35 protein-coding genes and 1 tRNA gene (1 of these 36 only partly in view) are annotated in these 40,671 nt (G+C 66.4%); 15 read left to right on the top strand and 21 right to left on the bottom strand.

Features of this window, described 5'->3' with window-relative positions:
* Positions 1–233 precede the first annotated feature (233 nt).
* Complete coding sequence (gene gcvP / locus NMQ16_RS07355; protein ID WP_257079886.1) at positions 234–3,149, bottom strand: aminomethyl-transferring glycine dehydrogenase; 2,916 nt, start codon at positions 3,147–3,149, stop codon at positions 234–236.
* A 115-nt stretch (positions 3,150–3,264) separates the two neighbouring features.
* Complete coding sequence (gcvT, locus tag NMQ16_RS07350) at positions 3,265–4,587, bottom strand: glycine cleavage system aminomethyltransferase GcvT (protein ID WP_257079885.1); 1,323 nt, start codon at positions 4,585–4,587, stop codon at positions 3,265–3,267.
* Positions 4,588–4,762: 175 nt separating this feature from the next.
* Between gcvT and NMQ16_RS07345 the strand changes: the two genes are divergently transcribed.
* The 6 genes from NMQ16_RS07345 to NMQ16_RS07320 are packed head-to-tail and all read left to right on the top strand — an operon-like array spanning position 4,763 to position 11,984.
* Entirely contained in the window at positions 4,763–5,473 is a 711-nt protein-coding gene (locus tag NMQ16_RS07345) for a TetR/AcrR family transcriptional regulator (RefSeq protein WP_257079884.1), read from the top strand.
* A complete protein-coding gene (locus NMQ16_RS07340; RefSeq protein WP_257079883.1) occupies positions 5,466–6,506 on the top strand; it encodes an efflux RND transporter periplasmic adaptor subunit in 1,041 nt (346 codons plus the stop codon). The genes NMQ16_RS07345 and NMQ16_RS07340 overlap by 8 nt, the downstream gene beginning before the upstream one ends.
* A complete protein-coding gene (locus NMQ16_RS07335) occupies positions 6,503–9,631 on the top strand; it encodes an efflux RND transporter permease subunit (RefSeq protein WP_257079882.1) in 3,129 nt (1,042 codons plus the stop codon). The genes NMQ16_RS07340 and NMQ16_RS07335 overlap by 4 nt, the downstream gene beginning before the upstream one ends.
* Before the next feature lie 17 nt (positions 9,632–9,648).
* Positions 9,649–10,302: a protein-L-isoaspartate O-methyltransferase gene (locus NMQ16_RS07330; protein WP_257079889.1), complete on the top strand. Its 654-nt coding sequence runs from the start codon at positions 9,649–9,651 to the stop codon at positions 10,300–10,302.
* Positions 10,303–10,312: 10 nt separating this feature from the next.
* Positions 10,313–10,636: a rhodanese-like domain-containing protein gene (locus NMQ16_RS07325; RefSeq protein WP_257079881.1), complete on the top strand. Its 324-nt coding sequence runs from the start codon at positions 10,313–10,315 to the stop codon at positions 10,634–10,636.
* Positions 10,637–10,640: 4 nt separating this feature from the next.
* Complete coding sequence (locus NMQ16_RS07320) at positions 10,641–11,984, top strand: TolC family outer membrane protein (protein ID WP_257079880.1); 1,344 nt, start codon at positions 10,641–10,643, stop codon at positions 11,982–11,984.
* 16 nt (positions 11,985–12,000) lie between these two features.
* On the opposite strand, the gene NMQ16_RS07315 is transcribed toward NMQ16_RS07320, so the two are convergent.
* From NMQ16_RS07315 to NMQ16_RS07255, 13 genes are all read right to left on the bottom strand, one after another.
* Positions 12,001–12,387, bottom strand: coding sequence for a hypothetical protein (locus tag NMQ16_RS07315; protein ID WP_257079879.1), 387 nt, complete (start codon positions 12,385–12,387; stop codon positions 12,001–12,003).
* A 2-nt stretch (positions 12,388–12,389) separates the two neighbouring features.
* On the bottom strand, positions 12,390–14,522 hold the full coding sequence (locus NMQ16_RS07310) for a protein kinase (protein WP_257079878.1): 2,133 nt from the start codon (positions 14,520–14,522) through the stop codon (positions 12,390–12,392).
* Between the two features lie 2 nt (positions 14,523–14,524).
* A complete protein-coding gene (locus tag NMQ16_RS07305; RefSeq protein WP_257079877.1) occupies positions 14,525–15,397 on the bottom strand; it encodes a DUF3365 domain-containing protein in 873 nt (290 codons plus the stop codon).
* A gap of 191 nt (positions 15,398–15,588) precedes the next feature.
* Positions 15,589–15,975 (bottom strand): DUF1232 domain-containing protein, encoded by a 387-nt coding sequence (locus NMQ16_RS07300; RefSeq protein WP_257079876.1) that lies wholly within the window; start codon positions 15,973–15,975, stop codon positions 15,589–15,591.
* Positions 15,976–16,115: 140 nt separating this feature from the next.
* Positions 16,116–17,570, bottom strand: coding sequence for a ribonuclease G (gene rng / locus NMQ16_RS07295; RefSeq protein ID WP_257079875.1), 1,455 nt, complete (start codon positions 17,568–17,570; stop codon positions 16,116–16,118).
* 64 nt (positions 17,571–17,634) lie between these two features.
* On the bottom strand, positions 17,635–18,261 hold the full coding sequence (locus NMQ16_RS07290; protein WP_257079874.1) for a nucleoside triphosphate pyrophosphatase: 627 nt from the start codon (positions 18,259–18,261) through the stop codon (positions 17,635–17,637).
* A gap of 94 nt (positions 18,262–18,355) precedes the next feature.
* Positions 18,356–18,793: a 23S rRNA (pseudouridine(1915)-N(3))-methyltransferase RlmH gene (rlmH, locus tag NMQ16_RS07285; RefSeq protein WP_373566764.1), complete on the bottom strand. Its 438-nt coding sequence runs from the start codon at positions 18,791–18,793 to the stop codon at positions 18,356–18,358.
* 29 nt (positions 18,794–18,822) lie between these two features.
* Complete coding sequence (gene rsfS / locus NMQ16_RS07280) at positions 18,823–19,218, bottom strand: ribosome silencing factor (RefSeq protein WP_257079872.1); 396 nt, start codon at positions 19,216–19,218, stop codon at positions 18,823–18,825.
* A gap of 8 nt (positions 19,219–19,226) precedes the next feature.
* On the bottom strand, positions 19,227–19,865 hold the full coding sequence (gene nadD / locus NMQ16_RS07275) for a nicotinate-nucleotide adenylyltransferase (protein ID WP_257079871.1): 639 nt from the start codon (positions 19,863–19,865) through the stop codon (positions 19,227–19,229).
* 28 nt (positions 19,866–19,893) lie between these two features.
* The gene (locus NMQ16_RS07270; RefSeq protein ID WP_257079870.1) at positions 19,894–20,736 is read right to left on the bottom strand and encodes a BPSS1780 family membrane protein; all 843 of its coding nucleotides are present in this window, start codon (positions 20,734–20,736) and stop codon (positions 19,894–19,896) included.
* The gene (locus tag NMQ16_RS07265) at positions 20,727–21,683 is read right to left on the bottom strand and encodes a homoserine kinase (protein ID WP_257079869.1); all 957 of its coding nucleotides are present in this window, start codon (positions 21,681–21,683) and stop codon (positions 20,727–20,729) included. The genes NMQ16_RS07270 and NMQ16_RS07265 overlap by 10 nt, the downstream gene beginning before the upstream one ends.
* Positions 21,684–21,727: 44 nt before the next feature.
* On the bottom strand, positions 21,728–22,087 hold the full coding sequence (locus NMQ16_RS07260; RefSeq protein ID WP_257079868.1) for a DUF2782 domain-containing protein: 360 nt from the start codon (positions 22,085–22,087) through the stop codon (positions 21,728–21,730).
* Between the two features lie 112 nt (positions 22,088–22,199).
* Positions 22,200–22,928, bottom strand: a complete 729-nt coding sequence (locus NMQ16_RS07255; RefSeq protein ID WP_257079867.1) for a TIGR00730 family Rossman fold protein — start codon at positions 22,926–22,928, stop codon at positions 22,200–22,202.
* Between the two features lie 53 nt (positions 22,929–22,981).
* Between NMQ16_RS07255 and polA the strand changes: the two genes are divergently transcribed.
* Positions 22,982–25,705 carry a DNA polymerase I gene (gene polA, locus NMQ16_RS07250; protein ID WP_257079866.1) on the top strand — a complete coding sequence of 908 codons (2,724 nt, stop codon included), beginning with the start codon at positions 22,982–22,984 and terminating at the stop codon, positions 25,703–25,705.
* A gap of 286 nt (positions 25,706–25,991) precedes the next feature.
* On the opposite strand, the gene NMQ16_RS07245 is transcribed toward polA, so the two are convergent.
* Complete coding sequence (locus NMQ16_RS07245) at positions 25,992–26,882, bottom strand: dienelactone hydrolase family protein (RefSeq protein ID WP_257079865.1); 891 nt, start codon at positions 26,880–26,882, stop codon at positions 25,992–25,994.
* Positions 26,883–27,089: 207 nt separating this feature from the next.
* On the opposite strand from NMQ16_RS07245, the gene NMQ16_RS07240 reads away from it, so the two are divergent.
* From NMQ16_RS07240 to NMQ16_RS07230, 3 genes are all read left to right on the top strand, one after another.
* On the top strand, positions 27,090–27,713 hold the full coding sequence (locus tag NMQ16_RS07240) for an outer membrane beta-barrel protein (RefSeq protein WP_257079864.1): 624 nt from the start codon (positions 27,090–27,092) through the stop codon (positions 27,711–27,713).
* A gap of 147 nt (positions 27,714–27,860) precedes the next feature.
* A complete protein-coding gene (locus tag NMQ16_RS07235) occupies positions 27,861–28,514 on the top strand; it encodes a pyridoxamine 5'-phosphate oxidase family protein (protein ID WP_257079863.1) in 654 nt (217 codons plus the stop codon).
* An 88-nt stretch (positions 28,515–28,602) separates the two neighbouring features.
* Positions 28,603–29,067, top strand: a complete 465-nt coding sequence (locus tag NMQ16_RS07230) for a DUF302 domain-containing protein (RefSeq protein ID WP_257079862.1) — start codon at positions 28,603–28,605, stop codon at positions 29,065–29,067.
* 257 nt (positions 29,068–29,324) lie between these two features.
* On the opposite strand, the gene NMQ16_RS07225 is transcribed toward NMQ16_RS07230, so the two are convergent.
* Complete coding sequence (locus NMQ16_RS07225; protein ID WP_257079861.1) at positions 29,325–30,470, bottom strand: hypothetical protein; 1,146 nt, start codon at positions 30,468–30,470, stop codon at positions 29,325–29,327.
* A gap of 159 nt (positions 30,471–30,629) precedes the next feature.
* Entirely contained in the window at positions 30,630–30,890 is a 261-nt protein-coding gene (locus NMQ16_RS07220; protein WP_257079860.1) for an IS3 family transposase, read from the bottom strand.
* Position 30,891: 1 nt separating this feature from the next.
* On the opposite strand from NMQ16_RS07220, the gene NMQ16_RS07215 reads away from it, so the two are divergent.
* A complete protein-coding gene (locus NMQ16_RS07215; RefSeq protein WP_257079859.1) occupies positions 30,892–31,083 on the top strand; it encodes a hypothetical protein in 192 nt (63 codons plus the stop codon).
* Here NMQ16_RS07215 and NMQ16_RS07210 read toward each other — a convergent pair.
* Positions 31,067–31,876, bottom strand: coding sequence for a hypothetical protein (locus NMQ16_RS07210; RefSeq protein ID WP_257079858.1), 810 nt, complete (start codon positions 31,874–31,876; stop codon positions 31,067–31,069). The two genes, NMQ16_RS07215 and NMQ16_RS07210, sit on opposite strands and share 17 nt — an antisense overlap.
* Positions 31,849–31,925 (bottom strand) — tRNA-Arg (locus NMQ16_RS07205). The genes NMQ16_RS07210 and NMQ16_RS07205 overlap by 28 nt, the downstream gene beginning before the upstream one ends.
* A gap of 189 nt (positions 31,926–32,114) precedes the next feature.
* Between NMQ16_RS07205 and NMQ16_RS07200 the strand changes: the two genes are divergently transcribed.
* Complete coding sequence (locus NMQ16_RS07200; RefSeq protein WP_257079857.1) at positions 32,115–33,005, top strand: cytochrome c5 family protein; 891 nt, start codon at positions 32,115–32,117, stop codon at positions 33,003–33,005.
* Between the two features lie 100 nt (positions 33,006–33,105).
* On the opposite strand, the gene NMQ16_RS07195 is transcribed toward NMQ16_RS07200, so the two are convergent.
* A complete protein-coding gene (locus tag NMQ16_RS07195; protein WP_257079856.1) occupies positions 33,106–35,112 on the bottom strand; it encodes a UvrD-helicase domain-containing protein in 2,007 nt (668 codons plus the stop codon).
* A 211-nt stretch (positions 35,113–35,323) separates the two neighbouring features.
* On the opposite strand from NMQ16_RS07195, the gene NMQ16_RS07190 reads away from it, so the two are divergent.
* From NMQ16_RS07190 to NMQ16_RS07180, 3 genes are all read left to right on the top strand, one after another.
* Positions 35,324–35,923 carry a CHRD domain-containing protein gene (locus tag NMQ16_RS07190; RefSeq protein WP_257079855.1) on the top strand — a complete coding sequence of 200 codons (600 nt, stop codon included), beginning with the start codon at positions 35,324–35,326 and terminating at the stop codon, positions 35,921–35,923.
* Positions 35,924–36,037: 114 nt separating this feature from the next.
* The gene (locus NMQ16_RS07185) at positions 36,038–38,365 is read left to right on the top strand and encodes a Tex family protein (protein WP_257079854.1); all 2,328 of its coding nucleotides are present in this window, start codon (positions 36,038–36,040) and stop codon (positions 38,363–38,365) included.
* A gap of 339 nt (positions 38,366–38,704) precedes the next feature.
* A protein-coding gene (locus tag NMQ16_RS07180) for a TonB-dependent receptor (RefSeq protein WP_257079853.1) crosses the window boundary here: on the top strand, positions 38,705–40,671 show its 5' portion. Its footprint extends 634 nt past the window's final position; only the first 1,967 of its 2,601 coding nucleotides appear in the window; it begins with the start codon at positions 38,705–38,707; its stop codon lies beyond the right edge, outside the window.

The raw sequence follows: 40,671 nt of genomic DNA, 5'->3' as shown, positions 1-40,671 counted from the left end.
GGCTTGAAAGCATCGAGCCAGACGTTAACAGCCATCTTCCGTGTTTACAACAACTTGCGTAAAAAAATTTATCTGACAGTGCTAACTGAACGGCATTAGGGCGGAGCGGGGGTTTCGGCGAGCACAGCTCGCCGCCCGCAGAGCCGGCTGGCCATGTAGGGCCAGCAGTGGATCGCCGCTCCCACAGGGCCGCTCCCCGGGGGCCACTCCCGCAGGGCGGCACCCGCTGCCGCTCAGCTTGCCGCCTCGTACTCCGACATCGGCGGGCAGGTGCAGACGAGGTTGCGGTCGCCGGCGACGTTGTCGACGCGCGCGACCGGCGGCCAGTACTTGTCGCGGTCGATCGATGGGTGCGGGAAGAAGGCTTCGCGGCGGCCGTAGGGGCGGTTCCACTGGTCGGCGATCAGCAGCTCGTGAGTGTGCGGCGCGTGCTTGAGCAGGTTGTCTTCGCGGTCGGCACGGCCGGCTTCGATGTCGGCGATTTCGGCGCGGATGTGGATCATCGCGTCGCAGAAGCGGTCGATCTCGGCGCGGTTCTCGCTCTCGGTCGGCTCGATCATCATCGTGCCGGGCACCGGGAAGGACACGGTCGGCGCGTGAAAGCCGTAATCCATCAGCCGCTTGGCGACGTCCTCCACCGTGATGCCGCAGGCGTCCTTGATGGCGCGCAGGTCGATGATGCATTCATGTGCCACGCGGCCATGCTTGCCGCTGTAAAGGATGGGGTAATGCGGCGCCAGCCGGTGCGCGATGTAGTTGGCGTTCAGGATGGCGACCTGGGTGGCGCGGCGCAAGCCAGCCGCCCCCATCAGCGCGATGTAGGCCCACACGATGGGCAGGATGCTGGCCGAGCCCCACGGTGCGGCCGATACCGTTCCGATGGTGCCGTCCGCCCCGGCCACCGGATTCACACCCTGCACCACCGGATGGTCGGGCAGGAAGGGCGCGAGGTGCGGCGCCACGCCGATCGGCCCCATGCCGGGCCCGCCGCCGCCGTGCGGAATGCAGAAGGTCTTGTGCAGGTTCAGGTGACACACGTCGAAACCGATGTCGCCCGGACGCACCAGCCCGACCATGGCGTTCATGTTGGCGCCATCCATGTAGACCTGACCACCGTGTGTGTGGATGAGCGCGCAGATGTCGCGCACGCCCTCTTCGAACACCCCGTGCGTGGACGGGTAGGTCATCATCAGCGCGGCCAGCCGGTCGGCATGCTGTTCAGCCTTTGCCTTCAGGTCGGCGGCGTCGATATTGCCCAGCGCATCGCAGGCGACGACGACGACTTCCATGCCGGCCAGCACCGCGCTGGCCGGATTGGTGCCGTGCGCCGACGCCGGGATCAGGCACACGTTGCGATGCAGGTCGCCGCGCGTGCGGTGATATTTCCGGATCACCAGCAGGCCGGCGTATTCGCCCTGCGAACCGGCGTTCGGCTGGAACGACATCGCGGCGAAGCCGGTGATTTCACACAGCCGCTCTTCCAGTTCCTCGAACAGTTGCTGATAGCCCTGCGCCTGTTCCAGCGGCACGAAGGGATGCAGTGCGGCGAACAGCCGGTAGGTGACCGGCGTCATTTCGGTGGTCGAATTGAGCTTCATCGTGCACGAGCCGAGCGGAATCATCGCCCGGTCGAGCGCGATGTCGCGCGTGGCCAGCCGGCGCAGGTAACGCATCATTTCCGTTTCGGAGTGATAGCGGTTGAACACCGGGTGGCTCAGGATGGCGCTGTCGCGCTGCAATGCCGACGGAATGCAGTCGATCACGCGCGCATCGAGCTGCGCCAAGTCGAGCAGCGCATCGGCGCGCGTCGCGAACACCGCCAGCAGGTTCTTCAGCTCGCTGCGACGCGAAGTTTCGTCGAAGGTGGCCGACAGGTGGTCGGCATCGATCACGTGCAGATTGAAACCGGCGGCGCGGGCGCGCGCCGAGATGCGGCGCGCGACACCCGGCACGCGCACCTGCACCGTGTCGAAGAAGCAGTCATGCACGACGTCGAAACCGAGTTCGCGCAGGCCGAGCGCAAAGATCGTCGCCATGCGGTGCACCCGGTCGGCGATCGTGCGCAGGCCTTTCGGGCCGTGATACACAGCGTAGAACGCAGCGATCACCGCCAGCAGCACCTGTGCGGTGCAGATGTTGCTGTTCGCCTTCTCGCGCCGGATGTGCTGTTCGCGCGTCTGCAGCGCCATGCGCAGCGCCGGCTTGCCGAGGGCGTCGGTCGATACGCCGATGATGCGGCCGGGCATCTGCCGCTTGTGTTCGTCGCGGCAGGCGAAGAAGGCGGCATGCGGGCCGCCGTACCCCATCGGCACGCCGAAGCGCTGCGCGCTGCCGAGCACGATGTCCGCGCCCATCCCTGCGGCACCCATCGCGCCCGGCTCCTTCAGCAGCACCAGTGCCAGCGGGTCGGCCGCGATGGCCGACAGCGCGCCGGCCGCGCGGGCTGCCGCGATCACCGGTTCCGGATCGCGCAGCCGGCCGCTCGAACCCGGGTAGCTCGCCAGCACGCCGAAGTAGTCGCCCTCGACGCCGGCCCACGGATCGCACACGACGACTTCTATGCCCAGCGGCTCGGCGCGTGTGCGCACCACGGCCAGCGTCTGCGGGTGGGTGTCGGCATCGACGATGAAGCGCGGCGACTTCACCTTCGAAATGCGATGCGCCATCGTCATCGCCTCGGCCGCCGCGGTCGCCTCGTCGAGCAGCGACGCATTGGCGACCGGCAGACCGGTCAGGTCGATCACCATCTGCTGGAAGTTCAGCAGCGCCTCCAGCCGGCCCTGCGAAATCTCGGCCTGGTAGGGCGTGTAGGCGGTGTACCAGCCCGGGTTCTCGAGCACGTTGCGCTTGATGACATTGGGCGTGATGGTGTCGTGGTAGCCCATGCCGATCAGGCTGGTGTGCAGTTCGTTGCGCGCGAACATGCGACGCAGCGCGTCATCGACGACGCGCTCGGAGCGCGGCGGCGGCAGGTTCAGCGGCGTGTCCGACAGGATGTCGTCCGGAATGGTCCGGGCGATCAGTTCGTCCAGACTGGCGACATCGAGTGCCGCCAGCATGACGGCGAGGTCGCGTTCGTCGGGGCCGATGTGGCGGCGGATGAAGTCTCCGCGGTCTTCCAGCGCTTCGAGGGTGGGGCGTTTGGTCATGTTCAACAGTCCTTTCCGGGCCGCTTTTGGCAGTCCCTGTCTGAAGGTACCGGTCGCCGCCCCCGTGAAGGGCGGTGACCGGAGTCGAGTGGGCAATATGGTGCAGCGTGGCGGTTCAGCGTTGGTAGCGGGTGGGTACGAAGGGCATGGAGGTGAGGGAAACGGACGCCGACTGTCCGCGCGAATCGATGTGCAGCGCTTCGCCGGACAGTTTCACCGCCCGGTCGAGATAGCCCATGGCAACCGGCCGACCCAGCGTCGGACTGTGGTTGCCGCTGGTGATGACGCCGACTTCGCGGCCGTCGGCGCCGAGCAGCTTCGTGCCGGCGCGCTGCGGCGCGCGGCCGTCAGNGAGGGAAACGGACGCCGACTGTCCGCGCGAATCGATGTGCAGCGCTTCGCCGGACAGTTTCACCGCCCGGTCGAGATAGCCCATGGCAACCGGCCGACCCAGCGTCGGACTGTGGTTGCCGCTGGTGATGACGCCGACTTCGCGGCCGTCGGCGCCGAGCAGCTTCGTGCCGGCGCGCTGCGGCGCGCGGCCGTCAGGCAACAGTCCGACGCGCACGCGTGCCGGCGGTTCCTGGAATTCGCCGAGCACGACGGCCGCGCCGGGAAAGCCGCCCGCGCGCGCGCCACCGGCGCGGCGCGCGGCGCCCACCGCCCAGCCGATGGCGGCCGATACCGGCGTCGTCGTGTCGTCAATGTCATTGCCGTACAGGCACATGCCGGCTTCCAGGCGCAGCGTGTCGCGCGCCCCCAGTCCGATCCAGCGCACGCTTTCGTGGTCGAGCAGGCGCTGCGCAAACGCGGCGGCCGACGCAGCGGGCAATGAAATTTCGAAGCCGTCCTCGCCGGTGTAGCCGCTGCGGCTGATGCGCAGCGGCAGTTCGCCGGACGACGCGGTGCGCACATCCAGAAAGCGCATGCCGGCCACGTCGACCAGCGGCTGCAGCACACTTTCGGCCAGCGGGCCCTGCAGCGCGAGCAGCGCAAGGTCTTCGCGCAGGGCGTAACTGCAACCGGCGCCCGGCGGGTGTGCCGCGAGCCAGGCCAGCACGTCGGCGCAGCGCGAAGCGTTGCACACCACGTGAAAGCCGTCGCCCAGCCGCTGGATCATCAGGTCGTCGATGAGGCCGCCGGCCGTGTTGGGCAGCAGCGAATAGGTCTGCCGGCCGGGCGCCAACCCGGCCAGATCGGCGGTGGTCAGCGATTCCAGCCAGGCGCAGGCGCCACTGCCGGTGACGTCGATCTGCCCCATGTGCGACACGTCGAACAGCCCGGCCTGGCTGCGCGTGTGCAGATGTTCCTGGAGGATGCCCGGCGCGTACTGGATCGGCATCGACCAGCCGGCGAACGGCACCATCTTGGCGCCGGCGGCGAGGTGAAGATCGTGGAAAGGCGTGCGCTGCAGTGCGGCCTGATCCGGGATTGCCATCGTCAGAATCTCCTCGGTGACGGGCCGGAGGGTGACCGGTCCGCGGGTCTGCCGACCGGGTAGGCCAGCGAGGGCGCGATGATGCCACGCTCGGCCGGCAGGCAACGCATGCCGGCCCATATTGACGCGACCCGGTTATTAACTGAACATTCAGTCATTAAAAGCGCGTCACCCCATGTCAGAGCACTCGCCCCTGCTTCCCGTTCCGCAAGCCACCGATGTGCACGCTGCCGACGCGCACCCGCTGGTCCGGCGCGGCCGCCCGGCACTGGTCGACCCGGCCACCCTGGTGGCGTGTGCGCTCGACCTGTTCGTCGAAAAGGGTTATGCGGCGACCCGCCTCGAAGACGTGGCGCTCGCCGCCGGTGTATCGAAAGGCACGCTCTATCTGTATTTCGATTCCAAGGCCGCACTGTTCGCCGCCGTCGTGCGTCAGGGACTGGTGCCGGCGCTGGCCGGCGGCGAAGCCTTGGTGGACAGCCACTGCGGCAGCGGCGCCGATCTGATGCGCGAGCTGCTGTGGGGCTGGTGGCGACTGATCGGCGCCACGCGGCTGGGCGGGCTGCCCAAGCTGATGGTGGCCGAAGCACGCAACTTCCCGGACATCGCCGAGCTCTACCACCGCGAAGTGATGGCGCGCGGCTGCGCGCTGATCGGGCGCGCCATCGATTACGGCCATGCGCGCGGCGAATTCCGCGTCGCCGGCGACCCCTGCACGGTGCAGGCCGTCATGGCACCGCTGCTGCTGCGCGTGCTGATGAAACATTCCTTCGGCTGTGTCGATCACGCTGCGCCCGCCGATGACCCGTCGGCGGCCGCGCAGGCGGAATCGACCGACATCGCCGCTTCCATCGAATTCGTCATCCGGGCGCTCGAACATGACTGACTTACACCGGCAGGCTGCACGCGCCGCCGCGTTCTGCCTCGGCTTTGCCGCCTGCGGCAGCCATGCGCAGACCGCGGCTGCGCCCTCGCCCACGGTCGCCTTCAAGCCCTTTTCCGAGGTCGCGACCTACCCCGGACGCGACGCGCCGGCGCAGGCGGTGGCGCTGAATCGCACCCAGCTCGCGGCCGAAGTGAGCGCCCGCGTGGCGTCGACGCATGCCGACCCGGGCGAGCGGGTGAACAAGGGACAGGTGCTGGTGCGGCTCGACACGCGTGACTACCAGCTCGCGCTGGAGCGTGCGCAGGCGCAACTGAGGGCGGCCGAGGCGCGTCTGGCGCAGGCCGACGCGCAATTGCGCCGCACGCGCGCGCTGCAGGCACAGAACTTCGTGTCGCCCGAGGCGCTGACCCAGCGCGAGACCGAAGTCGAAGTGGTGCGCGCCGACGTGTCGGTGGCGGCCAATGCGGTCGATCTGGCACAGCGCAATCTGGACAAGTGCGTGCTGCGCGCGCCTTACGACGCCATCGTGCGCACGCGCGAAGCGTCGGCCGGTTCGCTGGCCGGTGCCGGCATGGTGCTGATGACGCTCGAAGATGCGACGCGGGTCGAGGTGAGCGCCCGCGTGGCGCCGCGCGACCTGGCGTCGCTGCGCGCCGCAAAGTCGGTCGAGTTCGTATCGCCGGCCGGACGCAGCGCGGTGCGCATCGCCCGCGTGTCGCCGGCCATCGACGACGCCAGCCGCACGCATGAGGTGCGCGCCGCCTTCACCGGTGCGCGTGCGCCGGCGGGGGCCGAAGGCCGTCTCGCCTGGACCGATCCGGTGCCGCATGTGCCGGCCGAACTGGTGACCCGGCGCGACGGCAGCGGCGGCGGCAGCCTGCTCGGCGTATTCGTGCTGCGCGACGGCGTCGCCCGCTTCGTTGAACTGCCGGGGGCGCAGGAAGGCCGTCCCGCGGCAAGCACCCTGCCCGCCAATGCGCGCATCGCAACCGACGGCCGCAACAGCCTGCGCGACGGACAGAAAATGCCATGAACGCCTACGCGCGTTTCATCAGCAATCATCCGCTGGCCAACATCACCTTCGTCGTGGTGCTGCTGCTCGGCCTGATCAGCTACCTCGGGCTGCCGCGCGAGCAGGACCCGGAAATCAATTTCAACTGGGTGCAGATCACCGCCGCCCTGCCCGGCGCGTCGCCGGAAGACGTCGAGAAGCGGGTGCTGCAGCCGCTTGAGGATGCGATCAAGAACGTGTCCGACATCCGCTTCATTTCGTCGGCGGCGCGCGACGGACTCGCCGGCATTCTGGTGCGTTTCGACGACATCGAGCCGGCGGTGTTCGACAAGCGCATCAATGACCTGCGGCGCGAAATACAGAACAAGGCGCGGGCCGAACTGCCGGTCGAGGCGAAGGAACCGCAGATCATCGAGGTGACCAGTTCGAACGGTTTCCCGACCGCCCAGGTGCTGCTGACCGGTCAGGCGGATGACGAGGTGCTGCGCGCCATCGGGCGCGAACTGCGCACCGATCTGGAACGCATGCGCGGCGTCGACCGCGTGTTCGCGCTCGGCCTGCACGACCCGGAACTGCGCATCGAATACTCGGCGCAGGCGGCGCAGGCGCGCGGCCTGCTGCCGACCGACATCGCCGATGGCGTGGCCGGCTGGTTCCGCGACGTGTTTGCCGGCCGGCAGCGCGCCGGCGAGCAGGAATGGCTGGTACGCGTGGTCGGTCAGGACGCCGATCCGGCGTGGCTGGCCGATGTCGGCGTCGCCGCGTCGGCCCGTGGTGGCGCAATGGTGAAGCTCGACGAAGTGGCGGGCGTGGTGCGGGCGCGTGCCCGGCCGACCCAGATGGTGTCGTCCGGCGGACAGGCCAGCGTGCTGTTTTCGGTCAGCAAGAAGGCAGGCGTGAATACGCTGGCCATGGTCGAGCGCATCAGCGACTACGTCGAACGCAAGAACGCGGTGCTGGCGCAGCAGGGCCTGAAGCTCGAACTGATGGACGACCAGACGGTACCGACGCGCGAAGCCATTTCCATCATGGAATGGAATGCGCTGTTCGGCCTGATGTGCGTCATCGGACTGTGCTGGGTCTTTCTCGGTACGCGCATCGCGCTGCTGGTCGGGCTCGGCGTACCGTTCTCGCTCGCCGGCACCTTCGCCGTACTGTCCGCCACCGGCGACACGCTGAACATTTCGGTGCTGCTGGGCGTGGTGATCGCGCTCGGCATGCTGGTGGACGATGCCGTGGTGGTGGTCGAAGCGATCTACTACCGGCTGCAGCGCGGCGCCTCGCCGATCGAGGCGGTCGCCGACGGCGTGCGCGAGGTGTGGACGCCGGTCGTCGCCTCGGTCGCCACGACGATGGCCGCCTTCCTGCCGCTGATGCTGTTGCCCGGCATCGTCGGCGACTTCATGTTCGTCATTCCGTTCGTCGTGACTCTGGCGCTTGCGATCAGCCTGATCGAAGCGTTCTGGATGCTGCCGGCGCACGTGCTGTCGCTCGGTCCGGTGGCACGGACGCCCGGCCGCGAACAGCGCGCGCGCATCGCCTTCACGCGCGTGCTGCGCCACCGCTACGCGCAGGCGCTGGCCTGGGCGGTGCGCCACTGGATCGTGCTGTGCCTGATCGTTGCGTCGCTGATCGCCGGCGCCATCGGTGCGGCCGCGACCGGCCTGATCCGGGTGCAGTTCTTCGCGTTCGACCCGATGCGCATCTTCTACGTCAATGTCGACATGCCGGCCGGAAGCCCGATCGGCGCCACGCTGGCGCGGGTCGAGCAGCTCGAAACCGAAGTGCGCCGGCAGATGCAGGACGGCGAGGCGCGCCGCATCGCGTCGATCGCCGGCGCCAAGTTCACCGATGCCGAAGCCCTGTTCGGCGATTCCTACGGTCAGGTGGTGGTCGCGCTGCTGCCGCGTGCCGGGGACGGACGCGAAGTGGGCGACATGGTCGAAGGCATGCGGGCCGCCGTCACCGCGCTACCCGGCCCCGGCACGGTCAGCTTCACCCAGCTGTCGGGCGGGCCGCCGGTGCAGAAGCCGGTCAAGATCCGCGTGCGCGGCGATGATCTGGCCGAACTGCGTGCGGCGACCGCCGAGGTGCGGCGCATCCTCGAATCGATGGACGGCACGCGCGACATCACCGACGACGACACGCCGGGCCGCCCGCAACTGGCACTGAGACTGGATCGCGACGCGCTGCGCGACGCCGGACTGAGCGCGTCGCAGGTGGCGCGCGCGGTGCGCCTGCAGGTCGAGGGCGAAATCGTCGCCATCACCCGCGATCAGGGCGCCAAGCTGGAGGTGCGCGTGGCGGCCGCCGGCGTGACCGACGATGATGTCATGCGCGTGCTCGATGCCCCGATCGCACTGCCCAATGGTGGCGCCACCACGCTGCGTGCGCTGGTCGGCAGCGAATCGACGCGGGGGCCGGGCGTCATCAAGCATTACAACCTGCGCCGCACCATCACGCTGGAAGCCAACCTCGACACGGAAAAGCTCAATTCGATCGGGGTCGCCGAGTCGGTGCGCCTCGCGTGGGAAGCCCAGCGCACCCGCTTCCCGCGCACCGATCTCGACTTTTCCGGCGAACTGGAAGACGTGCAGGAAAGCCTGGATGCGATGAAGGTGCTGTTCCTGCTCGGCGTCGGACTGATCTACCTGATCCTCGCCGCGCAGTTCCGCAGCTACTGGCAGCCGATGATGATTCTGGCCACCGTGCCGCTGGCGTTCACCGGCGTGGCGGTCGGCCTGCTGGTCAGCGGGTCGCCGCTGTCGCTCTACACACTGTACGGCGTGATCGCGCTGACCGGCATCGTCGTCAATTCGGCCATCGTGCTGATCGACGCCGCCAATGAGCGGCTCAAGGCCGGCATGAGCGTGATGCACGCGGCGATCTACGCCGCGCGCCGGCGCGTCGTGCCCATCATCATCACGACCAGCACGACGGTCGGCGGCCTGTTTTCTCTGGCCGCCGGCATCGGCGGCTATTCGATGCTGTGGGGACCGGTGGCCGGCGCCATCGTGTGGGGACTGGGCGTGGCCACGGTGCTCACGCTGTTCGTGATGCCGGCGCTGTACATCGCGTGCATGCGGCGCAGCGTACTGCTGCGCCGGGTCGCTGACGCAGCGCAGCAGGCTACAATCACGGCTTGACCGAGGGGATGGAAACAATGGATATCGAGCAGGCTCGCTTCAATATGGTGGAACAGCAGATCCGGCCGTGGGACGTGCTGGATCAGGACATTCTTGACCTGCTGTTCGTCGTCCGACGTGAAAACTTCGTGCCGGCCGCGTTGCGCGACCTGGCCTTCGTCGATACGCCGATTCCGCTCGGCCACGGCGCGGAAATGCTGGAACCCAAGATCGAAGCCCGCGTGCTGCAGGAATTGCACGTGCGCAGCACCGATACGGCGCTCGAGATCGGCACCGGCTCCGGCTACATGGCGGCACTGCTCGGCGCACGCGCCAGCCAGGTGACGACCGTCGAAATCGAACCGGCGCTGGCCGAGCGCGCGCGCGAAAACCTGATCGCCTCCGGTGCGCTGAACGTGCGCGTCGAGGTCGGCGATGCCGCGCAGGGCTGGCCGGTGCATGCGCCGTACGACGTGATCCTGGTGTCCGGCGGCCTGCCGGTGCTGCCGCAGGAACTGGTCGCGCAACTGCGCCCGGGCGGCCGGCTGATCGCCTTCATCGGCGAAGCACCTCTGATGAACGCCACGCTGGTGACGCTGAACGCCGACGGCAGCCAGACGCAGGAAATTCTCTTCGAAACGCTGTTGCCGACGTTGCGCAATGCGCGCGGCGCCCAGCGTTTCGTGTTCTGAGACACCGTCGATGAAGCAGATGACGGTGGCCGAGCTGGCGGCGTGGCTGGCAGAACCGCAGGGCGAGAAGCCGCAGTTGCTCGATGTGCGCGAGGCGCACGAGTGGGCGATCTGCCGGGTCGAAGGCAGCCAGCACATTCCGATGGGCACCATCCCGACGCGCCTCGACGCGCTCGATCCGGCGCGGCCGCTGGTGTGCATCTGCCACCACGGCGGACGGTCGATGCAGGTGGCGATCTTTCTCGAGCGCAATGGCTTCGGCGAGGTGTACAACCTGGCCGGCGGGGTCGACGCCTGGGCACTGCAGGTCGATCCGTCGATGGCGCGGTACTGATGCAATGACCCTGCTGCTGCGTCGGTCGATGTATGCCCTGCTGTCGGCTGCGCTGTCGACGTGTTTCGCATTCAATCCAGCGGTGCATGCCGCCGATGATCTGGTCGCGGTGGCGCGCGCCGCGCTGGCCAACGATGCGCAGTACCAGTCGGCCCGTGCGCAAAGCCTGGCGACCTCGGAAAAGCTGCCGCAGGCGCGCGCCGGCCTGCTGCCCAGCCTGACCGTAAGCGGCACCACGCAATGGAATGACGTGACCGTGAAGCAGCCGGTCAATGCCGCCTCGCAGCACAACTCGCACAACTTCAACTTCCAGCTGACGCAGCCGCTGTTCCGCTGGGCCAACTGGGTGCAGTTCGAACAGGGCAAGCTGCAGGTCGCGGCGGCCGAGGCGCAACTGGCGCAGGCGCGCCAGGACGTGCTGCTGCGCGCCGCCCAGGCCTACTTCGACCTGCTGTACGCACACGACGTGCTGGCATCGATCGAGGCCCAGAAGGACGCCGCGTCGCAGCAGCTCGCGCTGGCGCGCAAGAGCTTCGAAGTGGGCACCGTCACCATCACCGACGTGCATGAAGCGCAGTCGCGCTTCGATCTGGCGAACGCACAGGGCATCGCGGCGGCGAGCGACATCGAAGTGAAGCGCCACGCGCTGTCGCTGATCACCGGCGGCGCACCGGCCGAGCTGCGCCGCATGCGGCGCGACGTCGCTTTCGCGATGCCGGAACCGGCGCGCATGGACGACTGGGTGGAACGCGCGCAGACCGACGGACTGGCAGTGCTGACCCAGCTGGCGAATCAGGAAATCGCGGCGCGCGAAATCGAGCGCCAGCGTGCCGGCCACTATCCGAGCGTCGATCTCGTGGCCACTTACGGCCAGAACAAGAACGTGGTCACCTTCGCCGGCAACCCGATATCGAACCAGACCGAAACCGCCACCGTCGGCGTGCAGGTATCGGTGCCGATCTTCCAGGGTTTCGGGCAGGAATCGCGCGTGCGCGAAGCGGCCTACCTGCTCGACCGGGCAAGCGCCGAGGTCGATCTGGCGCGGCGCAACGCCGCGCTTCAGGCACGCCAGGCCTATCTGGGCGTGGCCAACGGCATCGCGCAGACGGCGGCCCTGCGCGCCGCGCAGGTGTCGTCGCAATCTGCACTCGATTCGAACAAGCTGGGGTACGAGGTCGGCGTGCGCATCAATATCGATGTGCTCAACGCGCAGCAGCAATTGTTCGCCACGCGGCGCGACATGGCGAAGGCGCAGTACGACACCATGATTGCGCAGCTCAGGCTGAAAGCCGCTGCCGGCCAGCTCGGCGAAGAGGAAATCGCCGTGGTGAATGCCTTGCTCGAGTAGCGCGCGCCCGCTGCCTTCAGCTTGCGGTGCCGCGGCTGAACCACCACCACGAAAAGCCGATCGCCAGCAGCGCGACCACTGCGATGGCGATGTTCCGCTGCATCGGGTAGCGCTCCAGCTTCACCAGTCCGGTGTGGAAGCTGATGTACAGAAAGCCGCCGATGAACAGCGCCAGTACGCCCAGCAGCGTCCACCGGTTGCCCAGACGGCCGGCCGCACGCAGCAGCGTGCCGCACACCAGAATCAGCACGAAAAAGGACAGCAGCGACAACGGCGTGATGCCGGTGCATGAACGTCCGCCGCAGGCCGGACAGATTGCCGGCGCCCTGGCGCGCGCCATCAGCTTGACCAGACGCGCAATCGTGTCCTGTCCGCAGTGCGGACAGCGTGAAAGTTTCGCCACCGCTATTTACCCGCGACGAACGCTGCGCGCTGCACCGGATCGGGAATGTCGCGCGCCAGCTCTTCCAGCAGCGCCTGTTCGGTGCCGGTGCGCTTGAGCGCGCGGCCGACCAGGATGCGCGCCACCGGACCGATCAGCCGCGCCAGCCGGCGCTCGATGTCGGCGATCACCGCGTCATCGAGCGGCCGCGGCGCCGACGATACGTAGCGGCTCGACGTACCGGTCGGCGGCAGGCTGCTGCGCGACGTCGATATCGCGCCGGAGGCCGCGGCACCGGACATCGACTGCGATGAGCGCGACGTCGTCGCACCGGTCTGCACGACATGGCGCTTCGCCTCGATCAGGAAGCCGGCACGCTGCGCATCGTTCGGAATGTGCGCCGCCAGCTGTTCGATCAGCTGCGGCGCCGACGTTGCCTGCGGCGCGATGCGCGTCACCAGCACGCGTGCCATCGGCCCGATGTGGCGTGCCAGCAGCGATTCGAGCAGCGGCGTCAGCGCGTCCGGCGCCAGCACCGGTTGCGCGACGTCAGTGCGCCGCGTGATGCCACTGCGGCTGTCGAGTTCGAACACCTCCTGGCTGCGCGAGGCGATTTCTACCCGCTGGCCGGTGATGTGCAGGCCCTCCGGTGCGCCGCTGCCCAGCGCCGACACGGTTTCGTAGTAAGCGCGCGACACGAGCACCTGACCGGCATGCGCCAGACTGGCCAGCGCGCGCGCGGCTTCCAGACCGTCTCCGTGCAGGTCGAGCGCACCGCTGCCCGAGCGCGACACGCGCACCGGACCCAGATTGATGCCCTGCTTCAGACCCTGGCCGGTCGGGCCTCCGTCATCGGCGAAGTCGAGCTTGCGCAGATGCTGGGCGACGACGCAGGCGTCTTCCGGCTGGCCCAGCAGGCACAGTGCGGTGCCATCCGGCGTGTCGAGGATGAGCCGGCTGTCGGCGTCGACCGAGCGCGCGGCACGCGCCAGCGCGTCGTCGAGTTCGGACTTGCAGGCCAGCCGCTGCGCCGTGTCCAGCCGCTGGCTGTCGCCGATCTGCGCATACAGCACGCTGCACACGATGGTGCGCCGTTCTTCCGACGCGCCGATCGCGCGTACCGGCGCGGCGACCGGTGCCGACGCCGCGCCCGCCGCCAGCGGGCCACGGGCGGTTGCCGGGGCTGCGGTGAATACCCGGCGGAAGTCGGCGATGCTGCGCGGTCGCTTGGAATCGTGCGGCTCCAGTCCCCAGTCGATGGCGCGCAGCAGCGAAGCGCCGAATACGGATGCGTCGGCCAGCCGCGACGCGGGAATCAGCGGGTCGTTCTGGATGCGCGCGGCCGATTCGATCGGCCGCTGGCCGGTGACCAGCCAGTACATGACGGCCGACAGCGAATAGATGTCGGTCCACGGCCCCTGATTGCCGTGCGAGTGGTACTGCTCGAACGGCGCGAAGCCGGGCGTGACGATGGCGGTCAGCGTGTGTTCGGTGTCGTGATAGCGGCGGGCGGCACCGAAATCGAGCAGCACCGGCGTACCGTCGTCGCGGATGCATATGTTGGGCGGCTTGATGTCGCGATGCAGGAAGCCGCCGTCGTGGATCACCTGCAGACCTTCGAGCAGCGGCCGTACGATGGCGAGCAGCGTGGCGCGGTCGATGCGCGCGCTACGCTCGCGCACCCACTGGTTCAAAGGCCGGCCCCGCTCGTAGTCCATCACCATGTAGGCGCTGCCATTCCCCTCGAAGAAGCGGCTGACGCGCACGATGTGCGGGTGACGGAAATTGGCCAGCGCGCGCGATTCGTCGAGAAAGCGGCGCAGCCCCTGCTCGAACATTTCGACCGCCGGACCGCTGCGCGGCATTACGCGCTGGCCGTCGCCGCGGATCGCGATGTCGGTCGGCAGGAACTCCTTGATGGCAACCTTGCAGTCGAGCAGCGTGTCATGCGCCAGATAGGTCAGACCGAAGCCGCCGCCGCCGAGCAGCGATTCGATGCGGTATTCGTTCAGCGCCCAGCCGGCCGGCAGCGCGCCCGGGCTGGCGTTGGCAGTCGGCAGGAAGCCGCTGCCCGCCAGCACCTCGGCATTCACGCTGTCTTCGGTGAACGGCTCATCGTCCCCGTTACCCGACGGCGGCTGCAGACCGTTCGTCACGGTCAGCTGTCTATCATGCGCATCGCCGTTTCAAGGCTGCGCCGCATGCGGTTGAAGGACGCACCGAGCACCGACACTTCGTCCTTGCCGGAATCGCGGAACTCGGGCACCGAAAAGTCGCCGGTGCTGATCTGGTCAGCCGCGGCCGACAGCCGCGCCACCGGGCGGATGATCAGCCATTCGAGCATCAGGTTGAGCACCACCATGACGAACACGAACACGCCGAGCAGCGACAGCATGAAGGTGTTGAAAGCACGGTCGGCATTGGTCACCGGCAGCGTCATCGGCACCGACACCACCTGCGCCCCGATGATTTCATTCATCTTCCAGCCGAAGCCATTCGCCTCGCCATACACCTTCACCATCGTCGGCGGTGCCGTGGCCGCCGTGTTGTGGCAGGCCAGACAGGCCGGGTTGCTGATGCGGATCGGCCGCGCGATGTACATGTGGCGGCCGGTCGGCGTTTCGCGCACGCCGGTCAGCTCCTTCGTGTCCTCGGCATTGCGGAAGCTGGTGACGATGTCCGTTTCCCAGTCCGACGCGCGGTCGCGCGGATTGGTCGGGTTCAGCGTCGCTTCCTTGTAGGCGTACTCTGGGTGGTTCTTGCGCAGTTCGTTTATCGTTTCGGTCGCGGCATAGGCCGGCACGGTCTGCGGCAGAAACTTTTCGGACAGCAGTGGATCGAGGTGCGGCTTGATCTGGCTGACCGTGTAGGCGCGAATGGCCAGTGCGGTTTCCATCATCAGCCGCGCATTGCGCTCGACCTCGGCGCGCGCATTGTCGTGCAGCAACTGGTGCGACAACGCTGCGCAGGCCGCCAGACCGACCGCGAACACGCCGATCAGCACCAGGTTGAACTTGAGTCTGAGTCCCATCTTCGCAAGGCCCTTCGGTCAGGTGTGGGTGATTCGCAGCGCGTTCCCGGCACGCGCATCACCCACCCGCATTCGACCTGCGGACATGGCGACGCCGGATTGTAAAAGATTGACACTCGATGGGTAAGGCCGTCGCCCGCCGATGGGCCACAGCAGAAAACAGAAGGCCGGCAGCGCCGGTCAACAGCCGCTCAACTGCCGGCTTGACCTGCGCCCTGATGATTCATCCACCACCACACGATGGCCGCGATGCTGGCTGCCCAAAGCAGCAGCACGATCACGCCGGCGATCCAGTTCGCCGGCAGCTTGCCTTCGCGCGCCCGCGCCCGCGCCGCCTCCATTACGTCCTGCGGAATCATGCCGACCACGATCCAGACGCCGATCGGCAGCAGGATGACCTCGTCGAGCAGACCGAGCACCGGGATGAAGTCGGGAATCAGATCGATCGGGCTGGCCGCGTAGGCGAGCAGGAAAAGCAGGATTATTTTCGCGCGCCGCGGCGTGCGCGTGTCCTGCGCTGCAATCGCAAGCGCCATCAGTTCGAGCTTAATCGCGCGGATGCGGTCCTTGAGTCCCATGGCAGCCAAGTTCTGTCAGTGTTTTTAGCCCGAGCACGATCAAACCACAAAACGCGCCCCTCCGTCAGCCATTGCAAGGTGGAATCGGTGACCGTCTGTCACGCATGGGGCGATGAAGCGGCCGGAGACGCCCGGGGCCCCTACAGCAGCACGATGTCGAACTGCTCCTGCGAATAGCTCGATTCGGCGTGCAGCGAGATCGGCTTGCCGATGAAGTCGGACAGCATGGCCAGCGCCTGCGACTCTTCTTCCAGGAAGAGATCGACCACCTTGGGATGGGCGAGGATGCGGAATTCGCGGGCGCTGAACTGGCGCGCTTCGCGCAGCAGTTCGCGCAGGATGTCGAAACTCATGGTCTGCGCGGTCTTGACCTCGCCGCGACCGCCGCAGGTCGGACAGGCTTCGCAGAGCACGTGGGCGATCGATTCGCGGGTGCGCTTGCGCGTCATTTCGACCAGGCCGAGCGACGTGAAGCCGCTGACCGAAATCTTGGTGTGGTCGCGCGACAACGCCTTGTTCAGTTCGGCCAGCACCTGGGTGCGGTGCTCGTCGTTCTCCATGTCGATGAAATCGATCAGGATGATGCCGCCCAGGTTGCGCAGCCGCAGGTGGCGCGCGATCTGATGGGCCGCTTCGAGATTGGTCTTGAAGATGGTTTCGTCGAAGTTGCGCGAACCGACGAAGCCGCCGGTATTCACGTCGATGGTGGTCATCGCTTCGGTCTGGTCGAAGATCAGGTAGCCGCCCGACTTCAGATCCACGCGGCGCGCCAGCGCCTTTTCGATTTCCTCTTCGACGCTGTGCAGTTCGAACAGCGGCCGCTCGCCGGTGTAGTGCTCCAGCAGCTTGGTCAGCTGCGGCATGTATTCCTCGGCGAAGGCGCGCAGCTTGACGTAATTCTCGCGCGAGTCGACCTGGATGCTCTGCGTGTCGGCGCACACCAGATCGCGCAGCACGCGCTGGCCCAGCGTCAGGTCTTCGAACACCAGCGAAGGCGGCTTGGCCGTCTTGGCGCGGTTGCGGATTTCCTGCCAGATCTTGCGCAGGTAGGCGATGTCAGCCGACAGCTCTTCGTCACAAGCGCATTCGGCCATGGTGCGCACGATGTAGCCACCCGGATCTTCCTGCGGCAGCAGGGCCTGGATGCGCGTGCGCAGCGCCTCGCGTTCTTCGGTCACCTCGATGCGCTGCGAAATGCCGATGTGGCGGTCCTGCGGCAGGTGAACGAGCAGCCGGCCGGCGATGCTGATCTGGGTCGACATGCGCGCGCCCTTGGTGCCGATCGGGTCTTTCAGCGCCTGCACCAGCACGCTCTGACCTTCGGTCAGCAGGCGCTCGATCGGTTTCGGCGCGTCACCGTTCTGGCGCGCTTCCCAGATGTCGGCCACATGCAGGAAGGCGGTGCGTTCGAGCCCGACATCGATGAAGGCGGACTGCATGCCGGGCAGCACGCGCACCACGCGGCCGAGATAGATGTTGCCGACGATGCCGCGCGCGCTGCTGCGCTCGATGTGCAACTCCTGCACGGCACCTTGCTGCAGCAGCGCCACCCGCGTTTCCTGCGGCGTGAAGTTGATGAGGAATTGATCGTTCATGACTGCGCGGACCGTGAAGGGTGGGATGGCGGAATCTCGCTCGAAAAATCAGTCTGGTACTCAGTCAGAAACTGAGCCCGAAGCGGCGCAGCAGCTGCCAGGTTTCGTTCAGCGGCAGGCCGACGATACCGGTGTAGGAGCCATCGATGTGTTCGACGAACGCACCGGCACGGCCCTGAATGCCATAGGCACCGGCCTTGTCCATCGGTTCGCCGGAAGCGACATAACGCTCGATGTCGCGCGTATCGAGCGCAGAAAATCGCACGATAGAGATCGAGAGCACGTGTTCGAGCCTGCGCCCGTCGCTGACCGCGATCGCGGTCAGTACGCGGTGACTGCGGCCGGACAGCAGTCCGAGCATGCGCGTCGCGTCGGCCGCGTCGGCCGGCTTGCCCAGTATTTCGCCATCGACTTCGACCGTGGTGTCGGCCGACAGCACGAGCCCGGAAGACAGACGCCGCCAGGACAGGCGCTGCTCGCCGCCAAGGGCCTTGGCGCGCGCCACACGCACGACGTAGCTTTCGGCGTCTTCGCCGTCGCGCACATCTTCCAGCACGTCGATGTCTTCGCGCGGCAGGCCACGAAAGGGCAGTACGAGGAAGGGTGCGCCGATCTGGGTCAGCAATTCACGCCGGCGCGGGCTGCGCGATGCCAGGTAAAGCGCGGGCGGTACGGTGGTCGAAAGACTCATTCAGTTGCTCAGGTTAACGTCGCACCGCCCGCCGGGCCGGCACAAGGGCGCGCGCAGCCCTGTGATGGCAGCAACATCGTGAGCGTGGGGCGCTTCATTCTCTGTGATAGGGATGGTTGGATTCGAGGCTGGCTGCACGATACAACGCTTCGGCGAGCAACAGGCGGGCGAGTGCGTGCGGCAGGGTGAGGCTGGACAGTCGAATCAGCTCGTGGGCACGCGCCTTGAGCGCAGGGGCGAGGCCGTCCGGGCCGCCGATCAGCAGCGCGATATCGTCACCTCCGTCACGCCAGCGGCGCAGCCGCTCGGCCAGCGCCACGGTGGTCAGGTCGTCGCCACGCTCGTCGAGGGCGACGATGCGGGCGCGCGGCGGGATCGCCTGTTCGATGCGCAGGCGCTCGGCGTCGAGGAGGGCCTCGACCGGCTTGCCCTGGGTTCTCGGCTCGGCCTTGATCTCGGTGAATACGAGTGGCGACTCGCGCGGCATGCGGCGGGCAAACTCCTCGACGCCGGCATCGACCCAGTCGGGCATGCGGTGTCCGACACAGATCACCCGCAGCTTCAACGCGCGTCCGGTCCGCGGCCGCGTACGCCGGGGCTGCGCGCGGCCGCGGCCGAGCGGTCGGACGGCTTGGCCGAGCCCGACCACAGTTCTTCGAGGTTGTAATAGGCGCGCACCGCCGGCTGCATGACGTGCACCACCAGATCGCCCAGATCGACCAGCACCCACTCGCCGGTTTCTTCGCCTTCGACGCTGATCACCTGCGCGCCGGCTTCCCGGGCCTTTTCCTGCACGTGACGCGCGAGCGCGCGCGTCTGCCGGTTCGAGTCGCCGCTGGCGATGACCAGCCGGTCGAACAGGGCATTGAAGTTGGACGTATCGATCACTTCGATGTCCTTGCCCTTGATGTCTTCCAGCGCATCGACCACCAGCGCCTGCAATGCATTGATTTCCATGAATTCTCTCAGTAAAGCCGATGATGGCGGATGTAATCGAGCACGCCTGTCGGGGCAAGATAGCGGCAGCTGGCGCCGCGCGCCAGTCGGGCCCGCAGATCGGTGGCCGAAATGGCCAGTGCCGTCATGTCGAACGGTAAGATGGCGCCGGCCGGCGCCGTGCGCAGCACCGCCGGATCGTGCTCAAGGCGGGCGGACAGTTCGGTCGCCAGCGCGCCGTCGAGCGCGGCAGGATCGACTGCCTGACCGGCACGCGTCGCCAGACCGATGTGCGCCAGTTCGAACAGCGATTTCCAGCGCTGCCAGGTGTGCAGCCGACTGAATGCGTCGGCGCCGAGGATGAGCACCAGCGGTTGCTGCACGCCGAGCTGGACGCGCAGCGCCTGCAGCGTGTCGACCGTGTAACCCGGTGCGCCCGCTTCCGCTTCGCTTGCATCGACTTCGAACGCGGGGTTGGACGCGGTGGCCAGTCGCACCATGGCGAGCCGGTGGGTTGCATCGGTGCGCAACGCGTCGCGGTGCCACGGCTGACCGGCCGGAATCCAGCGCACGCGCTCGAGCTGCAGTGTTTCGAGCGCTTCTTCGGCCAGCCGAAGATGGCCCAGATGTACCGGGTCGAACGAGCCACCGAAAATACCCAGAGGCATGCCGGAGCCTGCACCGGCCGGCCGCTGCTCACTCATCGGCGGCGTCTTTGCGCGGTCCGGAATCCGGCCCGGATAGGGAGTCGGGCTCGGAATCGGACCCGGCTTCGGGCTCAGGCTCCGGTTCGGGCAGTTGCGCGAACACCTGCTGGAAGCTCACATACAGGCTGGCTGCCAGCGTCGGCACCAGCACGAACAGCAGCGTCATGCGCACGCCGATGCGCAACAGGCTGGCGATGCCTTCGTCGTTGCCGATCAGCTGGATCACCAGAACGGGCAGACCGACGCCGAGCACCGCCGCACCGGCGAAATACACGATGAAGGCGCCGGCGTTGCGCAGCACCGCCACCGCGCCGAAAAACAGCGCCTTGCCGAGCTTGATGCCCTGGGTCGCGATCAGGTAGGGCGGAAACCACATGATCAGGATCAGCGGCAGCACCAGCGGCAGAAGTTGCATCAACGTTCGCGTGAAGGCCTCTTCGTCGGCTTCCGCCAGCGGCACATCGGGCGCCGCGAACAGCAGCGTATGAATCAGCACCACGACCAGCGAGCCGGCCAGATGCACGAAGCCGAGCTGGACCAGCGGACGCATGTTCTCCGCCACACCCGTCTTGAGTACCTCGGTCGATACATCGAGCTGCTTGTCGAGCAGGCGGGCACCATTGAACACGATGACCGACATGACCGGCAGGCAGACGGCCACCAGCACCGGGCCGATCAGCGGCACGATGTTCAGGAACACCATCACCAGCAGATAGCCCATGGTGAGCGCGGTCATCAGTGGCGGATTGCGGCGGAACAGCGCGAAGCCGCCACTGATCCACGACCAGCCGGCCAGCGCCGGCAGCGCGCGCGCCTGCAGATTCACCGCCATGGCAGGGCGTCGCCGGCACGGATGCGGGCGCGCAGGATGTCGCGGAAGCGCTTCGGGTCGTGCTTGTGCACCATCTCTCCATCACGCGGCAGGTGGAAGTCATAAAGGCGCGACAGCCAGAAGCGCAGCGCCGCGGCGCGCAGCATCAGCGGCCACGCGCTGTGTTCGGCGTCCGTCAGCGGACGCTCGTCGCGGTACGCTGCAAGCATCGCTTGGGCGCGGTCGGCCACCAGTTCGCCGGCGTCGTCGGAGCACCAGTCATTCATCGTCACCGCGAGATCGAACAACAGAAAGTCATCGCCGGCGAAGTAGAAATCTATGATGCCGCCGATGCGCTCGCCGTCCATCAGGCAATTGTCACGAAACAGGTCGGCATGCACCACGCCGGCCGGCAATCCGGCGCAGACGCCGCCCTCGCGTGCCGCGACCTGAAAGGCCATCTCGGATTCGAGCAGCGCGCGGTCATCGGCGTCGAGATAACCCAGCAGTTGCGGCGCGGCAGCACGCCACCAGTCGTAGCCGCGCGGATTGGCGAAGCGCCGCCCGTAGCTCTGGCCGGCCACATGCATCGTCGCCAGCATGCCGCCGACCGCCGCGCAGTGCGGCGCTTGCGGTGCCATCTGCGATTTGCCGGCCAGTCGGGTGGCGAGCATCGCCGGCTTGCCGTTGAGCGTGCCGAGATACTCGTTGTCCCGGTCTGCGATCGGCGCCGGACACGGAATGCCATGGCGCGACAGGTGCGCCATCAGGTGCACGTAGAACGGCAGTTCGGCGCGCGTGAGCTTTTCGAACAGCGTGAGCACGTAGCGACCGTGCGAGGTGTCGACGAAGTAATTGGTGTTCTCGATGCCGGCCGGAATTCCCTCCAGCGACAGCAGATGGCCGATGGAGTAATTCTTCAGCCAGTCGCGCATCTCGTCTGCGGTGACGGTGGTGAAGACAGACACGTATCAGTTTCGGAAGTTGGGCACGCGACGGCGGCGCGTGCAGGTCAGTCGAACGAGAAGATGACCCATTTCGGGACGCGCAGACCCTGATCGAGATCGTCGTAGCGTGTCATCACGCCACCGCCGTTCTCGTCCATCAGGTAGTAGGGCACGCCGTGCGACGGCGTCACCTTGATCATGTAGAGCTTGCCGTTCATCCGGTATTCCTCGACCCGCTCGTCGGCCTTCTGGATGATGGTCACCTGCGGCTCGGTCGTCACGTCGCCGCCCTCGAGCGGCAGCGGCGGCGGCGGCGGTTCCGGAATGGGCTGCAGATCGGCCGGTCGGCCGGCCTGGGCGAACACCGACGGGACAGCAAGCGCCAGCGAGGCGGCGATCAGCGCGGCAGAAAGAAGCGGTCGCATCGAAAATCCTTTGTGATCCGGCAGTTTAACAGAGCCCCCCGCGCTTCCCGGTGATGCAACGGGCGCACTGTGTTTTCCTTGCACCTTGAAACTTGAATCCTGCACCTTGAATCTAAAGATTCAGCATGGCTTCGTGCTCCTCAGGCAACGGCAGGAAGCTGCGGTTCTCGTAATGACGGAAGATCGCTTCGACCACCTGGGCCGGATCGTCGATCAGTTGCACCAGATCGATGTCGGACGCGGAAATCATGCCTTCGGTGACCAGCGTGCTGCGGAACCAGTCGATCAGCCCCTGCCAGAACGGCGTATGCACCAGGATGATCGGAATACTGCGGCTCTTGTGCGTCTGGATAAGCGTCAGCGCCTCCATCAGCTCGTCCAGCGTGCCGAAACCGCCCGGCATCACGACATAGGCTGCGGCGAAGCGCACAAACATGTACTTGCGGGCGAAGAAATGCTCGAAGGAATGCGAAATGTCCTGATAGACATTGGCGCTCTGTTCCATCGGCAACTGGATGTTCAGCCCGACACTGGGCGATTTGCCGTGGAAGGCACCCTTGTTGGCCGCCTCCATGATGCCCGGCCCGCCACCGGAAATGACCGAAAAGCCGGCGTCGGACAGCTGGCGCGCGATGCGCTCGGTCAGGTCGTAATAGGGATGCTCGCGCGGCGTACGCGCACTGCCGAAAACGCTGACCGCCGGGCGGATGGCCTGCAGCCTTTCGGTCGCCTCGACGAATTCGGCCATGATGCCGAAGATGCGCCAGGCCTCGCGTGCACTGCTGGCGCGTGCCGCGTCACCGGGGTCGATCATGCCGGGAAGTTTGTCTTTCGCGCTCATGGGGAGGGGGTCCGGGGTTGATAATGGCGCGCTGAGCAATCACGGAATCCGCCATGCCCACGCTGCTGCTTGTCGATGGTTCGTCCTACCTGTACCGCGCCTTCCACGCCATGCCCGACCTGCGCAACGCCCAGGGCGAGCCGACCGGCGCACTGCGCGGTGTCATCAACATGCTAAGGCGGCTGGCAAGCGACTACAAGGCGGACTACCGCGCCTGTGTGTTCGACGCCAAGGGCCCGACCTTCCGCGACGACTGGTATCCCGACTACAAAAGTCACCGTCCGCCGATGCCGGAAGACCTCGCGGCACAGATCGCACCCATCCACGACGCGGTGCGTGCACTCGGCTGGCCGCTGTTGATGATCGACGGCGTGGAAGCCGACGACGTGATCGGCACCTTGTCGGCACAGGCCACCGCGCGCGGCATCGACTGCGTCATTTCCACCGGCGACAAGGACCTCGCACAGCTGGTGAACCGGCACGTGACGCTGGTGAATACGATGAGCGAGGAGAAACTGGACGAAGCCGGCGTGCTGGCCAAGTTCGGCGTGACGCCGGCCGGCATCGTCGACTACCTCGCGCTGATCGGCGACAGCGTGGACAACGTGCCCGGCGTCGACAAGTGCGGCCCGAAGACCGCCGTGAAGTGGCTGCAGCAGTATGGTTCGCTCGACGAAATCGTCGCGCGTGCCGAGGAAATCAGCGGCAAGGTGGGCGAAAACCTGCGCGCCCACCTCGGCTTCCTGCCGCTGGCGCGCCAGCTTCTGACGGTGAAGTGCGATGTCGAACTGCCGCAGCCGCTCGAAGCGCTGACCTCGGATGGCGAAAACGCCGACGCGCTGCGCCCGATCTACGAACGCTATGGCTTCCGCGGCCTGCTGGAAGAACTCGCCAAAGGCCCGAAGAAGACCATCAACGCGCCCGCGCCGGCCGCCGACGCCACGCCTTCGACCGAACCAGAAGGCAGCCACCGCGCGCAGTACGAAACCCTGCTCGACTGGCCGGCGCTCGAGCGCTGGCTGGCGCTGCTGGATGGCGCCGCCGTGGTGTCGCTGGACACCGAAACCACCAGCCTGGAGCCGATGGAGGCGCAACTGGTCGGCATGAGCTTCGCGCTGGAAGCAGGCGTGGCCGCCTATCTGCCGCTGGCGCACTGCTACCCGGACGCGCCGGCGCAGTTGCCGCGCGACGAGGCGCTGGCGAAGCTCAAGCCCTGGCTGGAATCGGCGGCGCACGGCAAGCTCGGGCAGAACCTCAAGTACGACCGCCACGTGTTCGCCAACCACAGCATCCGGCTGGCCGGCGTGGTCGATGACACGCTGCTGGAGAGCTATGTGCTGGACGCCGACCGCAGCCACAGCCTGGATGCGCTGGTCACGCGTCATCTCGGCCTGAAGGTGATCAGCTATGACGAAGTGACCGGCAAGGGCGCGTCGCGCATCGGCTTCGATCAGGTCGCGATCGACCGCGCCACCGATTACGCGGCCGAAGACGCCGACGTGACGCTGCGCGTGCATCAGGTGCTGGCGCCGCGCATCCAGTCCGACAGCAAGCTTGCTTATATATATAGAGACATCGAACTGCCGGTGTCGCAGATCCTGTTCGACATGGAGCGCACCGGCGTACTGCTCGACATCGGCTCGCTGGCCGCGCAGAGCAACGAGCTGGGTCAGAAGATGATCGACCTGGAAGCGCGCGCCCACGCGGCAGCGAAGCAGCCGTTCAACATCAATTCGCCGAAGCAGCTGGCGGAAATCCTGTTCGAGCGCGAAAAGCTGCCGGTGATCAAGAAGACGCCGAGCGGCACGCCCTCGACCGACGAAGAAGTGCTGTCTCAACTGGCGCTGGACTACCCGCTGCCGGCGCTCATCCTCGAATACCGCAGCCTCGCAAAACTCAAGGGCACCTACACCGACAAGCTGCCGCGCATGGTGCGCGCCGACACCGGCCGCGTGCATACCAGCTTCAGTCAGGCGGTAGCGGTGACCGGGCGGCTGTCGTCGGTCGACCCCAATCTGCAGAACATACCGGTGCGCACCGCGGAAGGCCGGCGCATCCGCTCCGCCTTCATCGCGCCACCGGGTCACCGGCTGGTGAGTGCCGACTATTCGCAGATCGAACTGCGCATCATGGCCCACCTGTCGCAGGACGCGCGCCTGCTGCAGGCCTTCGCTGACGGCGAGGACGTGCACCGCGCGACTGCATCCGAGGTGTTCGGCGTGCCGCCGGGCGAGGTGAGCAGCGAACAACGCCGCTACGCCAAGGTGATCAATTTCGGCCTGATCTACGGCATGAGCGCGCACGGGCTGGCGAAGAACCTGGGCATCGAGCGCGCCGCCGCGGCGGGCTGGATCGACCGCTATTTCGCGCGCTACCCCGGTGTCGCGCGCTACATGGACGAAACCCGTGCGCTGGCGAGGGAACAGGGCTGGGTCGAAACCGTGTTCGGGCGCCGGCTGCAGCTGCCGGAAATCCGCGCCGCCCAGGTCGCCCGCCGCCAGGGCGCCGAACGCGCCGCGATCAACGCGCCGATGCAGGGCACGGCCGCCGACCTGATCAAGCTGGCGATGATAGCCGTATCAGGCTGGCTCGACCGCGACCAGCTCGGCACGCGGCTGGTGCTGCAGGTGCATGACGAACTGGTACTCGAAGTGCCCGACGCCGAAATCGACCTCGTGAGGGAGCGCGTGCCTGCGCTGATGGAAGGCGTGGCCCAGCTGTCGGTGCCGCTGAAGGTCGAAGCCGGCGTCGGCCTGAACTGGGACGAGGCGCACTGAAGGGAGCCGCCTGGCGGCAGCTATGGAAGCTGCTGCCGTGACCGCAGTGGCGGTGAGCATTCCTCCTCTGTGGGAGCCCCTCTGTGGGAGCCCCTCTGTGGGAGCCCCTCTGTGGGAGCCCCTCTGTGGGAGCCCCTCTGTGGGAGCGGCGGCCTCGCCGCGATCCGCGCTCTGCAATGACACCATCGCGGCACTGATCGCGGCGAGGCCGCCGCTCCCACAGAGGTCGCGGCTGCTGCGGGCCTCCGCTCCCGCAGCCGCCCGCAGTCTCTACACCCAGCCCTTTTCAGGCGCGCAGCTGCTGCGCGAAGAAATCCAGCGTGCGCTGCCAGGCCAGTTTCGCCGCGCGTTCGTCGTAGCGCGGTGTGGTGTCGTTGTGGAAGCCATGCAGCGTGCCCGGATAGACATAGGTCTGATAGGTCTTGCCGGCGTTGACCAGCGCAGCGTCGTAGCGGGTGGCGCCGGCATTCACCTTTTCGTCCTGGTCGGCGTAGTGGATCAGCAGCGGCGACCGGATCGCCGGCACATCTTCCAGCGGGGGCTGTGTGCCATAGAACGGCACCGCGGCATTCAGGTCGGGGAGCTTCGTCGCGAGGAAGTTGGCGATGGCGCCGCCGTAGCAGAAGCCGACCACGCCCAGTTTGCCGTTGCCGAGGTCGTGCGCACGGAAAGCGAGCGCCAGTGACAGGAAGTCTTCGCGTGTCTTCTTCTGGTCCAGTTGCTGGAACAGCTCGCGCGCCATGTCCTCATTGCCCGGATAGCCGCCGAGCGGATGCAGCGCGTCAGGCGCCAGCGCGAGATAGCCCTCGAGCGCGAGCCGGCGTGTAACGTCCTCGATGTGCGGATTGAGGCCGCGGTTCTCGTGCACCACGAGGACAGCCGGCAGCGGGCCGGTCGCCTGTGCCGGTCGTGCCAGGTAACCGCGCACCTTGCCGTAGCCGCCGCGCGTGGCGTATTCGACATGGTCGGTCTTCAGCGCCGGATCGTCCGGCTTCACCTGCTGCGCCTGCGCGAAATTCGGGCTCAGCGCCTCCAGCAGCATCGACGCGGTCACGCCGCCGACGGCGAAACGGGCTGCTGCATCGAGAAAACCGCGCCGGTCGATGGCGCCATGCACGTAGCGGTCGAACAGCGCCATCACCTCGGGCGCGAAATCCCTGGCTGTCCTGCGTTTCATCGTGAATCTCCTGCATAGGCATGCGGTGTGCCGGGGCACGATGCGCCGGGCCGCCTGCGGGTGCAAGCGGATATCGCGCTGATCGACATCGATGTACCGCGGGAATTCCCCGATGTTGCACCAACGATACAAGGTTGTATTCTATAGGCATTTTTTATTCGTCATATGTATATACTCCGCCGCTCCATTCCAAAGGAGTATCCGAAGATGACCAGACCTTCGCTGCTGTGCAGTGCCCTGCTTTCACTCGCCGCGTCGTCCGCGCTGGCCGGCGATTTCTATGTCGGCGCTTCGATCGGCCGCTCCAGCGTCGACATGGGTCGCAGCGAGACCGACGCTGCCCTGGTGTCGGCCGGTGCCACCGGCCTGCTTTCCAGCGTGGACGAGCACGACACGCATTACGGCTTTTCGCTCGGCTATCAGCTCAACCCCTATCTGGCGTTCGAACTCGGGTACGCCGATTTCGGCAGCGCGCGCTACCGGGCCAGCTTCACCGGTGGCACGGCGCGTGCGCAGATCGATGCCCATGGATGGACCGCATCGGTGCTGGGCATCCTGCCGGTGGGCGAGAAGTTTTCGCTATTCGGCCGGCTCGGCGGCATCCACTCCAAGGTCGAAGTCGATGTCGACGTGACCGGCCCCGGCGGTGCAGCCGCCGGCACGGCGCGGGACCGCGACTGGAGCGGCCTGTACGGCGCGGGCGTCGGCTATGCGCTGACGCCGTCCATCGGGCTGCGGGGCGAATTCACCCGCTACGAAAGCATGGGCGGCAGCAACACCGGCAGCGGCGACATCGACACCTGGTCGCTCGGCGCGATCTTCCGCTTCTGATCCGCCCGTCTTCCGTTCTCCATTCGCCCTCCAGACCCGGCCCGCGTGGCCGGGTGTTCCGCTGCGGTATCCTGATCCGGCGCCCGGGTCCCGGATGCGCGCGACGGCTGACGCCGTACGCCGGAACACAGACCGACAGGAGGAGACATGGCTTCAATCTACGCTGACGAACACCGCGCGCTGCAGCAGGAATTCGGCACCACGAAACTGGCCGACATGCTGGACCAGAACTGGATCCACGAAACGATCACCGACGAGGAGAAGACCTTCATCGAGGGACGCGACATGTTCTTCCTGTCGACCGTCGATCCCGAAGGCAATCCGACCGTGTCGTACAAGGGCGGACCGACCGGCGTCGTGAAGGTGATCGACGCACAGACGCTGGTGTTCCCCGGTTACGACGGCAACGGCATGTTCTACTCGATGGGCAACATCGTCGGCCAGGCGCGCGTCGGCCTGCTGTTCATCGACTTCGAAACGCCGCACCGCGTGCGCGTGCAGGGCACCGCCGAATTCCTGCGCGACCATCCGCTGATGGCCGGATACACCGAAGCGAAGTATCTGGTGCGGGTCACCGTCACGAAGGTGTGGGTGAACTGCCCGCGCTACATCCACCGCTACAAGAAGGTGGGCCAGTCGAAGTACGTGCCGAAGGCCGCCTGCGAGACGCCGCTCGCGCTGTGGAAGCGGCTCGACATGGTGCAGGACGTGCTGCCCGGGCACGAAGTCGCGCGCGCCCAGAAGGAGGGCGTCATCACGCTGGAGGACTACGAAGCCAAGGTGGCGCGCGGCGACGGCTGAACCACGCGGCTGAACGTGTCCGCACCGCCGTCGTACCTTTCGGCTGGTGGCGACCGTTCGCCCCACATCCCAGTCAGCGAGAACTCCGATGATCAACCTTCGTACGATTGCCGCAGCGCTCTGCGCTGCCGCGCTTGCCTTTGCACCATCAGCCGCCACCGCGGCGGATGGCCTGATCGCCGTGAAAAGTCCGCGCGGCGTCATCGAGTCCATGGACCGGCTGGAAGGTCTGGTCAAACAGCGCGGTCTGAATGTGTTCGCACGGATCGACCATGCGGCCGGCGCAACGCGCATCGGTGCGCATCTCAGGCCGACGCAGTTGCTGATATTCGGCAACCCGCAGGGCGGTACCCCCTTCATGCAGTGCGCGCAGGAGGTCGGCATCGATCTGCCGCTGAAAGCGCTGGTCTGGGAAGATGCAGCCGCGCAGACATGGATCGGCTACAACGATCCGGGCTACCTCGCGCGGCGGCACGGCGTCGAGAACTGCCCTGCGGTGGAGGGACTGCGCAAGGCACTGTCCGGATTGGTCGATGCTGTCGTGGCCGAGTAGCTCCGGACCCGCGTAATCAGACTTCAACCTGACGCATCAACCCGCATCGGACACATTCCCCGGGCATGGATCAAGGCGCTTCGGCACGCCTTCCGGACGATGTTTCGTCGAGCGCATCCGGCAACATGCTGCGGCAAGCGTGGAGGGCCGGAAACTGCCGCAGGGCACGAAGCCTGAACCGGGCTCTCCGTGCCGTAAAGCACGTGGGCGCCGGTCAGCCAGCCGGTTGCTCTTCGGTGTGGCGCCCGGTAACCCGCTCAGAAGCGCTGCGTAAACCGCACATAGACATCGTCGTCAACACGCTTCTGCGCGGCATCGGTTCGCTGCTCCAGATCGCGTCGCTGGCGCACCCGTGCCTCGATCGACTGCGTGGCGGACAGTTTCCACTGGTAGCGCAGCTCCAGCAGTTCCTGGTTGTTGCCGAAGTCGGGTGACAGCAGCCAGCCTCCGCCCGCCTGACCATAGACGAGCCCGACACCGTGGCCGGCTGCGAAATCCACGAGATTGGCCGAAGTCTGGAACGCCAGCCCGCTCGCACGACCGGAGCCGGACAGGCGCAGCGCCCCGTCGGTCGGTCTGTTGGGTGCGTAGCCGGCTTCACCGGCCCACACGAAGCGCATCGCACCGGCGAGCGGCCACTGCAGCGCCATGCGTCCGGCGATGCCCAGATAATCGTCGATGCGGCCGGCAGCGGTCCCGTCCGTGCGCAGCGCGCTGGGTATGTAGGTGATATCCCATCCGAGCTGCAGGAAGCGACCTTTCGGGTCCTTCCTTTCCATGCCGAAGTAGTAAGTGGCGTGACTGGCCGCCTCCGTGAATGCCAGCGGACTGCGCCGCACGGTGGTGGGGCCGTCGTCCTCGCTGCGCTGGATGATGGCGTGGTAGTTCCAGCCCGCGGCGTCGACGTAGCGGGCGTGAATGCCGTCTGTCCAGGTGATGTCGGTGTTGGGCGAATCGTTGCGGCTCAGCGATTTCTTTGCAATGCCCTCCAGTTCGAAGCTGGTCTGCATGCGACCGACCTTCACGTCCCAGCTGCCGGGCTTGTAACGCAGGTAGAGCTCGTCGATGGTCGAGTCGCCGAAGCCCAGGCCGTCGCTCTGCGGGATGGCGGTGAAGAATTCGTAATGGTTGTCGTTGCTGTCGTCGGTCGAGTACCGCCCCGCGAAACGGGCCTTGGCACTCAGTTCCGGGGTGACCTGCCAGAGAACACCCGGGCGGACCCGGATACGCCAGTCACTTTCGTCGCTGCGGCTGCCGTTGCGATCTTCTCGCTCGCGACCGAAGTAGCCCAGCCGCGCATCGCCGCTGAAGGAAAATTCGCCCGGTGCGGGGTCGGCAGCGCCGACACTGACCGGCGTGGCGAGCGCCAGTGAAAGGACTGATGCGAACAGCGTTGATTTCATGAAGGCCTTAGTCCTGCCTCTGTCGCGAGGCGTCAGGGTGTCTGGAAAAACGACGCGATCCAAGCGGTGGATCGCGCCGCGACAAAACGAAAGAGAACGAGGTAAATCGCCCCGGGTATGAATTGGTCCCCGGAAGCTGGACGGTTGCCATCCCGCCAATCAGGTGATGTTTCTCAGTCGGTATCCCAACGTGCTGAAGCCATTCAGTCTGAGCGTGATGCACCCATGGTTTTGCTTGCGGACGCAATCATGTACGCCCGCGTCGAGCGCTTCAAGGCTGTCGGGTACTGCAAGATGGAAACACTCGGCCTTCAGGGTGCGGAAGAAGCCCTCGATTGCCACGTTGTCAAAGCAGTTGCCGTCACGGCTCATGCCTTGCGTGACTCCGCGCTGCGCGAGCATTGCTCGATAGGGCGGCATCGTGTTCGCCAGCGTCCAGAAATACGAGTTCGCGGTGCGCAATCTGTCGGACGCAATTCTGGGAAGGATGGCCCATGAACTTACGGAGAACATCCGGCAGAACATCACTGTGCAACAGTCGGCGCGCGATTGCGCGCCGCGACGGTTGAAAGGCCTCCCGGCCGCACGGGGCGGCGTCACCGTGCGGGCGTGATCCGGGGCGTCGCATCCGGCGCGTCCGTGGCCCCGCCCTCGGGCCTGAGCCACACCGGCAACTGACCGTAACGCCGGATGAAGGCGTCGCGCTGCTCGTCTTCGGAAAACACGAAGTCCAGCATCAGCACCGACTGTTCGTCTTCCGACAGCAGCACCGTGATGCCCCGGGCATCCCAGCTCCGGTAGAGTCTGAAACCGTCGTCGGACAACCCGCTCGCGTCCCACCGGCCGTATTTCGCGACCACGTCCTGCACCCGGAGCGGCGCGGCCGGCACCCATCTCACCCATCTGACGCGCAGCGCCTGGTCGTCGCTCTCGGCCGCGAGCAACTTCAGCGCATCGAGATCGTCGGCAAACCCATCAGCGATCTCACGCCGGTATTCCGGGCGCCCGTCGATGAACAGCACGAGGAGCTGGCCCTGAAGCGCGCCGCCGGTGAGCGAAAACAGTACCTGCGACTCATCTGCCCAGTCAGGCGCCATGCGCACGAACTGCGTATCCGGGAAGCGCGCCCGTACCTCGCCCAATGAATCGAGCGGCCGGATGCCCAGATGGGCTTCGGCCAGCGCGCCGGTGCAGATGACCCAGGCAAGAGCGAAAAAAAGAAGTGACTTCACGGACTTGGACGATGAACCGGCAGACTGCGGATTATCGATCGCCGGGTGGCGATACCGGAAGCCCACCCTCGAGCAGGCGCGCAGTGGGACGGGCGAAGCAGAAAACGAAAACGGGCCGGACTGAGAAGGCCGACCCGTTTGGTGTTTGGCGCGCCTGGCGCGATTCGAACGCACGACCCCTGCCTTCGGAGGGCAGTACTCTATCCAGCTGAGCTACAGGCGCTTGGGCATACGGAGGCGGGGGAGCCCCTGGAACTGACCAGGAAACCCGATCAGAACCGCGCAAAGGATAACGGCTTTGCCCGGACGCGTCCATGGCATGCTGTTGCAGGTGAGGCGAAAGCGGCTCGCTGCCGCTATAATGGCGCGTTTTGTTTTCACCTGTCACAAGGTTTTCAAAGGAACGCACACCATGTCGGACGCGCACGAAGAACACGAGTCTTTCATCAAGACGCCGCAGCAGCTGGCGGCGGTCGTTGTACTGTCGTTTGTGGTGTTTGTGGGCATTGCAGTGCTGGTCGCCCAATTCGTGCTGTCGGGCTACAAGGGTCTTGACACGGCGAACCCCGAAATCATCGCCGCAGGCATCCAGCCGGTGGCGAGGGTAGAACTCGGTGAGGCCGATTCCGCCGCGGCAGGTCCGAAGACCGGTGTGCAGGTATACAAGGCGGCCTGTGCGGCCTGTCACGACGCCGGTGCCGCAGGCGCTCCGAAGCTGGGCGACAACGCGGGCTGGGCCAGCCGCATCGCGACCGGTCTGGAAGCCCTGGTGCATTCGGCGGTGAATGGCAAGGGTGCCATGCCGGCCAAGGGCGGCAACGCCGCATTGACCGAAGCCGAAATCACCCGCGCGGTTGTCTACATGGCAAACGAGGCCGGTGGCAAGTTTGCCGAACCTTCGATGGAAGATGCCGCGCCGGCCGCTGCCGCCGCACCGGCGCCTGAACCGGCTGTCGCCGCGCCTGCGCCGGCGCCGATGGAAGTGCCGGCGATCGCGGCTCCCGCCTACGACGACGCACCGGTTGCTGCTGCGCCCGCCGCGGCACCTGCAGCGGCCGCCGGCATCGACGGCCAGGCGGTATACAACAAGGCCTGCGCAGCCTGCCACGCGATGGGCGTGGCCGGTGCGCCGAAGTTCGGCGACAAGGGTCAGTGGGCGCCGCGTATTGCAACCGGCCTCGATTCGATGGTGGCCAACGCGATCAAGGGCAAGGGCGCGATGCCGGCCAAGGGTGGCAACCCGGCGCTGAAGGATGCCGAGATCAAGGCCGCCGTTGAGATGATGGTGGCGGCTGCCAAGTAAGCCGTCCCGAAGCGGCTCCGCTTCCGGAAAGAGGCCCGCCGCGACCCGGCGGGCTTTTTTACGTCCGCAGGGTGCCGGCGCGCCGCGCACTCGCACCCACCTATGCTTTGGGCGTCGGGGTGCCGCCCAGCAAAGCCTTCAGCGATTCCAGCCGGGCCACGTTGGCGGCGCGCTGTTCGGCTTTGGGCGCGGCGTCGGAGTTCGGTCGCTGCACGTCCTCGCCCATTTCGGCGATGAAACGCGACGGTTCGCAGTCGCGCGATTCGCGCCCGCTGCGCCGCCGCTCGCAATAGCTCAGCGTCAGCGTGCGCCGCGCCCGCGTGATGCCGACATACATCAGCCGGCGCTCTTCCTCGATGCGCCCTTCTTCGATCGATTCGCGGTGTGGCAGGATGCCCTCCTCCAGCCCGACCAGGAACACGTGCGGGTACTCCAGCCCCTTCGACGCATGCAGCGTGGACAACTGCACCGCATCGCGCGCCTCGTCGTCGTCGCGCTTGTCGAGCATCGTGATCAGCGCGACGGTCTGCGTCAGTTCGAGCAGCGTCTTGCCGTCTTCCTCGCCCTTGCGCCCCATCCAGTCGACGAAGTCACGCACGTTGTTCCAGCGCGTTTCCGCCTCCTTCGGTTCGAATTGCTCGAACAGCCAGGTTTCGTAGCCGATGCCGCGCAGCAGGTCTTCGAGCAACAGGCGCGGTGCTTCGGTGCGCGCGCGCCATTCGAGCCGGTTGATGAAGTCGCCGAATTCGCGCAGCGGAGTGAGTGCGCGCGCCGGCAGCGCATGTTCGGCGCCGGTTTCTGACAGCGCGGCAAAAAGGCTGATGTGGCGTTCGCCGGCGTAGGTGCCAAGCGCTTCGAGACTGGTGCCGCCGATGCCGCGGCGCGGCGTGGTGACCGCGCGGATGAAGGCCGGGTCGTCGTCGCTGTTGGCGACCAGCCGCAGATAGGCCATCACGTCCTTGATTTCGGCGCGATCGAAGAAGGACTGGCCGCCACTGACCAGATACGGAATCTTCTGTTCGCGCAGCGCGGTTTCGATGACGCGCGCCTGATGGTTGCCGCGATACAGCACCGCGTAGTCGCCGAACTTGCCGCGGTGTTCGAACTTGTGCGCGGCGATGCGCATGGCGATGCATTCGGCTTCGTGCTCGGCGTCGCGCGCCACCATCAGCGTGATCGGGTCGCCGCGGCCCATGTCGGACCACAGCTTCTTCTCGAACAGCTTCTGGTTGCTGGAAATGAGCGTGTTGGCGGCGGCGAGGATGCGCTGCATCGAACGGTAGTTCTGTTCCAGCTTGATCACCTTGAGCTTCGGGTAATCGGTCTGCAGCGTGCGCAGGTTCTCCACGTCGGCGCCGCGCCAGGCGTAGATGGCCTGGTCGTCGTCGCCGACCGCGGTGAACGCACCGCGGCTGCCGGCCAGCAACTTCACGATCTGGTACTGGCAGCGGTTGGTGTCCTGGTATTCGTCGATCAGCAGGTAGCGCAGCCGCGACTGCCAGCGCGCCAGCAGGTCGGGGTCGGATTCGAGCAGGCGCGCCGGCAGACCGATCAGGTCGTCGAAATCAACCGCCTGATACGCGCGCAGCGTGCGCTCGTACTCTTCATAGACGCGCAGCGTGATCGCTTCCGCTTCGTTGGTGACGAGCGGCGCAACAGCCGCGGGGGTCAGCAGCGCGTTCTTCCAGCCGGACATGCGCGACACCAGCGCACGCAGGCGTGTCTTGTCGGATTCCTTCGATATGTCCTGCACCACGGACAAGGCGTCGGACGCGTCCAGGATGGAAAACGTCGGCTTCAGTCCGGCCGCCTTCGCTTCGATGCGCAGCAGCTTGACGCCCAGCGCATGGAAGGTCGATATGTTGAGCTGCCGGCCGGCGCGGCCGTCGAGCAGATGCGACGCGCGCTCCTGCATTTCCTTCGCCGCCTTGTTGGTGAAGGTGATGGCCGCGATATGGCGCGGCTCGATGCCGCACTCGTTCACCAGATAGCCGATCTTGCGCGTGATGACGCGCGTCTTGCCGGAGCCGGCGCCGGCCAGCACCAGTAACGGACCGTCGAGGTATTTCACCGCCTCGCGTTGCGGTGCGTTCAGGTCGGACAGCATGGGGAGGTCGCGTCGGATGACGCTGGATACGGGGCGCCTCGATGTTAACCCGGTTATCCCGCCTCCCGGGTGCACGACTGCATCCATATCCCGCTATCGCCCGTAACATTCTTGCACTATCCCGTAAGGGCCGGATCCATGGAGGCCTGTCGGCACCCTGGGTCCGGTCATACCGTCTTCTGTCGTTTCACCCCTTCCGGAGGTCAGACCCATGAACAGGATTCGCCTTGTTGCCGCACTGCTTGCCGCCACCACCCTTGCATCGCCCGCCCTCGCCCAGGAAGTCGAATACTTCGCTACGCTCAGCGGCCCGGCAGAGGCGCCGCCCAATGAGTCGCCGGGGACCGGCAGCGTTTTGCTGACGCTGGATCTCGATCTGCGGATGATGACCATCGACACCCGCTTCAGCGGATTGCTCGGCACGCTGACCGTGGCGCACATCCATTGCTGTACCGCCCTCGCCAGTGAAGGCACTGCAGGCGTTGCGACCCCGACGCCCACGTTTCCGGGGTTTCCGGCTGGCGTGACCTCCGGCAGCTACATGGAAACCTTCGACATGAAGCTGGCAACGAGCTACAACCCCGCTTTCATCACCGCCAACGGCGGGACACCAGACAGCGCCTACACCGTGCTGCTGGCCGGCCTCAACGACGGCAAGGCCTACTTGAACCTGCACAGCTCGGAATTCCCGGGCGGCGAAATCCGCGGCTTCCTCGCGCCGGTGCCCGAGCCCGAAACCTGGGCCATGCTGCTGGGCGGGCTGGGCCTGATCGGCTGGGCGGCACGAGGCGCTCGCCGCGCAGCAATCTGATGCGACGGACGGGGTGACCTCGGGTCGCCCCGTTGCGGCGGCAGGTTCTCCGCTTGCGGCGCAGAGCGCGCTTGGGTAGGGTTCGCGCCTTCCACGCTGCCCTGCCCGTCGCACATGCTCCCCTCGATCGAACAGCGGCTCGCCGCCGAACTGGGCGCACGCCCGCAACAGGTCAATGCCGCCGTCGCCCTGCTCGACGAAGGCGCCTCGGTGCCCTTCATTTCGCGCTACCGCAAGGAAGTGACCGGCGGGCTGGACGACACCCAGCTGCGCCTGCTCGAAGAACGCCTCTCGTACATGCGCGAACTGGAAGAGCGGCGCGCCGCGGTGATCGCCAGCATCGACGAACAGGGCAAGCTCACGCCGGCGCTGCGCGGCGAAGTCGAGAACGCCGACACCAAGCAGCGGCTGGAAGACCTCTACCTGCCGTACAAGCAGAAGCGCCGCACCAAGGCGCAGATCGCGCGCGAGGCGGGCATCGAACCGCTGGCCGACGCGCTGCTGGCCGACCCGGGGCTTACGCCGGAGGCCGAAGCGGTGGCCTACCTGAACGTCGAAGCGGGCTTCGCCGACGCGAAGGCGGTGCTCGACGGCGCGCGTCAGATCCTGATGGAACGCTTCGCCGAAAGCGCCGAACTGGTCGGCGCGCTGCGTGCGCACGTGGCCGAACACGGCATCGTGGTGGCGACGGTGGCCGACGGCAAGGACACCGACGCCGAAGCGGCCAAGTTCCGCGACTACTTCGCCTACCGCGAAAGGCTGGCCGACATTCCGTCGCACCGCGCGCTGGCGCTGTTCCGCGGCCGCAACGAAGACGTGCTGCGGGTGAAGCTGGCGCTCGACACCGATCCGGAAGACGGTGCGCGCAGCGCCGAGCCCAACCCATGCGAACGGCGCGTGATGGTGCATGCCGGCATCCGCGACAACGGCCGGGCGGCCGACCGCTGGCTGGTCGAAACGGCGCGCTGGACCTGGAACGTGAAACTGTCGGTGCATGTCGAGCTCGATCTGATGAACGAGCTGCGCAGCCGCGCCGAACTGGAGGCGATCCGCGTGTTCGCGAAGAACCTGAAGGACCTGCTGCTCGCCGCGCCGGCCGGCCCGCGCGTAACGATGGGGCTGGACCCCGGCATCCGTACCGGCGTGAAGGTGGCGGTGGTCGACGCCACCGGCAAGCTGGTCGATACCGCAACCATCTACCCGCATGAGCCGCGCCGCGACTGGGACGGCGCACTGCACGTGCTGTCCGGGCTCGCCGCGAAGCACGGCGTGCAGCTGATCGCCATCGGCAACGGCACGGCGAGCCGGGAAACGGACAAGTTGGCGGCCGACCTGATGAAGTTGAAGCCCGAACTCGCCATGACGAAGATCGTCGTGTCGGAAGCGGGCGCGTCGGTGTATTCGGCGTCCGAACTGGCGGCAAAGGAATTTCCGGGGCTGGACGTGAGCCTGCGCGGCGCGGTGTCGATCGCCCGCCGGCTGCAGGATCCGCTGGCCGAACTGGTGAAGATCGACCCGAAGGCGATCGGCGTCGGCCAGTACCAGCACGACGTCAGCCAGACCCGGCTCGCCCGCTCGCTCGACGCCGTGGTCGAAGACTGCGTGAATGCCGTCGGCGTCGACGTGAATACCGCATCCGTGCCGCTGCTGGCACGCATTTCGGGACTGAACGCCACATTGGCGCAGAACATCGTGGCGCATCGCGACGCCAACGGTGCGTTCCCGTCGCGCAAGGCGCTGCTGTCGGTGCCGCGGCTCGGCGACAAGACCTTTGAGCAGTGCGCCGGCTTCCTGCGCATCATGAATGGCGACAACCCGCTCGACGCCTCGGCGGTGCACCCGGAAGCCTATCCGGTGGTCGAGCGCATCCTGGCCGACGTGAAGAAGAAGGCGCGCGAGCTGATCGGCGACGCGGCAACCGTCAAGGCGCTCTCGGCGCAGAAGTACGCCGACGAGCGCTTCGGCCTGCCGACCGTGCAGGACATCCTGCGCGAGCTGGAAAAGCCGGGCCGCGACCCGCGCCCGGAATTCCGGGCGGCGACCTTCCGCGACGGCATCGAACAGCTGAAGGACCTCGAACCCGGCATGCTGCTCGAAGGCGTGGTGACCAACGTGACCAATTTCGGTGCCTTCGTCGATATCGGCGTGCATCAGGACGGCCTGGTGCATGTGTCGGCCATCGCCAACCGCTACGTGAAGGACCCGGCCGAGGTGGTGAAGGCCGGCGACATCGTCAAGGTGAAGGTGGTCGAGGTCGACCTCGCCCGCAAGCGCATTGCGTTGACCATGCGACTGGGTGACGAGGTGGCACGCAAACCGGCCGGGAAAGACGCCCGCCCGCCCGTCCGGCAGGGTGACGCGCGACGCAGCGCACCCAAGCAGGAGACGCCGGCGGCCAACAACGCACTCGCGGCCGCGTTCGCGAAGGCGACGAAGCGCTGACCCGGGCCGCCCGGGCGTACTGCGCGACGCGACAATCCTGAGGCGACGTCGATTCCGGAACCTCATGCATTGAAGCAGCAAAGCCCCTGGCGCACGACGCGACGCGACCCTTTCAATTGTTGAGGAATGTCAAGTCGTGCGTGGGTTCTCGGCCCATCAACGCATTAGACGGCGCCACTTATTGTCACGCCCATTCAATTAGGGCGCTAATCTTCCGGGAGATTTTCCCGACATTCTTCCGTCGGGAGTTTCTCCCTGCCTCCACGCGCAGTCAGTCGGTAAAAGCGAGGGAAATAAACAGCTATCGAGCGTGTAGGGAGCCGTCCTACACGCATCCCGATGAAACCCTCGCGTCCCCCGACATTTCGCCTGACCCCGGCCGCGCTCGCCCTGCTGAGCGCGAGCGCCGTCGTCTGCGCACAGGAAGAACCGGTCAAGGAATTGCCGACGGTAGAGATCCGCGCACCGCGCATGATCACGCCGCTGCCGGGGGTGGTGTTCGACGAGCAGCAGACGACTTCGAACGTCCAGAGCCTCACCGGCGAAGAACTGCAGCAGTCCGGTGCGGCATCGCTGACGGAAGCGATGAACCTGCAGTTCCAGTCGATCAATGTCAATGACTACGCCGGAAACCCCTTCCAGCAGGACCTGAATTTCCGCGGCTTTGCGGCTTCGCCGCTGATCGGCACGCCGCAGGGTCTTTCGGTCTATCTCGACGGGGTGCGCATCAACGAAGCGTTTGGCGATGTCGTGAACTGGGACCTGATCCCCAACATCGCGATCCTGCGCATGGACCTGCTGCCCGGGTCCAATCCGATGTTCGGTCACAACACGCTGGGCGGCGCGATCTCGGTCAACACGAAATCGGGCTTTACCAGTCCGAAAGTGGAATTTTCCGCTCTCGGCGGTGCGTTTGGCCGACGCCAGTACCAGCTTGCAGCGGGTGGCAATTCGGGTCCGCTGGCGGGATTCTTCGCGCTCAACAAGTTCGATGAAGATGGCTGGCGGACCAACTCGCCGACCAGCGTGCGTCAGTACTTCGGCCGTGTCGACATCCGCGGCACGTCGACGGAAGCCACGCTCAGCCTGCTGAAGGCCGAAAACACCCTGGTCGGCAACGGCCTGATCCCGGAAGAACAGTGGCGTGAAAGTCCGAATTCGGTGTTCACCTCACCGGACGAAAACATCAACGACCTGAACCATCTGACCGGCCGCGTCCGTTTCGACATCAGCGAGTCATCGAGCGTCGCGCTGCAGATGTATCGCCGTGACCTGAAGCAGAAGGGCACGGGTGGCGACGTGTGGGACGACTTCGACCAGGGCGCCAGCGCGAACCGGCTGGGCGTCAGTTGCCCGGACGGTTTCGGTTCGCCGAATGGCGCGCTGGACCAGAATATCGGTCCGACCTATCCGGGGTGTGCCGGGGTGGCGCCGAACGGGCTGTTCAATTTCAGCCGCTCGGATCAGCGCTCGGAAGGTGTCGCGCTGCAATTCACGCAGATCAGCGAAGCGCACCAGATCGTCGTCGGCAGTTCCTTCGACTGGAGCGACGTCGACTTCCGGCAGAGCCAGCGGCTCGGCTTCATCGATTCCGAACGCACCGTGTTCCTCGATCCGTCACGCGAGGCGGATCTGGGTCTGCTCGCGCTGAGTCAGGACATCACGCGGAACAATCTGACCGGGTCAAGCAGGACGGCTGCGCTGTTCTTCAGCGACACCTGGACGGCTGCGCCCAACCTGTTCATCACCTACGGCGCACGGCTCAGTTACTCGCGCGTCAAGAATGAACTGCAGTCGGACAAGCCGATTCCGCTCTATCAGTTCACGTCCAACTTCTTCAACAACAGGGCGGAAGCCTGCGGCACGCTGTCATCGGTCAGCACACGATTTCTGTGCTCGACCGGCGACTACGGCTACCGCAGCCTGAATCCGTCGCTCGGCGTGTCATGGCTGCCGGCGCAGGACCTCAACGTGTATGGCAACGTCAGTCGCGGCTCGCGCGTACCTTCCGTCATCGAACTGGGCTGCGCACGCGACAAGACGCTCGAGGATCCGAACGGGCTGAACGACGGCAAGAATCTGGGCTGCACCATTCCGACCTCGCTGACCTCCGACCCTTTCCTGCCTCAGGTCAGGTCGCTGACGACGGAGCTCGGTCTCAGGGGTAGCAGCCTGAACGGCCAGCTTTCGTGGAGCGCCACGGCTTACCGGACCGAACTGACCGACGACATCCTTTTCGTGTCGCTCGGCCAGCGCAACCGCGGCGTGTTCGACACCTTTGGCAAAACCGAACGCGACGGTTTCGA

The sequence above is a fragment of the Methyloversatilis sp. XJ19-49 genome (genome assembly GCF_024580145.1).
In the GTDB taxonomy this organism is placed as follows: Bacteria; Pseudomonadota; Gammaproteobacteria; order Burkholderiales; family Rhodocyclaceae; genus Methyloversatilis.
This window is presented reverse-complemented; position numbering and strand designations above follow the sequence as displayed.

Excerpts from the sequence above, each read along its gene's own strand:
- polA (WP_257079866.1), top strand. The coding sequence starts at position 22,982 with ATGCCCACGCTGCTGCTTGTCGATGGTTCGTCCTACCTGTACCGCGCC.
- NMQ16_RS07245 (WP_257079865.1), bottom strand. The coding sequence starts at position 26,882 with ATGAAACGCAGGACAGCCAGGGATTTCGCGCCCGAGGTGATGGCGCTG.
- NMQ16_RS07260 (WP_257079868.1), bottom strand. The coding sequence starts at position 22,087 with ATGCGACCGCTTCTTTCTGCCGCGCTGATCGCCGCCTCGCTGGCGCTT.
- NMQ16_RS07200 (WP_257079857.1), top strand. The coding sequence starts at position 32,115 with ATGTCGGACGCGCACGAAGAACACGAGTCTTTCATCAAGACGCCGCAG.
- NMQ16_RS07195 (WP_257079856.1), bottom strand. The coding sequence starts at position 35,112 with ATGCTGTCCGACCTGAACGCACCGCAACGCGAGGCGGTGAAATACCTC.
- NMQ16_RS07185 (WP_257079854.1), top strand. The coding sequence starts at position 36,038 with ATGCTCCCCTCGATCGAACAGCGGCTCGCCGCCGAACTGGGCGCACGC.
- NMQ16_RS07300 (WP_257079876.1), bottom strand. The coding sequence starts at position 15,975 with ATGGGACTCAAGGACCGCATCCGCGCGATTAAGCTCGAACTGATGGCG.
- NMQ16_RS07320 (WP_257079880.1), top strand. The coding sequence starts at position 10,641 with ATGACCCTGCTGCTGCGTCGGTCGATGTATGCCCTGCTGTCGGCTGCG.
- rng (WP_257079875.1), bottom strand. The coding sequence starts at position 17,570 with ATGAACGATCAATTCCTCATCAACTTCACGCCGCAGGAAACGCGGGTG.
- NMQ16_RS07330 (WP_257079889.1), top strand. The coding sequence starts at position 9,649 with ATGGATATCGAGCAGGCTCGCTTCAATATGGTGGAACAGCAGATCCGG.
- rsfS (WP_257079872.1), bottom strand. The coding sequence starts at position 19,218 with ATGGAAATCAATGCATTGCAGGCGCTGGTGGTCGATGCGCTGGAAGAC.
- NMQ16_RS07340 (WP_257079883.1), top strand. The coding sequence starts at position 5,466 with ATGACTGACTTACACCGGCAGGCTGCACGCGCCGCCGCGTTCTGCCTC.
- NMQ16_RS07225 (WP_257079861.1), bottom strand. The coding sequence starts at position 30,470 with ATGAAATCAACGCTGTTCGCATCAGTCCTTTCACTGGCGCTCGCCACG.
- NMQ16_RS07290 (WP_257079874.1), bottom strand. The coding sequence starts at position 18,261 with ATGAGTCTTTCGACCACCGTACCGCCCGCGCTTTACCTGGCATCGCGC.
- NMQ16_RS07190 (WP_257079855.1), top strand. The coding sequence starts at position 35,324 with ATGAACAGGATTCGCCTTGTTGCCGCACTGCTTGCCGCCACCACCCTT.
- NMQ16_RS07270 (WP_257079870.1), bottom strand. The coding sequence starts at position 20,736 with ATGGCGGTGAATCTGCAGGCGCGCGCGCTGCCGGCGCTGGCCGGCTGG.
- rlmH (WP_373566764.1), bottom strand. The coding sequence starts at position 18,793 with ATGCCCGACTGGGTCGATGCCGGCGTCGAGGAGTTTGCCCGCCGCATG.
- nadD (WP_257079871.1), bottom strand. The coding sequence starts at position 19,865 with ATGCCTCTGGGTATTTTCGGTGGCTCGTTCGACCCGGTACATCTGGGC.
- NMQ16_RS07230 (WP_257079862.1), top strand. The coding sequence starts at position 28,603 with ATGATCAACCTTCGTACGATTGCCGCAGCGCTCTGCGCTGCCGCGCTT.
- NMQ16_RS07305 (WP_257079877.1), bottom strand. The coding sequence starts at position 15,397 with ATGGGACTCAGACTCAAGTTCAACCTGGTGCTGATCGGCGTGTTCGCG.
- NMQ16_RS07240 (WP_257079864.1), top strand. The coding sequence starts at position 27,090 with ATGACCAGACCTTCGCTGCTGTGCAGTGCCCTGCTTTCACTCGCCGCG.
- NMQ16_RS07220 (WP_257079860.1), bottom strand. The coding sequence starts at position 30,890 with ATGCCGCCCTATCGAGCAATGCTCGCGCAGCGCGGAGTCACGCAAGGC.
- gcvP (WP_257079886.1), bottom strand. The coding sequence starts at position 3,149 with ATGACCAAACGCCCCACCCTCGAAGCGCTGGAAGACCGCGGAGACTTC.
- NMQ16_RS07345 (WP_257079884.1), top strand. The coding sequence starts at position 4,763 with ATGTCAGAGCACTCGCCCCTGCTTCCCGTTCCGCAAGCCACCGATGTG.
- NMQ16_RS07335 (WP_257079882.1), top strand. The coding sequence starts at position 6,503 with ATGAACGCCTACGCGCGTTTCATCAGCAATCATCCGCTGGCCAACATC.
- NMQ16_RS07325 (WP_257079881.1), top strand. The coding sequence starts at position 10,313 with ATGAAGCAGATGACGGTGGCCGAGCTGGCGGCGTGGCTGGCAGAACCG.
- NMQ16_RS07255 (WP_257079867.1), bottom strand. The coding sequence starts at position 22,928 with ATGAGCGCGAAAGACAAACTTCCCGGCATGATCGACCCCGGTGACGCG.
- NMQ16_RS07235 (WP_257079863.1), top strand. The coding sequence starts at position 27,861 with ATGGCTTCAATCTACGCTGACGAACACCGCGCGCTGCAGCAGGAATTC.